Raw genomic sequence first — 54,597 nt, forward strand, 5'->3', positions numbered from 1 at the left:
GTTCGATCCCCTCTGCCCCTGCCACCCGACTGCTCGGGTGCCCAATACACCAGCCCGCGGGCGCTGAAAAGCCCGGCGGGCTTTGCTGCTGATGGCGGCAAAGTAACCTCTAGCCCATGTCCACCCAACCCCAAGTCGAAACCGTCTCCACGGGCGCCGACAAAGCCAAGCTGGCTGTCGCTGCCGTACTGCTCGTGGCCGGTGTCGTCGTGTTCTACGTGCTCGGTCAGCGTGACCTGTGGCAGCGCGTCATTGCGCTGCTGGTCCTCGTGGCCGGCGCCGTGGGCGTCTTCTTCACCGCCGAGACCGGCCGCCAGTTGATCGGCTTCGGTCGCGAGTCGGTCAAGGAAGTGAAGAAGGTGGTCTGGCCGACCCGCAAGGAAGCGGGCCAGATGACCCTCTACGTGTTCGCCTTCGTCGTCGCGATGGCGCTCTTCATGTTCCTGACCGACAAGACGCTGGAGTGGGTGTTGTACGACCTGATCCTGGGCTGGAAGCGCTGAGGCGAACACGATGACGGAACCGCAAGCCACCCCAACCCCCGAGAGCGCCGCTCCCAGCGCCAAGCGCTGGTACGTCGTGCACGCCTATTCGGGCATGGAGAAGGCCGTCGAGCGCAACCTGCGCGAGCGCATCGACCGCGCCGGCATGCAGGACAAGTTCGGCCGCATCCTGGTGCCGACCGAAGAAGTCGTCGAGCTGAAGAACGGCAAGAAGGCCGTCACCGAGCGCCGTTTCTTCCCGGGCTACGTGCTCGTCGAGATGGAAATGGCCGACGACACCTGGCACCTGGTCAAGCACACGAGCAAGGTCACCGGCTTCGTCGGCGGCGCGCGCAACCGCCCGGCCCCGATCTCGGAAGCCGAGGTGATGAAGATCGTCAACCAGATGCAGGAAGGCGTCGACAAGCCCCGGCCCAAGGTCGAGTGGACGGTTGGCGAGATGGTCCGCGTCAAGGAAGGCCCCTTCACCTACTTCAACGGCGCCGTCGAGGAAGTCAACTACGAAAAGAGCAAGGTCAAGGTGTCGGTCACGATCTTCGGTCGTGCCACCGGCGTCGAGCTCGACTTCTCGCAGGTCGAGAAGGTCTGAGCGGCCTTCGGCGCGGCCTGCCGCGCTCGGATTTCAGGGCGTCCGCCTGCAACCCCGGACGCCTGGTGCAAGCAGGGTTGTATGACGAGGAGCTGGTGACCCCAGCGCTAGAACTCGGTTAGGAGCCATCATGGCAAAGAAGATCGTCGGCTTCATCAAGCTGCAAGTCCCGGCCGGCAAGGCCAATCCCTCGCCCCCGATCGGCCCCGCGCTCGGTCAGCGCGGCCTGAACATCATGGAGTTCTGCAAGGCGTTCAACGCCCAGACGCAGAGCTACGAGCCGGGCCTGAAGCTGCCGGTCGTGATCACGGCCTACGCCGACAAGTCCTTCACCTTCATCCTGAAGTCGCCCCCGGCGACCGTGCTGCTGAAGAAGGCGGCCAAGATCGAGAAGGGTTCCGGCCGTGCCCACCTGGAGAAGGTCGGCAAGGTCACGCGCGCCCAGCTCGAGGAAATCGCCAAGACCAAGATGAAGGACCTCACCGCCGCCGACATGGACGCCGCGGTGAAGACCATCGCCGGTTCCGCCCGCTCGATGGGCCTCATTGTTGAAGGGGTCTGACGCCATGGCCAAGCTCACGAAGAAAGCCAAGGCCCTGCAGGGCAAGGTCGAAAGCACCAAGCTGTACCCGCTGACCGACGCTCTGGCGCTGGTCAAGGAGTGCGCCACCGCCAAGTTCGACGAGTCGATCGACGTCGCCGTGCAGCTCGGCGTCGATGCCAAGAAGTCCGACCAGGTCGTTCGCGGCGCGGTCGTGATGCCCGCCGGCACCGGCAAGACCAAGCGCGTCGCCGTCTTCGCCCAAGGCGCCAAGGCCGAGGAAGCCAAGGCCGCCGGTGCCGACATCGTCGGCATGGACGACCTGGCCGCCGAGATCAAGGCCGGCAACCTGAACTTCGACGTCGTGATCGCCTCGCCGGACACGATGCGCATCGTCGGTACGCTGGGTCAGATCCTCGGCCCGCGCGGCCTGATGCCGAACCCGAAGGTCGGCACCGTGACCCCGGACGTCGCCACGGCCGTGAAGAACGCCAAGGCCGGCCAGGTCCAGTTCCGCGTCGACAAGGCCGGCATCATCCACGCGACGATCGGCCGCCGTTCGTTCGAGTCGGATCGCCTGACCGATAACCTGCGCGCGCTGATCGAGGCCCTGAACAAGGCCAAACCGGCGTCGAGCAAGGGCGTCTACCTGCGCAAGGTCGCCGTGTCGTCGACGATGGGCATCGGCGTTCGCGTCGACACCCAGTCGATCGCCGCCCAGGCCTGAACGTGATACGAGGCCGCACGCTCCAGTCTGGCGTGCGGCTTCTTGAATTGGTGGGCTGTCCGGCCGCGAGGCTGGGCAGGTCATCCAAGACCGCTGGCGGGGCCTTCGGGTTCCTTAATCGAGCGGCCGCCCGCAAGGGCGACCGACGGCCAGCGCAGATGGCGGTCCCGCTGCTGAAGGTTTTCCCGGAGTTGTTGCCGGGGGTTCCCGAAACAGAAGGTCGCTGATTCCAGGCGTGCCGCGGTCGCAAGACCCGGCACATGATGTGTGAGGAACAGACCTTGAGTCTCAATCGCAACGAGAAGGCAGCCGTCGTCGACGGCGTGTCGGCGCAAGCCGCACGCTCGCAGACGCTCGCGCTCGCCGAGTATCGCGGCCTCACCGTGGCTCACCTCGATACGCTGCGCCGTCAGGCGCGCGACAAGGGCGTTTACCTTCACGTGCTGAAGAACACGCTCGCCCGTCGCGCCGTTGCCGGCACGCCGTTCGAAGTGGCCTCGGACGCGATGGTCGGCCCGCTGATCTACGGCTTTTCCGAGGATGCCGTCGCCGCCGCGAAAGTCGTCGCCGACTTCGCCAAGGGCAACGACAAGCTCGTCGTCAAGGGCGGTGCTTACGCTGGCAAGGCGCTCGACGCCAACGGTATCAAGGCCCTGGCCGCGATCCCGAGCCGCGAAGTGCTGATCGCCCAAGTGGCGGGCCTGCTGAAGTCGCCGATCCAGCGCATGGCCGGCGTGCTCGCCGCCGTCGCCGAGAAGAAGGGCGGCGCCGAGGCGCCCGCCGAAGCCCCGGCGGCCTGACGCATCCGATTCATTGAACTTTTACTGATTTCGAGGAACCTGAAATGGCATTCGACAAAGACGCTTTCCTGGCTGCGATGGACAGCATGACCGTCATGGAGCTCAATGACCTGGTCAAGGCCATCGAGGAGAAGTTCGGCGTGTCCGCCGCCGCCATGGCCGCCCCGGCCGCCGGCGGTGCCGGCGCCGCTGCCGCCCCGGCCGAAGAGAAGACCGAATTCAACGTCGTGCTGCTCGAAGCCGGCGCGAACAAGGTCTCGGTCATCAAGGCCGTGCGCGAACTGACGGGCCTGGGCCTGAAGGAAGCCAAGGACCTGGTCGACGGCGCTCCGAAGAACGTCAAGGAAGGCATCGCCAAGGCCGACGCCGAAGCCGCCGTCAAGAAGCTGGTCGAAGCCGGCGCCAAGGCCGAGCTGAAGTAATTCGGACCGCGGGGTCGGCGTTTGCCGGCCCCCGGTCACGGATCGGTGTTCCGGGCCTCGCCCGGGAACACCTGCAAGAGCCCGAGGGGCGCTTGCAAGTGTTCTCTGATCCGACTGCAGGGAACGGGTTTGGTCGGACTCCGGTGCAACGCCGGGGTTGTCCGCCAGCGGCAGGTAGTGGCCTGCCACCAAGCCTCGGACACGCCGCCGCCGCCGACACGCCGCTCCGCCAGGGAGCTGCCACCGGCGCCGCCCCCGAGGACTCACACGCCTCGGCTCGGTGCGCAATGTCCGGGCAGCCAGTCGCCGACGAAATGCAGCCCGAGGCCAGGGCGGCATTGTCGACACGGAGAGTTCAATGGCGCAAGCAACCCCCTACACGTTCACCGAGCGCAAGCGCATCCGCAAGAGCTTCGGCAAGCGCGAGAACGTCCTCAAGGTCCCCTATCTGCTGACGATGCAGAGCGACTCCTACGTCGCCTTCCTGCAAAAGGATGTGCCGCCGCAGCAGCGCAAGCCCGAGGGCCTGCAGGCGGCCTTCCTGTCGGCGTTCCCGATCGTCTCCCACAACGGCTTCGTGGAGATGAAGTTCCTCGAGTACAACATCGCGAAGCCGCCGTTCGACGTGCGCGAGTGCCAGCAGCGGGGCCTGACCTTCGCCGCGGCCGTGCGCGCGAAGCTGCAGATGATCATCTACGACCGGGAGTCGCATCCCGCCAAGGTCGTCAAGGAGATCAAGGAGCAGGAGGTCTACATGGGCGAAGTGCCCCTGATGACCGACTACGGCTCCTTCATCGTCAACGGCACCGAGCGTGTCATCGTCAGCCAGCTGCACCGTTCGCCGGGCGTGTTCTTCGAGCACGACAAGGGCAAGACGCACAGCTCGGGCAAGCTGCTGTTCAGCGCCCGCATCATCCCCTACCGCGGCTCCTGGCTGGACTTCGAGTTCGACCCGAAGGACATCCTGTACTTCCGCGTCGACCGTCGCCGCAAGATGCCGGTGACGATCCTGCTCAAGGCCATCGGCCTGAACCCCGAGCAGATCCTCAGCCACTTCTTCGTCTTCGACAACTTCCGCCTGATGGACTCGGGCGCGCAGATGGAGTTCGTGCCGGAGCGTCTGAAGGGCGAGATCGCGCGCTTCGACCTGACCGACAAGAACGGCGCCGTCATCGTCGAGAAGGACAAGCGCATCACCGCGCGCCACGTGCGCCAGCTCGAGCAGACCGGCACCACGTTCGTCAGCGTTCCCGAGGACTTCCTCGTCGGCCGCGTCATCGCGCGCAACATGGTCGACCCGGACACCGGTGAGATCGTCGCCAAGGCCAACGACGAAATCACCGAGACGCTGCTGAAGAAGCTGCGTTCGGCGGGCATCAAGGACATCCAGTGCCTGTTCACGAACGAGCTGAACCAGGGCGCGTACATCAGCCAGCCGCTGGCCTCTGACGAGACCGCCGACCAGCTCGCCGCCCGCGTCGCGATCTACCGCATGATGCGCCCCGGCGAACCGCCGACCGAGGACGCCGTCGAAGCGCTGTTCCATCGCCTGTTCTACAGCGAGGACACCTACGACCTGTCGCGCGTCGGCCGGATGAAGTTCAACGCCCGCGTGGGCCGCGACACGCCGGACGGCAAGATGACGCTGTCCAACGAGGACATCCTCGACGTCGTCAAGATCCTCGTCGACCTGCGCAACGGCAACGGCGAAGTCGACGACATCGACCACCTGGGCAACCGTCGCGTGCGTTGCGTCGGCGAACTGGCCGAGAACCAGTACCGCTCGGGCCTCGCGCGCATCGAGAAGGCCGTCAAGGAACGCCTCGGCCAGGCCGAGACCGAAGCCCTGATGCCGCATGACCTGATCAACTCCAAGCCGATCAGCGCGGCGCTCAAGGAGTTCTTCGGGGCGAGCCAGCTCTCGCAGTTCATGGACCAGACCAACCCGCTGTCCGAGATCACGCACAAGCGTCGCGTCTCGGCCCTGGGCCCGGGCGGTCTGACCCGCGAGCGCGCCGGCTTCGAAGTCCGCGACGTGCACCCGACCCACTACGGCCGCGTCTGCCCGATCGAGACGCCGGAAGGCCCGAACATCGGCCTGATCAACTCGCTGGCGCTGTACGCGCAGTTGAACGAGTACGGCTTCCTGGAGACGCCGTATCGCCGCGTCGTCGACGGCAAGGTCACCGACCAGATCGACTACCTGTCGGCCATCGAGGAAGGCAAGTACGTCATCGCCCAGGCCAACGCGACGCTGGACGGCGAAGGCCGCCTGATCGACGAACTGGTCTCGGCGCGCGAGAACGGCGAATCGGTGCTGCTGTCGCCGGAACGCGTGCAGTACATGGACGTGGCGCCGACGCAGATCGTCTCGGTCGCGGCCTCGCTCGTGCCCTTCCTCGAGCACGATGACGCGAACCGCGCACTGATGGGCGCCAACATGCAGCGCCAGGCCGTGCCGACGCTGCGTCCGGAGAAGGCGCTGGTCGGGACCGGTGTCGAACGCGTCGCTGCGGTCGACTCGGGCACCGTGGTCACCGCCCGCCGCGGCGGCATCGTGGACTACGTCGACACCAACCGCATCGTCATCCGCGTCAACGACGACGAGACGGTGGCCGGTGAAGTCGGCGTCGACATCTACAACCTGATCAAGTACCAGCGTTCGAACCAGAACACGAACATCCACCAGCGCCCGATCGTGCGCCGCGGCGACCATGTCGGCGCCGGCGACGTCGTCGCCGACGGTGCGTCGACCGACCTGGGCGAGCTCGCGCTCGGCCAGAACATGCTGGTCGCGTTCATGCCCTGGAACGGCTACAACTTCGAAGACTCGATCCTGATCAGCGAGCGCGTCGTCGCCGAAGACCGCTACACCTCGATCCACATCGAGGAACTGGTGGTGATGGCCCGCGACACCAAGCTGGGCTCCGAAGAAATCACGCGCGACATCCCGAACCTGAGCGAGCAGCAGCTCGCCCGCCTGGATGAATCCGGCATCGTCTACATCGGCGCCGAGGTGAACCCGGGCGACGTGCTGGTCGGCAAGGTCACGCCCAAGGGCGAGACGACGCTGACGCCGGAAGAGAAGCTGCTGCGCGCGATCTTCGGCGAGAAGGCCTCCGACGTGAAGGACACCTCGCTGCGTGTCGACCAAGGCACCAGCGGCACGGTCATCGACGTGCAGGTCTTCACCCGTGAAGGCATCCAGCGCGACAAGCGCGCCCAGCAGATCATCGACGACGAGCTCAAGCGCTTCCGCCTGGACCTGAACGACCAGCTGCGCATCGTCGAGGCCGACGCGTTCGACCGGATCGAGAAGCTGCTGGCCGGCCGCGTCGCCAACGGCGGCCCGCAGAAGATCGCCAAGGGCACGACCATCACCAAGGAATACCTGGCGACGGTCGAGAAGTACCACTGGTTCGACATCCGCCCGGCCGAGGACGAGGTCGCCAACCAGCTCGAGTCGATCAAGAACTCGCTCGAGCAGACGCGCCACAGCTTCGACCTCGCGTTCGAAGAGAAGCGCAAGAAGCTGACGCAAGGCGACGAGCTGCCCGCCGGCGTGCTGAAGATGGTGAAGGTCTACCTCGCCGTCAAGCGCCGCCTGCAGCCCGGCGACAAGATGGCCGGCCGCCACGGCAACAAGGGTGTCGTGTCCAAGATCGTCGCGATCGAGGACATGCCCTACATGGCCGACGGCACGCCGTGCGACATCGTGCTGAACCCGCTGGGCGTGCCCTCGCGGATGAACGTCGGGCAGGTGCTCGAAGTGCACCTGGGCTGGGCCGGCAAGGGCATCGGCCAGCGCATCGGCGACATGCTGCAGCAGCAGGCGCGTGCCGCCGAGCTGCGTGAACTCTTCGACGAGCTCTACAACAAGTCCGGCGGCAAGACCGAGTCGCTGCAGGACCTGAGCGACGACGAGATCGTCGAGATGGCGAAGAACCTGCAGCACGGCGTGCCGTTCGCGACGCCGGTGTTCGACGGTGCGGAGGAGCAGGAGATCCGCGCGATGCTCAAGCTCGCCTACCCGGACGAGCTGGCTGCGCGCAAGGGCCTCACCGCCACGCGCACCCAGGCCACGCTGCACGACGGCCGCACCGGCGAAGCCTTCGAGCGTCCGGTCACCGTCGGCTACATGCACGTGCTGAAGCTGCACCACCTGGTCGACGACAAGATGCACGCCCGCTCGACCGGCCCGTGCAGCCTGGTCACGCAGCAGCCGCTGGGCGGCAAGGCGCAGTTCGGTGGCCAGCGCTTCGGTGAAATGGAAGTCTGGGCACTCGAGGCCTACGGCGCCAGCTACATCCTGCAGGAAATGCTGACGGTGAAGTCCGACGACGTGAACGGTCGGACCAAGGTCTACGAGAACATCGTCAAGGGCGAGCACTCGATCGAAGCCGGCATGCCGGAATCGTTCAACGTGCTGGTCAAGGAAATTCGTTCGCTCGGCATCGACATCGAACTGGAACGGGATTGACCCCCCCGAAGCGACCTTCGGTCGCCTCCACCCAGGGGGCGACGCCTGCGGCCCGGCCAAGCCGGGCCCGCGGCGTCCGCTCGATCAATTTCGTTCTTATCGACACCAGGATCTAGGAGAACCCCATGAAGGGACTACTCGACCTTTTCAAGCAGTTCACGCCCGACGAACACTTCGACGCGATCAAGATCGGGCTCGCCAGCCCCGAGAAGATCCGCTCGTGGTCGTTCGGCGAGGTGAAGAAGCCCGAGACGATCAACTACCGCACCTTCAAGCCCGAACGTGACGGCCTGTTCTGCGCCAAGATCTTCGGCCCGATCAAGGACTACGAGTGCCTGTGCGGCAAGTACAAGCGCCTGAAGCACCGCGGCGTCATCTGCGAGAAGTGCGGCGTCGAAGTCACGCAGACCAAGGTGCGCCGCGAGCGCATGGGTCACATCGACCTGGCCGCGCCCTGCGCGCACATCTGGTTCCTGAAGTCGCTGCCGTCGCGTCTGGGCCTGGTGCTCGACATGACGCTGCGCGACATCGAGCGCGTGCTGTACTTCGAAGCCTACGTCGTCGTCGACCCGGGCATGACGCCGCTGAAGAAGTTCTCGATCATGAGCGAGGACGACTACGAGGCCAAGCGCGTCGAGTACGGTGACGAGTTCATCGCGCTGATGGGTGCCGAGGGCATCAAGAAGCTGCTCGAGGAGATGGACCTCGACGTCGAGATCGACAAGCTCCGCAACGACATGACCGGGTCGGAGCTGAAGATCAAGAAGAACTCCAAGCGCCTGAAGGTGATGGAGGCCTTCAAGAAGTCGGGCATCAAGCCGCACTGGATGATCCTCGAGGTCCTGCCGGTGCTGCCGCCGGACCTGCGTCCGCTGGTGCCGCTGGACGGCGGCCGCTTCGCGACGTCGGACCTGAACGACCTGTACCGCCGCGTCATCAACCGCAACAACCGCCTGGCCCGCCTGCTCGAGCTGAAGGCGCCGGAGATCATCGTCCGCAACGAAAAGCGGATGCTCCAGGAAGCGGTCGACTCGCTGCTGGACAACGGCCGCCGCGGCAAGGCGATGACCGGCGCGAACAAGCGCGCGCTGAAGTCGCTGGCCGACATGATCAAGGGCAAGAGCGGCCGCTTCCGCCAGAACCTGCTGGGCAAGCGCGTCGACTACTCCGGCCGTTCGGTCATCGTCGTCGGCCCGACGCTCAAGCTGCACCAGTGCGGCCTGCCCAAGCTGATGGCGATCGAGCTGTTCAAGCCGTTCATCTTCAGCCGTCTCGAGGCGATGGGCATCGCCACGACGATCAAGGCCGCCAAGAAGGAAGTCGAAGCCGGCACGCCGGTGGTGTGGGACATCCTGGAAGAGGTGATCAAGGAACACCCGATCCTGCTGAACCGCGCCCCGACGCTGCACCGCCTGGGCATCCAGGCGTTCGAGCCGGTGCTCATCGAAGGCAAGGCGATCCAGCTGCACCCGCTGGTCTGCTCGGCGTTCAACGCCGACTTCGACGGTGACCAGATGGCCGTTCACGTGCCGCTGTCGATCGAAGCGCAGATGGAAGCCCGCACGCTGATGCTGGCCTCCAACAACGTGCTGTTCCCGGCCAACGGCGAACCGTCGATCGTGCCGTCGCAGGACGTGGTGCTGGGTCTGTACTACGCGACCCGCGAGCGCACCAACGGCAAGGGCGAAGGCATGATCTTCGCCGACCTGATGGAGCTGCAGCGCGCGCTGGACAACGGCGTCGTCGAGATCACCGCCAAGATCAACGTCCGCCTGACCGAGTGGCTCAAGGACAAGGTCACGGGCGAGTTCGTGCCCGAGACCAAGCTCGTCGAGACCACCGTCGGCCGTGCGCTGCTGTCGCAGATCCTGCCCAAGGGCCTGCCGTTCTCGAACCTGAACAAGGCGCTGAAGAAGAAGGAGATCTCGCGTCTCATCAACGTCAGCTTCCGCAAGTGCGGGCTGAAGGAGACGGTGGTCTTCGCCGACAAGCTGCTGCAAAGCGGCTTCCGTCTGGCCACGCGCGCCGGCATCTCGATCGCCATCGACGACATGCTGGTGCCGCCGCAGAAGCACGACCTGATCCTGCGCGCCGAGAAGGAAGTCAAGGAGATCGAGCAGCAGTACGTCTCGGGTCTCGTGACCGCCGGCGAGCGCTACAACAAGGTGGTCGACATCTGGGGCAAGACCGGCGACGAAGTCGGCAAGGTCATGATGTCGCAGCTGTCCAAGCAGAAGACCATCGACCGCCACGGCAAGGAAGTCGACCAGGAGTCGTTCAACTCCATCTACATGATGGCCGACTCCGGGGCGCGGGGCTCCGCGGCGCAGATCCGCCAGCTCGCCGGCATGCGCGGCCTGATGGCCAAGCCGGACGGCTCGATCATCGAGACGCCGATCACGGCGAACTTCCGCGAAGGCCTGAACGTTCTGCAGTACTTCATCTCCACCCACGGTGCCCGTAAGGGCCTGGCGGATACGGCGCTGAAGACCGCGAACTCCGGCTACCTGACGCGCCGTCTGGTCGACGTGACCCAGGATCTGGTCGTCACCGAAGACGATTGCGGCACGCAGAACGGCCTGGGCATGCGCGCCCTGGTCGAAGGCGGTGAAGTCATCGAGTCGCTGCGCGACCGCGTGCTGGGCCGCGTCACCGCGACCGAAGTCGTGCACCCCGAGACCCAGGAAACGCTGCTGGGCGCCGGCGAGATGCTCGACGAAGACGCGCTGGACAAGCTCGAAGCCGCCGGCGTCGACGAGGTCAAGGTGCGCACGCCGCTGACCTGCGGCACGCGCTCCGGCCTGTGCGCCAAGTGCTACGGCCGCGACCTGGGCCGTGGTGGCCTGGTCAACGTCGGCGAGGCGGTGGGTGTCATCGCCGCGCAGTCGATCGGCGAGCCGGGCACGCAGCTGACGATGCGGACCTTCCACATCGGCGGTGCGGCGTCGCGCGCGGCGGTCGCTTCGAGCGTCGAGGCCAAGTCCGACGGCATCATCGGCTTCAACAGCACGATGCGCTACGTGACCAACGGCAAGGGCGAACTCGTCGTCATCGCGCGTTCGGGCGAGATCATCATCTCCGACCCGCACGGCCGCGAGCGCGAGCGCCACAAGCTGCCGTACGGCGCGACGCTCAACATCAAGCCCGACCAGACCGTCAAGGCCGGCACCGTGCTGGCCAACTGGGACCCGCTGACCCGCCCGATCATCACCGAGTTCGCCGGCAAGGCGCGCTTCGAGAACGTCGAGGAAGGTGTCACCGTCGCCAAGCAGGTCGACGAAGTCACCGGCCTGTCGACGCTGGTCGTCATCGACCCGAAGCGTCGCGGCGCGGCCAAGGTCGTGCGCCCGCAGGTCAAGCTGCTGGACGCGCAGGGCATCGAGGTCAAGATCCCGGGCACGGATCACGCGGTGACGATCGGCTTCCCGGTCGGCGCGCTGATCCAGGTGCGCGACGGTCAGGACCTGATGCCGGGCGAAGTGCTGGCGCGTATCCCGATGGAAGGCCAGAAGACGCGCGACATCACCGGCGGTCTGCCGCGGGTGGCCGAGCTGTTCGAAGCCCGCTCGCCGAAGGACGTCGGCACGCTGGCCGAGATCACCGGCACGGTGTCGTTCGGCAAGGAGACCAAGGGCAAGGTTCGCCTGCAGATCACCGATCCGGATGGCAAGGTCTACGAAGAGCTGGTGCCCAAGGAAAAGAACATCCTGGTGCACGAAGGCCAGGTCGTGAACCGCGGCGAGCTGATCGTCGACGGCGCGGCGGATCCGCAGGACATCCTGCGCCTGCTGGGCATCGAGGAACTGGCGCGCTACATCGTCGACGAGGTCCAGGACGTCTACCGTCTGCAGGGCGTGAAGATCAACGACAAGCACATCGAGGTGATCGTTCGCCAGATGCTGCGCCGCGTGCAGATCGTCAACTCGGGCGACACCGGCTACATCGCCGGCGAGCAGGTCGAGCGTTCGGAGCTGCTGGACACCAACGACCGCATGCGCGCCGAGGGCAAGATCCCGGCGACGCACGCCGACGTGCTGCTGGGCATCACCAAGGCCAGCCTGTCGACCGACTCGTTCATCTCCGCGGCCTCCTTCCAGGAGACCACCCGCGTGCTGACCGAGGCGGCGATCATGGGCAAGCGCGACGAGCTGCGCGGCCTGAAGGAGAACGTCATCGTCGGCCGCCTGATCCCGGCGGGTACCGGCATGGCGTTCCACGCCGCGCGCAAGGCCAAGGAAGCCCTCGACGAGAGCGAGCGTCGCGCCATCGCGATGCAGGAAGCCGAGGAACTGGCGGCGGTGCAACTGGCTGGCGTCGACGCGGCCAGCGAAGCGGGGGACAACGCGGCCGAGTGATCGGCGGCGCCTCCAGCGTCAAAGGGCAGCTTCGGCTGCCCTTTTTCTTTGTCGGGCCGCCGCCCCGGCGGGCGAGGGCGGGCCGACGCTCAGGGCGCCGGCGCCCAGCGCGCCGGCGTGCACACCGTCGTGCCGGCGCCGCGCGCCGCGCGCGCGAGCTGCAGCAGCGCCTTGTCTCGAGTCAGCAGCCACGGCGCGCCCCAGGCGAGCGCCAGGTCGATGAACATCTGGTCGGCCGCGTCGCGGCAGACCGGCGCACGACCGCGCGCCGGCGGCATCTCGACGCGGCAGCCTGCGGCGGCGACGCGCTCTCGCGCCGCCTCGCAGGCCGGGCGCCAGCGGTCGAGCTCAGGGCGCTGCAGCACGTGCAGCAGTTCGGCGAGCATCGGCTCGGTAGCGATCCAGCGCAGGCGTCCGGCATCAAGCGCGGCGGCCAGCGGCCGCGTCGCAGGGTCGTCGAACACCAGCCAGTCCAACACGACGTTCGTGTCCAGAACGAGTGCCGTCGCGCCTCCCGCGCCTTCATCCATGGTGCTGACTTGCCGCTGACCGAAACCGCTGACTATAATGGAAGGCTTTTCGGCAGACTTTGCCTGTCGCCCGAGCTCGATTCCCCTGGGGTGGAGCTTTGTGGCGCCGGCGTCAGCCCGGGGTCCCATGGGGCGCCCGGGCTTTGGCGCGACGGCCCCCGGGCGGGGCGGTTTCCCGAAAATTACGTGTAGCTTCAAACGGGAACAAGTTACCTATGCCCACCATCAACCAGCTCGTTCGCCAAGGCCGCCAGGCCGAGGTCACGAAGAGCAAGTCCCCTGCGATGCAGAACTGCCCGCAACGTCGTGGCGTCTGCACCCGCGTTTACACCACCACGCCGAAGAAGCCGAACTCCGCGCTTCGTAAGGTCGCCAAGGTGCGTCTGACCAACGGTTTCGAGGTCATCTCGTACATCGGCGGTGAAGGCCACAACCTGCAGGAACACAGCGTCGTGCTCGTGCGCGGCGGCCGTGTGAAGGATCTGCCGGGCGTGCGCTACCACATCGTGCGCGGCTCGCTCGACCTGCAAGGCGTCAAGGATCGCAAGCAGTCTCGTTCGAAGTACGGCGCGAAGCGCCCGAAGAAGGCCTGATCAGGCGGTGCTGCCCTCAGGGGTGGCCGAGCGTGAGGCCCGCCGCTTGCGGGTCGAGTAAGTGAAGGGCCTCGATGACCCTTCGCGGTGCGGTCGAAGAGCCTGCGCCAACTGAATCGAAAAGGAAGAGTCCCATGCCACGTCGTCGCGAAGTCCCCAAGCGCGAAATCCTGCCGGATCCGAAGTTCGGGTCCGTCGACCTGTCCAAGTTCATGAACGTCATCATGGAATCGGGCAAGAAGGCCGTCGCCGAGCGCATCATCTACGGTGCCCTCGAGCAGGTCGAAAAGAAGGCCGGCAAGGATCCGCTGGAAGTCTTCCTCGTTGCGCTGAACAACATCAAGCCGATGGTCGAGGTGAAGTCCCGCCGCGTCGGCGGTGCGAACTACCAAGTTCCCGTGGAAGTTCGTCCCGTTCGTCGGCAGGCCCTGGCCATGCGCTGGCTGAAGGAATCGGCGCGCAAGCGCGGTGAGAAGTCGATGGCTGCACGCCTGGCCAACGAGCTGCTGGAAGCGGCCGAAGGCCGTGGCGGCGCGATGAAGAAGCGCGACGAAGTCCACCGCATGGCCGAAGCGAACAAGGCGTTCTCGCACTTCCGCTTCTGACCCCCTGCCTGACGGCCGCCTCGGCGGGCTGAGCGCAGCCCCCAGGCGGCCCTGCATTTGGAGATTTGATCATGGCCCGCAAGACCCCCATCGAGCGCTACCGCAACATCGGTATTTCGGCGCACATCGATGCCGGCAAGACCACCACGACCGAACGCATCCTGTTCTACACGGGTGTGAACCACAAGATCGGCGAGGTGCACGACGGCGCCGCGACGATGGACTGGATGGAGCAGGAGCAGGAGCGCGGGATCACGATCACCTCCGCGGCCACGACCTGCTTCTGGAAGGGCATGGATCTGTCCTTCCCGGAGCACCGCTTCAACATCATCGACACCCCGGGGCACGTCGACTTCACGATCGAAGTCGAGCGCTCGATGCGCGTGCTCGACGGTGCGTGCATGGTGTACTGCGCGGTCGGCGGCGTGCAGCCGCAGTCCGAGACCGTCTGGCGCCAGGCCAACAAGTACAAGGTGCCGCGCCTCGCGTTCGTCAACAAGATGGACCGCACCGGTGCGAACTTCTTCAAGGTCTATGACCAGATGAAGACGCGCCTGAAGGCCAACCCGGTGCCCATCGTGGTGCCCATCGGCGCCGAAGAGAACTTCAAGGGCGTCGTGGACCTCTTCAAGATGAAGGCCATCATCTGGGACGAAGCGTCCCAGGGGATGAAGTTCAACTACGAAGAGATCCCGGCCGAGCTCGCCGCCGAGTGCCAGAAGTGGCGCGACAACATGATCGAGGCCGCTGCCGAAGCCTCCGAGGACTTGATGAACAAGTACCTCGAGGAAGGCGAGCTCTCGGAAGAGGAGATCAAGCACGGCCTGCGCCTGCGCACGATCGCCACCGAGATCCAGCCGATGCTCTGCGGCACCGCGTTCAAGAACAAGGGCGTGCAACGCATGCTCGACGCCGTCATCGAGTTCCTGCCCTCGCCGGTGGACATCCCGCCGGTCACCGGCACGGATGAAGACGAGCAGCCCGCTTCGCGCAAGGCCGACGACAACGAGAAGTTCTCGGCGCTGGCGTTCAAGCTGATGACCGACCCGTATGTCGGCCAGCTGACCTTCGTGCGCGTGTACTCGGGCATCCTGAAGAGCGGCGACTCGGTCTACAACCCGATCCGCGGCAAGAAGGAACGCATCGGCCGGATCCTGCAGATGCACGCCAACCAGCGTGAAGAAATCAAGGAAATCCTGGCCGGCGACATCGCCGCCTGCGTGGGCCTGAAGGACGTCACGACCGGCGAAACGCTGTGCGATCCGGAAAGCGTGATCACGCTCGAGAAGATGATTTTCCCCGAGCCCGTGATCTCGCAGGCCGTCGAGCCCAAGACCAAGAGCGACCAGGAAAAGATGGGCATCGCGCTGGGTCGCCTGGCGGCCGAGGATCCGTCCTTCCGCATGCGCACCGACGAAGAGTCCGGCCAGACCATCATTTCCGGCATGGGCGAGCTGCACCTGGAAATCATCGTCGACCGCATGAAGCGCGAGTTCGGCGTCGAGGCCAACGTCGGCAAGCCGCAGGTCGCGTATCGCGAAACGATCCGCAAGACCGCGACCGACGTCGAAGGCAAGTTCGTGCGTCAGTCGGGCGGCAAGGGCCAGTACGGCCACGTCGTCTTCACGGTCGAGCCGAACGAGCCGGGCAAGGGCTTCCAATTCGTCGACGCGATCAAGGGCGGCGTCGTGCCGCGCGAGTACATCCCGGCGGTGCAGAAGGGTGTCGAAGACACGCTGCCCAACGGCGTGCTGGCCGGCTACCCTGTGGTCGACGTCAAGGTCACGCTGACCTTCGGCTCGTACCACGAGGTGGACTCGTCGGAAAACGCGTTCAAGATGGCCGCGTCGATCGGCTTCAAGGAAGCCTGCCGCAAGGCCAGCCCGGTCATCCTCGAGCCGATGATGGCCGTGGAAGTCGAGACGCCGGAAGACTACGCCGGCTCGGTGATGGGCGACCTGTCGTCCCGCCGCGGCATGGTGCAGGGCATGGACGACATGCCTGGCGGCGGCAAGATCATCAAGGCCGAGGTGCCGCTGTCGGAGATGTTCGGCTACTCGACGACGCTGCGCTCGATGTCGCAGGGCCGTGCGACGTACACGATGGAGTTCAAGCACTACAGCGAAGCTCCGAAGAACGTCGCCGACGCGATCGTCACCGCTCGCGGCAAGAACTGATCGTTCATCACGCGGGGCAAGCGCCCCGCGGTCTCGTGCCCTCGAGGCGCCGGCTGCCCGTGGCCGGCGCGTGGTGCGAGACCTTAAACCTCCACGGGCTCTGCTCTTTCTCTGGAGATACGAAGAATGGCAAAGGGTAAGTTCGAACGCACGAAGCCGCACGTGAACGTGGGCACGATCGGGCACGTCGACCACGGCAAGACGACGCTGACGGCGGCGATCACGACGATCCTGGCGGCGAAGTTCGGCGGTGAAGCGAAGGCGTACGACCAGATCGACGCGGCGCCGGAAGAGAAGGCGCGCGGCATCACGATCAACACGGCGCACGTCGAGTACGAGACGGCGAGCCGCCACTACGCGCACGTCGACTGCCCGGGGCACGCCGACTACGTGAAGAACATGATCACGGGCGCGGCGCAGATGGACGGCGCGATTCTGGTGTGCTCGGCCGCTGACGGCCCGATGCCGCAGACGCGCGAGCACATCCTGCTGGCCCGTCAGGTCGGTGTGCCGTACATCATCGTGTTCCTGAACAAGTGCGACATGGTCGACGACGCCGAGCTGCTCGAGCTCGTCGAGATGGAAGTTCGCGAACTGCTGAGCAAGTACGACTTCCCGGGCGACGACACCCCGATCATCAAGGGTTCGGCGAAGCTGGCGATCGAAGGCGACAAGGGTGACCTGGGCGAACAGGCCATCTTCCGTCTGGCCGACGCGCTGGACAGCTACATCCCGACGCCGGAACGCGCGGTGGACGGCACGTTCCTGATGCCGGTCGAAGACGTGTTCTCGATCTCGGGCCGCGGCACCGTGGTGACGGGCCGTGTCGAGCGTGGCGTGATCAAGGTCGGCGAAGAAATCGAAATCGTCGGCATCCGTCCGACGGTCAAGACGACCTGCACGGGCGTGGAAATGTTCCGCAAGCTGCTGGACCAAGGCCAGGCCGGTGACAACGTCGGCATCCTGCTGCGCGGCACGAAGCGCGAGGAAGTCGAACGTGGTCAGGTGCTGTGCAAGCCGGGTTCGGTCAAGCCGCACACGCACTTCACGGCCGAGATCTACGTCCTGAGCAAGGAAGAAGGCGGCCGTCACACGCCGTTCTTCAACAACTACCGCCCGCAGTTCTACTTCCGCACGACGGACGTGACGGGCGCGGTGGAGCTGCCGAAGGACAAGGAAATGGTGATGCCGGGGGACAACGTGTCGATCACGGTGAAGCTGATCGCCCCGATCGCGATGGAAGAAGGCCTGCGCTTCGCCATCCGTGAAGGTGGTCGCACCGTCGGCGCCGGCGTCGTCGCCAAGATCATCGAATAAACGTGGACCCCCGGCCGGCTGCGCGCGCTACGGCGCGCGCGACGGCCGCCCCCCGAGGGGGCTTCGGGACGTTCCCGGGAGACCCGTGAACGTCCCGCCCTTCGGTCATCGTCTGCGCGCTCGCGGCCCTAGGGGCCGCGAGGAAGCATCGAATAGAGGAACACCATGTCCACGAAGCAAAAGATCCGCATCCGCCTGAAGGCCTTCGATTACAAGCTGATCGACCAGTCGGCCCTCGAGATCGTCGACACCGCCAAGCGCACCGGCGCCATCGTCAAGGGCCCGGTGCCCCTGCCGACGCGTCTGCAGCGCTTCGACATCCTGCGTTCGCCGCACGTCAACAAGACCAGCCGCGACCAGTTCGAGATCCGCACCCATCAGCGCCTGATGGACATCGTCGACCCGACCGACAAGACGGTCGACGCGCTGATGAAGCTCGACCTGCCCGCCGGCGTCGACGTCGAAATCAAGCTGCAGTAACCGGACTGGCGCAGCAGCTCCGGCTGCTGCTACAATCACCGGTTTTCCCCGACTCCGGCCTCAACGGGCCGGGCTCGGGGATTTCGTCCGCATGGGTCGCGTGGGTGTTTCCCGCCGGCCCGTCAGGGCATCACCCCGGCCAATCGTTGTCGGGATCGTGAACAAAGGCGTCCTTCCGCCAAGTCGGGCGCTGGAGAAATGACCATGAGCATGAGCGAACAGCTCGGCTTGCTGGGCCGCAAGGTGGGCATGATGCGCATCTTCACGGACGATGGCGATGCCATCCCCGTGACGGTGCTCGACGTGTCCAACAACCGCGTCACGCAAGTCAAGACGGTGGCCACCGATGGCTACAGCGCGCTGCAAGTCGCGTTCGGCGCCCGCAAGGCCAGCCGCGTCAACAAGCCCGAAGCGGGTCACCTGGCCAAGGCCGGTGTCGAAGCGGGCGAAGTCCTGAAGGAATTCCGCGTCACCGCCGAGATCGCCGGGCAGTACCAGCCGGGCACCGTCGTGCCGGTGAGCCTGTTTGCCGCGGGCCAGCGGGTCGACGTGCAAGGCACCTCGATCGGCAAGGGCTACGCCGGCACCATCAAGCGCCACAACTTCGGCTCGCAGCGCGCGTCGCACGGCAACAGCCGTTCGCACAACGTGCCGGGCTCGATCTCGATGGCGCAGGACCCGGGTCGCGTGTTCCCGGGCAAGAAGATGACCGGCCACATGGGCGACGAGACCGTCACCACCCAGAACCTGGACATCGTCCGCGTGGACGAAGCGCGTTCGCTGCTGCTCGTGCGCGGCGCCGTGCCGGGTGCCAAGAACGGCCACGTCGTCGTGCGTCCCGCCGTCAAGGTCAAGCTGAAGAAGGGGGCCCAGTGATGCAACTCGAGCTCCTGAACGAACAGGGCCAGGCCACGGCCAAGGTCGACGCGCCGGACACCGTCTTCGCGCGTGACTACAACGAAGCGCTCGTGCACCAGGTCGTCGTTGCCTACCAGGCCAACGCCCGCCAAGGCACCCGCGCCCAGCTCGACCGCGGCGAGGTCAAGCACTCGACGAAGAAGCCGTTCCGCCAGAAGGGCACCGGTCGCGCTCGCGCCGGCATGACCTCCTCGCCGCTGTGGCGTGGGGGTGGTCGCATCTTCCCGAACCGCCCGGACGAGAACTTCTCGCACAAGGTCAACAAGAAGATGTACCGCGCCGGCATGGCGTCCATCCTCTCGCAGCTGGCCCGTGATGGCCGTCTGGCAGTGGTGGATTCGCTGACCGTCGACGCGCCCAAGACCAAGCTGCTGGCCCAGAAGCTCAAGGCCATGGGCCTGGAGTCGGTGATGGTGATCGCCGACCAGATCGACGACAACCTGGCGCTGGCCTCGCGCAACCTGGCCAACGTGCTGGTCGTCGAGCCGCGCTACGCCGATCCGCTGTCGCTGGTCTTCTACAAGAAGGTCCTGGTGACCAAGGGCGCGATCGAGCAGCTCAAGGAGATGTTCGCATGAGCGCCCCGCAAAAGTTCGACGAAGGCCGCCTGGCCAAGGTCCTGGTCGCGCCGATCATTTCCGAGAAGGCCACCAGCGTCGCCGAGAAGCACAACCAGGTCCTGTTCAAGGTCCTGCGTGATGCCACCAAGCCCGAGATCAAGGCTGCGGTGGAGCTGATGTTCAAGGTCGAGGTGGCTTCGGTCACGACGACCGTGCAGAAGGGCAAGGTCAAGCGCTTCGGCCGCACGATCGGCCGTCGCGACCACGTCAAGAAGGCGTACGTCGCGCTGAAGCCGGGCCAGGAGCTCAACTTCTCCGGGGAGGCCGCGTAATGGCTGTCATCAAGGTCAAGCCGACGTCGCCCGGCCGCCGTGGCGTGACGAAGGTGGTGCACAAGCACCTGCACAAGGGTGCGCCGGAAGCTTCGCTGCTCGAGCCGCAGAAGCAGAACGCGGGCCGCAACAACAACGGCCACATCACGATGCGGCACAAGGGTGGTGGCCACAAGCACCACTACCGCGTCGTTGACTTCGTGCGCAACAAGGACGGCATCCCGGCGAAGGTCGAACGCATCGAGTACGACCCGAACCGCACCGCCCACATCGCGCTGCTGTGCTACGCCGACGGCGAGCGCCGCTACATCATCGCCCCGCGCGGTGTTGAAGCCGGTGCCACGCTGCTGTCGGGCGCGGAAGCCCCGATCAAGGCCGGCAACACGCTGCCGATCCGCAACATCCCCGTGGGTTCGACGATCCACTGCGTGGAGATGCTGCCGGGCAAGGGCGCGCAGATCGCGCGTTCGGCCGGCGCCAGCGTCACGCTGATGGCTCGCGAAGGCATCTACGCTCAGGTCCGCCTGCGCTCGGGTGAAGTCCGCAAGATCCACATCGACTGCCGCGCCACGATCGGCGAGGTCAGCAACGAAGAGCACAACCTTCGCCAGTACGGCAAGGCCGGTGCGATCCGCTGGAAGGGCATCCGCCCGACCGTTCGCGGCGTTGCCATGAACCCGGTCGACCACCCGCACGGCGGCGGCGAAGGCCGCACCGGCGAAGGCCAGCCTCAGGTGTCCCCGTGGAACACGCTGACCAAGGGCTACCGCACGCGCAGCAACAAGCGCACGCAGACGATGATCGTCTCGCGCCGCAAGAAGTGAGGCCGTAGAACATGGCACGTTCACTCAAGAAGGGTCCCTTCGTGGACCACCACCTGATGGCCAAGGTCGAGAAGGCCTCCGCCAACAAGGACAAGAAGCCGATCAAGACCTGGTCGCGCCGCTCGACGATCCTGCCCGAGTTCATCGGCCTGACCGTCGCCGTGCACAACGGCAAGCAGCACGTTCCCGTGTACGTGACCGACCAGATGGTCGGCCACAAGCTCGGCGAATTCGCGCTGACCCGTCTGTTCAAGGGTCACCCGGCCGACAAGAAGGCCAAGCGCTAAGGGGACGAAGAGCATGGAAACCAAGGCAATCGTCCGCGGTGTGCGCCTCTCGGCCGACAAGGGTCGGCTGGTGGCGGACATGATCCGCGGCAAGAAGGTCGACCAGGCGATCAACATCCTCACGTTCACGCCGAAGAAGGCCGCCGTCATCATCAAGAAGGCGGTCGAGTCGGCGGTGGCCAACGCCGAGCACAACGACGGTGCCGACATCGACGAACTGAAGATCAAGTCGATCTACGTCGAGCAAGGCGCCACGCTGAAGCGTTTCTCGGCCCGTGCGAAGGGTCGCGGCAACCGCATCAGCAAGCCGACCTGCCACATCTTCGTGACCGTCGGCAACTGAGGAGCTGGAAAAGACATGGGACAAAAAATCCATCCGACCGGCTTCCGGCTGAGCGTCACGCGGGCCTGGGGCTCGCGCTGGTTCGCCACGAACCGCAACTTCGCCGGCATGCTGGCCGAAGACCTGCAGGTTCGTGACTACCTGAAGACCAAGCTGAAGAACGCGGCGGTCTCGCGCATCCTGATCGAGCGTCCGGCCAAGAACGCCCGCATCACGATCTTCTCGGCTCGTCCGGGCGTCGTGATCGGCAAGAAGGGCGAGGACATCGAGAACCTGAAGGCCGAGCTGACCAAGCGTCTGGGCGTGCCGGTCGCGGTCAACATCGAGGAAGTGCGCAAGCCCGAAGTCGATGCTCAGCTGATCGCCGACTCGATCACCCAGCAGCTCGAGAAGCGCATCATGTTCCGCCGCGCGATGAAGCGCGCGATGCAGAACGCGATGCGCCTGGGCGCGCAGGGCATCAAGATCATGTCCGCGGGTCGTCTGAACGGCATCGAAATCGCGCGTACCGAGTGGTACCGCGAAGGTCGCGTGCCGCTTCACACCCTGAAGGCCGACATCGACTACGGCTTCTCCGAAGCCAAGACCACCTACGGCGTCATCGGCGTCAAGGTGTGGGTCTACCGCGGCGACCGCCTGGCCAACGGCGAAGCGCCGCAGCTGGCGAAGACCGAAGGTGACGACGAGCGCCGTCCGCGCCGTGGTCCGCGTCCGGGCGGTGATCGTCCGGGTGCCGGCCGTGGCCGTCCGGGTGGCGATCGTGGCCCGCGTGCCGACGGTGCTCCGTCGGCGGCCCCTGCCGGTGACGGCAAGGGTGGTCCGGCCGTCAAGCGCGTGCGTCGCGCCGGCGCTCCGGCTGCCGGCGGCGAGACCAAAGGAGAATAACGATGCTGCAACCTGCACGTCGCAAGTTCCGTAAGGAACACAAGGGCCGCAACACCGGCATCGCCACGCGGGGCAACAACGTCTCGTTCGGCGAATTCGGTCTGAAGGCCACCGAGCGCGGCCGCATCACCGCGCGCCAGATCGAAGCGGCTCGCCGTGCGATCTCGCGCCACATCAAGCGGGGTGGTCGCATCTTCATCCGCATCTTCCCGGACAAGCCGATTTCGCAGAAGCCGGCGGAAGTCCGGATGGGTAACGGCAAGGGCAACCCCGAGTTCTACGTCGCCGAGATCCAGCCGGGCAAGGTGCTGTACGAGATCAACGGCGTTCCCGAACAGCTCGCTCGCGAGGCGTTCACGCTGGCGGCGGCCAAGCTGCCGCTGCGCTGCACGTTCGTCGCCCGCCAGGTCGGCCTGTAACGCCAAAGGAAGCAACATGAAGGCATCCGAACTGCGTTCCAAGGACGTCGCGGCGCTGGAGAAGGAAGTCTCCGATCTGCTGAAGGCCCATTTCGGCCTGCGCATGCAGAAGGCGACCCAGCAGCTGACCAACAACTCGCAGCTGGGCAAGACCCGCCGCGACATCGCCCGCGCCAAGACCGTTTTGGCCGAGAAGAAGAGGGCCGCGAAATGAGCGAAACCCAGACCACCGCTCCGGAGAAGAACACCCGGACGCTGATCGGCCGTGTCGTCAGCGACAAGCGCGCCAAGACCGTCACGGTCCTGGTCGAGCGTCGCGCGGCGCACGAGCTCTACGGCAAGATCGTGGCGCGCTCGCGCAAGTACCACGCCCATGACGAAAAGGGCGAGTACAAGATGGGCGACCTGGTCGAGATCGCCGAAGGGCGTCCTATCAGCAAGACCAAGAGCTGGGTCGTGACCCGCCTGATCGAGAAGGCGAAGCTGGTCTAAGACCCGCCCGCCTGCTCGCGAACGGCCGCCGCCGGATACTCCGGCGCCGGCCGTTTTTCATTGCGCCGGCCAGATCCAGGAGGAGACCCATGCTGAAGATCGGTGACCGGCTGCCCGCCGGCCAGCTCCACGAATACGTCGATGTCGCCACAGAAGGCTGTGCGCTCGGCCCGAACGCGGTCGACATCGGCTCGGCCACGGCCGGCAAGACGATCGTCGTCTTCGGGCTCCCCGGCGCGTTCACGCCGACCTGCTCCGAGCGCCACGTGCCCGGCTACGTCGCCAAGGCGGCAGAGCTGCGCGCCGCCGGCGTCGACGAGGTCTGGTGCGTGTCGGTCAACGACGCCTTCGTGATGGGCGCCTGGGGCCGTCAGCTCGGTGTGCAGGGCAGTGTGCGCATGATGGGTGACGGCAATGCGGACTTCGCGCGGGCAACCGGCCTGACGCTGGACCTCACGTCGCGCGGCATGGGCCTGCGGTCGGCGCGCTACGCGATGATCGTCGTCGACGGCGTCGTGCACACGCTTGCCGTCGAGGCGGCGGGCAAGTTCGAGGTCAGCGATGCCGAGACGGTGCTGCAGCAGCTCCGCTCCGGCGTCCTTCAATGAAATAGCGCGACAGCGCTTGACGCGCCGGCGGGAACGCCGGCATAATCCAAAGCTTCGCCGAAATGGCGGCTAATGTCAGCGTATGCGCAAGCGCGGCGCGCCAGGCATCAGCCTCCGGCTCGGATCAGCCCAGATCTACCCAGACACGGGCCCAAGACTGACCGGCAAGACTCGAGCAATCGGGTGGCGCGGGGAGAAGTTGGGGTACGAACAATGATCCAAATGCAATCGCGGCTCGACGTGGCCGACAACACGGGTGCCAAGTCCGTCATGTGCATCAAGGTGCTCGGCGGCTCCAAGCGGCGCTATGCCGGCATCGGCGACGTCATCAAGGTCAGCATCAAGGAAGCCGCGCCGCGTGGTCGTGTGAAGAAGGGCGAGGTCTATTCGGCCGTCGTCGTTCGCGCCGCCAAGGGCGTGCGCCGCCAAGACGGCTCGCTGATCAAGTTTGACGGCAACGCCGCGGTGCTGCTGAACGCCAAGCTCGAGCCGATCGGTACCCGCATCTTCGGGCCGGTCACGCGCGAACTGCGCAGCGAGCGCTTCATGAAGATCGTGTCGCTGGCGCCGGAAGTTCTCTGACGCGACCGACAGATTCGAGGTTCGACACTCATGAACAAGATTCGTAAAGGCGACCAGGTCATCGTGCTGACCGGCCGTGACAAGGGCAAGCGCGGCACCGTGACGCAGCGCGTCGACGACGACCACGTGATCGTCGACGGCGTGAACATGGTCAAGAAGCATGTGAAGCCGAACCCGATGAAGGGCACGACCGGCGGCGTCATCGACAAGGCGATGCCGATCCACCAGTCCAACATCGCCATCTACAACGCTGCTACCGGCAAGGCCGATCGCGTCGGCATCAAGATCGACGGCGACAAGAAGACCCGCGTCTTCAAGTCCAGCGGCGAAGAGATCAAGGCGTAAGCACCATGGCAAAGACTCAAGCTTCCGCGACGTCGCGTCTGCAGGCTCTGTACCGCGAGCAGATCGTCCCCGAGCTGATGACCAAGTTCGGCTACACCTCGGTGATGCAGGTTCCGCGCCTCGAGAAGATCACGCTGAACATGGGCGTGAGCGAGGCCGTCGCCGACAAGAAGGTGATGGACCACGCCGTCGGCGACCTCACCAAGATCTCCGGCCAGAAGCCGGTCGTCACCAAGAGCCGCAAGGCCATCGCGGGCTTCAAGATCCGCGAAAACGTGCCCATCGGCTGCATGGTGACGCTGCGTGGCGTGCGCATGTATGAATTCCTGGACCGTTTCGTGACGGTGGCGCTGCCGCGCGTGCGCGACTTCCGCGGCATCTCCGGCCGTGCGTTCGACGGCCGTGGCAACTACAACATCGGCGTCAAGGAACAGATCATCTTCCCCGAGATCGAGTACGACAAGATCGACGCGATCCGCGGGCTGAACATCAGCATCACGACCAGCGCGAAGAGCGACGACGAGTGCAAGGCTCTGCTCGCCGCGTTCAAGTTCCCGTTCAAGAACTGAAGGCAAGCCATGGCCAAACTGTCCCTCAAGCAGCGCGAAGAAAAGCGCGAGAAGCTGGTCGCCAAGTACGCCAAGAAGTACGCCGAGCTGAAGGCCATCATCGACGACGCGCAGCGTTCGGAAGAAGAGCGCTACGCCGCCCGTCTTGAACTGCAAAAGCTGCCCCGCAACGCCAACCCGACCCGTCTGCGCAACCGTTGCGCCCTGACCGGTCGTCCGCGCGGCACGTTCCGCATGTTCGGCCTGGGCCGCAACAAGATCCGCGAGCTCGCCTTCAAGGGCGACATCCCCGGCATGGTCAAGGCCAGCTGGTGATTCGGGTAGCCGCGAAGGAGATTTTTTATGAGCATGAGTGATCCCATCGCCGACATGCTGACCCGCATTCGCAACGCCCAAAGCGTTGAGAAGGCCGTGGTCACGATGCCGTCGTCGAAGCTCAAGGTCGCGATCGCGCAAGTCCTGAAGGACGAAGGCTACATCGACGGTTTCGTCGTGAAGGCCGAGAGCGGCAAGAGCGAACTCGAGATTTCGCTGAAGTACTACGCCGGCCGTCCGGTGATCGAGCGCATCGAGCGCGTCAGCCGCCCGGGCCTGCGCATCTACAAGGGCCGCGACGAGATTCCGCAGGTCATGAACGGCCTGGGCGTGGCGATCGTCACGACCCCCAAGGGCGTGATGACCGACCGCAAGGCTCGCCAGACCGGTGTCGGTGGCGAAGTCCTCTGCTACGTGGCCTAACCCAAGGACGAACGACATGTCCCGCGTAGGAAAGATGCCGGTCGCCGTCCCGCAAGGCGTGGACGTCGCGATCTCGGCCGACAAGATCACCGTCAAGGGCGCCAACGGCACGCTGGTGCGTGACCTGAACCCGCTCGTGACGATCAAGAACGAAGCCGGCAAGCTGAGCTTCGTGCCCGTCGACGACACGGCTGCGGCCGACGCGATGAGTGGCACGATGCGTGCGCTGGTGGCCAACATGGTCCACGGCGTCGCCAAGAGCTTCGAGAAGAAGCTGACGCTGGTCGGCGTGGGCTTCCGTGCCCAGGCCCAGGGCCAGAAGCTCAACCTGCAGATCGGTTTCTCGCACCCGGTGGTGAAGGAGATGCCCGAGGGCGTCAAGGTCGCCACCCCGACCCAGACCGAAATCGTCATCTCGGGCGCCGACCGCCAACGCGTCGGTCAGATCGCCTCCGAGGTTCGCGCCTTCCGTCCGCCCGAGCCGTACAAGGGCAAGGGCATCCGCTATGCGGACGAGCGCGTGATCCTCAAGGAAACGAAGAAGAAGTAAGGAGCGCACCATGATGACGAAGAAGGAACAACGCCTGCGTCGTTCGCGTCAGACCCGGCTGCGCATCGCCCAGCAAGGCGTCGCGCGACTGAGCGTCTTCCGCTCCAACCTGCACATCTACGCCAGCGTCTTCTCCGAGGACGGCACCAAGGTCCTGGCCAGCGCCTCGACCGCCGAGAAGGAAGTGCGCGAGCAGATCGGTGCCGGCAAGGGGGGCAACACCGAAGCGGCTGCCCTGATCGGCAAGCGCATCGCCGAGAAGGCCAAGGCCGCCGGCGTCGAGAAGGTCGCATTCGACCGCGCGGGCTTCGCCTACCACGGCCGCGTCAAGGCGCTGGCCGAAGCGGCTCGCGAAGCCGGCCTGCAGTTCTGACGGGCGCAAAGGAAGACTCGAAATGGCAAAGTTCACTCCCCGCCAGCAGACCGAAGGCAACGACGACGGCCTGAAGGAAAAGATGATCGCGGTCAACCGCGTCACCAAGGTCGTCAAGGGCGGCCGCACGCTGAGCTTCGCGGCGCTGACCGTGGTCGGTGACGGCGACGGCCGCATCGGCATGGGCAAGGGCAAGGCCAAGGAAGTGCCGGTCGCGGTGCAGAAGGCCATGGAATCGGCCCGCCGCAACATGGTCAAGGTCGCGCTGAAGAACGGCACGATCCACCACAAGGTCGACGGCGAACACGGCGCGGCCAAGGTCCTGATGGCCCCGGCCAAGCCCGGTGACGGCATCATCGCCGGCGGCCCGATGCGCGCCGTCTTCGAAGTGATGGGCGTGACGGACATCGTCGCCAAGAGCCACGGTTCGACCAACCCGTACAACATGGTGCGCGCGACGCTGAACGCGCTGAAGCGCTCCACCACGCCGGCCGAAGTGGCCGCCAAGCGTGGCAAGTCGGTCGAAGACCTCTTCAACTGACCCCGCGCCGGAGAAGCCTCATGTCCGAGAAGAAGACCCTCACGGTCAAGCTCGTCCGCAGCGTCGCCGGCACGCGCGAGTCGCATCGCGCCACCGTGCGTGGCCTGGGCCTGCGCAAGCTCAACAGCCAAAGCGTCCTGGAAGACACGCCTGCCGTGCGCGGCATGATCAACAAGGTCTCGTACCTGGTGAAGGTGCTGTAATGCAGATCAACAACCTCAAGCCCGCCGAGGGCAGCAAGAAGGCGCGCCGTCGTGTCGGCCGCGGCATCGGCTCGGGTCTGGGCAAGACCGCCGGTCGCGGTCACAAGGGCCAGAAGTCGCGTGCCGGCGGCTTCCACAAGGTCGGTTTCGAAGGCGGCCAAATGCCGCTGCAGCGCCGTCTGCCCAAGCGCGGCTTCAAGTCGCAGCAGCTGAAGTACAACGGCGAGATCACGCTGGCCGAACTCGAGGCGCTGGGCGTCGACGAGGTCGATCTGCTCGCACTGAAGGCTGCCGGCCTGGTCCGCCAGATCGTCAAGAACGTCAAGGTCGTCAAGAGCGGCGAGATCACCCGCAAGGTGACGCTCAAGGGCATCGGCGCGACCGCCGGCGCCAAGGCCGCGATCGAGGCCGTCGGCGGCACGTTCGCCTAAGAGGGACGCGCAGCCCGTGGCAACCTCCGCGAACCAACTGGCCAAAAGCGGGAAGTTCGGCGACCTCCGTCGCCGGGTGATCTTCCTGCTGCTGGCCCTGGTGGTCTACCGCATCGGTGCGCACATCCCGGTGCCCGGCATCGACCCGAACCAGCTCCAGCAGCTGTTCAAGGGTCAGGGCGGCGGCATCCTGAACCTGTTCAACATGTTCAGCGGCGGCGCGTTGTCGCGCTTCACCGTCTTCGCGCTGGGCATCATGCCCTACATCTCGGCGTCGATCATCATGCAGCTGATGACCTACGTCGTGCCCTCCCTGGAGGCGCTGAAGAAGGAAGGCGAGGCAGGTCGTCGCAAGATCACGCAGTACACGCGCTACGGCACGCTCGGCCTGGCGATCTTCCAGAGCCTGGGCATCGCCCTGGCGCTCGAGGGCTCGCAGGGTCTGGTGCTGGCGCCGGGCTTCGGCTTCCGCATGACCGCGGTCGTCAGCCTGGTGGCAGGCACGATGTTCCTGATGTGGCTGGGCGAGCAGATCACCGAACGCGGTCTGGGCAACGGCATCTCGATCCTGATCTTCGCCGGCATCGTCGCGGGACTGCCGAGTGCGATCGGGGGGCTCTTCGAGCTGGTTCGCACCGGCGCGATGAGCATCATCGCCAGCCTGTTCATCACGGCGGTCGTGATCGGCGTGACCTACGTCGTCGTGTTCGTCGAACGTGGTCAGCGCAAGATCCTGGTGAACTACGCCAAGCGCCAGGTCGGCAACAAGGTGTACGGCGGCCAGTCGTCGCACCTGCCGCTGAAGCTGAACATGTCGGGCGTGATCCCGCCGATCTTCGCGTCGTCGATCATCCTGCTGCCCGCGACCATCGTCGGCTGGTTCGCCACCGGTGAGGGCCTGCGCTGGCTGAAGGACATCTCGAGCGCTCTGTCGCCGGGGCAGCCGATCTACGTGATGCTCTATGCGGGCATGATCGTGTTCTTCTGCTTCTTCTACACGGCGCTCGTGTTCAACAGCCGCGAGACCGCCGACAACCTGAAGAAGAGTGGCGCGTTCATTCCGGGCATCCGTCCGGGTGACCAGACCGCGAAGTACATCGACCGGATCCTCTCGCGTCTGACGCTGGCCGGCGCGGTGTACATCACGGCGGTGTGCCTGCTGCCCGAGTTCCTGGTCCTGAAGTACAACGTCCCGTTCTACTTCGGCGGCACCTCTCTGCTGATCATCGTGGTCGTGACGATGGATTTCTGGGCCCAGGTTCAGAGTTACGTGATGAGCCAGCAGTACGAGAGCCTGCTCAAGAAGGCGAACTTCAAGGCGGGCTGAGGCGATGTCTAAGGACGACGTCATTCAGATGCAGGGGGAGATCCTCGAGAACCTCCCCAACGCCACCTTCCGAGTGAAGCTGGAGAACGGGCACGTGGTGCTCGGCCACATCTCCGGAAAGATGCGGATGCACTACATCCGCATCCTTCCGGGTGACAAGGTGACGGTCGAGCTCACCCCCTACGATTTGAGTCGCGCGCGGATCGTGTTCCGCGCCAAGTGAGGTCAAGGAGAAGACCATGAAAGTCGCAGCTTCGGTCAAGAAGATGTGCCGCAACTGCAAGATCATCCGACGCAAGGGCGTCGTGCGAGTGATCTGCACGGACCCGCGCCACAAGCAGCGTCAAGGCTGATAGTCAGAGGAAGAACATGGCACGTATCGCCGGTATCAACATCCCGCCGCACAAGCACGCGGAAATCGGCCTGACCTCGATCTACGGCATCGGCCGTACGACGGCGCAGAAGATCTGCGACACGGTCGGCATCCCGTATTCGAAGAAGGTCAAGGACCTCAACGATTCCGAGCTGGAGAAGATCCGCGAGGAAATCGGCCGTCTGACCATCGAAGGCGACCTGCGTCGCGAGCTGTCGATCAACATCAAGCGCCTGATGGACCTCGGTTGCTACCGCGGCTTCCGTCATCGCCGCGGCCTGCCGGTGCGCGGCCAGCGCACCCGCACCAACGCCCGCACCCGCAAGGGTCCGCGCAAGGGTGCGGCCGCGCTGAAGAAGTAAGCCGCCGCCACGCACGAGGAAGATCCACATGGCCAAGTCCCCCGTCAACAACGCCGCGCGTCGCGTCAGCAAGAAGATCCGCAAGAACATCGCGGACGGCATTGCGCACGTGCACGCGTCGTTCAACAACACCATCATCACGATCACGGACCGCCAAGGCGGTGCGCTGGCGTGGGCCTCCAGCGGCGGCCAGGGTTTCAAGGGTTCGCGCAAGAGCACGCCGTTCGCTGCTCAGGTCGCGGCCGAGAACGCCGGCCGTGCTGCGCAGGAACAGGGCATCAAGAACCTGGACGTGCGCATCAAGGGCCCGGGCCCGGGCCGCGAGTCCAGCGTTCGCGCTCTGGCTTCGCTGGGCATCCGCATCACGTCGATCAGCGCCGTGACGCCGGTGCCGCACAACGGCTGCCGCCCGCAGAAGCGTCGCCGCATCTGAGTGCCTCCGGCAGGCTCCGTCCTGCCGGTGCTAGAATTCGCGATTTGTCGTATTGCCGGCGGCACGGCCAGTGCTCGCCGGCTGTTTGCCTCAAGGCTCGCGCCTTGAATCACAAGCCCACCGTCCGCGCAACCAGCACGAAGCGATTCGTCAGCGCAGGACTCGCGCGGGGCACCGCCGTCCGTCGGCGGAGTCTGCCGCGTCAGCCATAACGAAGGATACGAAGTGGCACGTTACCTCGGCCCGAAGGCCAAACTTTCCCGCCGTGAAGGCACCGACCTGTTCCTGAAGAGCGCCCGTCGCTCGATCGGCGACAAGGCCAAGTTCGACAGCAAGCCGGGCCAGCACGGCCGCACCAGCGGTTCGCGCACCTCCGACTACGGCGTGCAGCTGCGCGAAAAGCAGAAGGTCAAGCGCATGTACGGCGTGCTGGAACGTCAGTTCCGCCGCTACTTCGCCGAAGCCGAGCGCCGCAAGGGCAACACCGGCTCGACGCTGCTGGCACTGCTGGAATCGCGCCTCGACAACGTCGTCTACCGCATGGGCTTCGGTTCGACCCGTGCCGAAGCGCGCCAGCTGGTGTCGCACAAGGCGATCACGGTCAACGGCCAGGTCGTCAACATCCCGTCGTACATGGTCAAGGCCGGCGACGTCGTCGCGGTGCGCGAGAAGTCGAAGAACCAGCTTCGCGTCCAGGACGCCCTGAAGCTGGCGCAGAGCATCGGCCAGTGCGAGTGGGTGCAGGTCGACGCCACCAAGATGGAAGGCGTGTTCAAGAAGGTCCCGGACCGCGACCAGTTCGGCGCCGAGATCAAGGAAGCGCTGATCGTCGAACTCTACAGCCGCTGACGTGCTGCGGCCGGCGCCCGCCGGCCGCCGTGTCGACGGTCGTCCCCATCTGGCGTTTCGCCTGCCGGGCGCGAAGCAGCCGCAAGACAAAGCCCGGCGGTCCATCAGCCTTATCGGTGTAACGAGCCGAGGGTATTGACAGGAAACCCAACACTCCATGCAAACCACTCTTCTGAAGCCCAAGGCCATTCACGTCGAGCCGCTCGGCGGCCATCGCGCCAAGGCGGTGCTCGAGCCGTTCGAGCGTGGCTACGGCCACACGCTGGGCAACGCGCTGCGCCGCGTGCTGCTGTCGTCGATGGTGGGCTATGCGCCGACGGAGGTCACGATCGCCGGCGTGCTGCACGAGTACTCGGCCATCGACGGCGTGCAGGAAGACGTCGTCCACATCATGCTCAATCTGAAGGGCGTGGTGTTCCGTCTGCACAACCGCGACGAAGTCACGCTGGTGCTGCGCAAGGAAGGTGAAGGCGCGGTCACCGCCGCCGACATCCAGACGCCGCACGACGTCGAGATCATCAACCCTGACCACGTGATCGCGCACCTGTCGCAAGGCGGCAAGCTCGACATGCAGATCAAGGTCGAGAAGGGCCGCGGCTACGTGCCGGGCAACCTGCGCCGCTACGGCGACGAGCCGACCAAGGCCATCGGCCGCATCGTGCTCGACGCGTCGTTCTCGCCGGTCAAGCGTGTCAGCTACGCGGTCGAGAACGCCCGCGTCGAACAGCGCACCGACCTCGACAAGCTGGTCATGGAGATCGAGACCAACGGCGCCATCACGCCGGAAGAAGCGATCCGCCAGTCGGCCAAGATCCTCGTCGAGCAGCTCGCCGTGTTCGCGCAGCTCGAAGGCCAGGTCAGCGACATCTTCGAACCGCAGCCGCAGCGCACGCCGAACTTCGACCCGATCCTGCTGCGTCCGGTCGACGAGCTCGAGCTGACGGTGCGTTCGGCCAACTGCCTGAAGGCCGAGAACATCTACTACATCGGCGACCTGATCCAGCGCACCGAGACCGAGCTGCTGAAGACCCCGAACCTGGGTCGCAAGTCGCTCAACGAGATCAAGGAAGTGCTGGCCTCGCGCGGCCTGACCCTGGGTGCGCGCCTGGAGAACTGGCCGCCGCAAGGTCTCGACAAGCGTTGAGATCGCGGGCCGCTCGCGGCCCGTCGCCGTAAGAACCGCTGCGGCTCCCGGACGGGAGCCGCGGTGTCGATAGGGGCCCAGTGCCCCGGTCCCGCTCCGGTACCTGATACGGCCGGAGTCTGATAACCAAAGGAACGCGCCATGCGCCACCGCCACGGACTTCGCAAACTGAACCGCACCAGCAGCCATCGCCTCGCGATGCTGCGCAACATGGCCAACTCGCTGATCCGCCACGAAGCGATCAAGACGACGGTGCCGAAGGCCAAGGAACTGCGCGCCGTCGTCGAGCCGCTGATCACGCTGGGCAAGACGCCGACGCTGGCCAACCGCCGCCTGGCTTTCGACCGCACCCGTGACCGCGAAGTCGTCAGCAAGCTGTTCAACGAACTCGGCCCGCGCTACGCCACCCGTCCGGGCGGCTACACCCGCATCCTGAAGATGGGCTTCCGCGTCGGCGACAACGCGCCGATGGCCTTCGTCGAGCTGGTCGACCGTCCGGAACCGGCCGCCGAAGAGACGACCGAAGCCGCCGAATAAGGCGGGCGGCCCATGCGGCCGCTCTGTCGAACGGCGCAGGTCGCGCCGCTGACGGCCCCCGCAGCGATGTGGGGGCCGTTTTCGTTTCAGGCGCGTGAATGCCCGGCGTGTGCCGGCCCGCCTCGACCGCATAGATGAGGGCGTCGGCCGGTCCAGTTCCCGGATTTGCCCTGTTCGGCGCGGTGCTATCGTCACGACGAGGCAGTCCTTCCGCCGACGTGCTGCCGGAGCATCCCCACTTTTCGGGTCGCCCCATGCCCAGACGCCCAGCACTTTCCACTACCGCAGAGGCGGCCGAATGAAGGCGTGCCGCCTGTGCCTGTTGCCCGAACAGGCGCCCGGTGCCGACCTGGACGCCAACGGCGTCTGCCGCTTCTGCCGTGAGCACGCGCCGGCCTCCGGCGAGGCGGCCGAGGCCTTGCGCCGCGCGCGCGAGGCCGATCTCGAGCGTGCGATCGAGGCCTGCCGTGGCCGGGGCGAGTACGACTGCCTGGTGCCGTTGTCCGGCGGCAAGGACAGCGTTGCGCTGATCCACAAGCTCAAGGTCGAATACGGCCTGCGCGTGCTCGCCCACACCACCGACATCGACATCGGCGAGGTGGCCTGGGCGAACATCCGGCGCGCCGTCGACCGCCTCGACGTCGAGCATCTCGTCTACCGCCCGCAGGCCGAGTTCTACCGCCGGCTATTCCGCTGGCTGATGATGAACCAGGAGGCGCGCGGCGCGGTGCACACGATCTCCTACGTGTACGCACCGCTGTTCGAAGGCAACGCGCTGCGTGTCGCCACCGACAAGGGCATTCCGCTGGTGCTGGCCGGCTACTCGCCCGGGCAGCCGGTGCCCGAGCGCATGGAGTACGAGTTCCCGCGCCTGGCGATCTCGGAGGTCGACTGGACGCCGCCCGAACTGGCCGCGTCCGGCGAGTTCGACGCCGCCGACCTGGCGCGCTTCTGGAACCCGCGGCGTTATCCGCCGGGCACCGTGTTCCCGCGCTACCTCGCGCCGTACCACGCCTGGCGCTACGACCAGGAGGCGATCATGAAGAAGGTCGTCGAGCTCGGTCTGATCTCGTCGACGAAGAACGCCAGCCCGGTGTTCTCCAACTACCCGATCAACTGGCTGCTGATGTATTCGGACCTCCGGAACTTCGGCTACAACCCGTACACGCCCGAGTTCTCGGCGCTGATCCGCGAAGGCAAGGCCAACCTCCGCTACTGGAGGGTGATGGCCAAGGTGGTCGACTTCATCACGCTGAACAAGGTCTACCTCGGCCGCCACGTCGCCCAGCACATGCGCTGGCTGAATCTGCGTGACGAGGACCTGAAGATCACCCGTCCGAGCCGTCGCGACTGGCCGGATTTCGTCTACGAGGACTGGGCGCAGGCGGCGCCTGGCGCCGAGCTGATCGCCGCCGCCGCGCCCTCGGCCGGCCGCTGACGTGCGCGAGATCTTCGTCACCGGTGCCACCGGCACCATCGGCAGCGCGCTGGTGCCCCGTCTGCTGCGCTCGCCGGACACCCGCGTTCGTCTCCTGGTGCGTGCGCGCGACGGTGCCGATCTGCAGCGCCGCATGGCGTCGATGCGCGCCTACTGGGGCTGGGACGAGGATGACGAGCGCGGGCGTCGCGTCGTCGCGCTGCGCGGCGACATCTGCGCACCGTGCCTGGGCTTGGCGCCACTTGAACACGCGGCGGTGGCGGCCGAATGCAGCCATCTCGTGCACTGCGCGGCCAGCGTCAACCTGCTGATGCCGATCGAGCAGGCGCGCGCCACCGCGGTCGCGCCGACGCGTGCCGTGCTCGAGCTGGGCCGCTTGGCCGCGAGCGCCGGCGTGCTGCGCAAGATCGACCTCGTCAGCACCGTCGGCGTCTGGGGCCGCACGCCGGGCACGATGCCCGAGCGCCCGTTGCCGGAGGTCGAGCGCTTCCACAACACCTACGAGGCGGCCAAGGCCGAAGCCGAACGTGTCGTCTGGAACGAAGGTGCCGACCTTCCGATCACCGTGCACCGGCCGAGCATGGTCGTCGGCGAGTCCGACAGCGGCCGGGTGATTCACTTCCAGGTCTTCTACCACCTGTGCGAGTTCCTCTCCGGCGTGCGCACCCGCGGCATCGTGCCGACGCTCGGTGCGATGCGACTGGACGTGATCCCGGTCGACTGGGTGGCCGCCGCGATCGACTGGGCCAGCCGCCACGAGGACACCGCCGGTTCGATCTTCCACCTGTGCAGCGGCCCCGAGGGCGCGATCGCGCTCGGCCCGCTGCAGGCCACCGTGCGTGAGCGCTGGCAACGCCAGGGGCGCACGCTGCCGCCGTTGCGTACCGTCTCGCGCCGCCTGCTGCAGCATGCCGTGCCGGTGCTCGGTGCCTTCGCCGGCGCCAAGGCGCGCCGCGCTCTGCGTGCGCTGCCGCCGGTTCTGGAGTACCTCGGCGAGGATCAGTCCTTCGCCAACGTGAACACCGCTCGCCGCCTGGCCGGCGCCGGCCTGCCGGTGCCTCCGGCCGCTTCCTATCTGGGCCCGGTGCTCGACTACTACCTCGCCAGGCGCGCGGCGGAGGCACGACGATGAACGGCACGCTGCCGGCGCTGCTGGCGCAACGGGTGCAGGCGACGCCCCAGGCCTGCGCGTTCCAGCTGGAGGACGCGTCCGGCCGCTGGCAGCCGCTCAGCTGGGCCCGCTTCGCCGAGCAGGTCGAGCAGGTAGGTCGTGGCCTCGCGGCCGCCGGCCTGCGCCACGGCGACCGCCTCGCGCTGGTGGCGCCGGTGTCGCTGCACTGGGAGCTGGTGCATCACGCCGCGCTCGCCCTGGGCGCGGTCGTCGTCGGCTTCGACACGCACGACCTGCCGTCGCGCATCGCCGACATGACCGAGCAGGCGGACATCGGGGCCTTCGTCGTCGTCGACGAGGCGGTGCTGGCCGAGGTCGGCGACGAGCGGCTCGGCGCCGCGCGCTTCGTGCTGCGCCTGCCCGCTTCGCGGGGCGAGCGGCGTGCCGGCACGAAGACCCTCGACTGGGACACGCTGATCGCCACCGCGCCGGCGGCCGGCGGCGACGCCGGGCCGGTCGTCGGCGCCGACGACCTGGCGACGATCATCTTCACCTCGGGCACCACGGGCCGGCCACGCGGCATCGCCTACACGCACGGCCAGGTCTGTCTGGCGGTGGACGCGATCTGCGCCACCTTCTCCTTCGTCGACGCGTCCAGCCGGGTGCTGTGCTGGCTGCCCTTGTCGAACCTGTTCCAGCGCATCGTCAACCTGGCGGCACTGCGCCAGGGCGCGGCGGCGTATCTGCTGGCCGATCCGCGGCGCGTGATGCAGGTCGTCGCCGGGGTCGAGCCCGATGTCTTCGTCGGCGTGCCGCGTTTTTTCGAGAAGCTGCTCGAAGGCGTGCGTTCCGGCGTCGACGCGCAGCCGCCATTCAAGCGCTGGGTGGCGCGCCGCGCCTGGTCGCTGGGCCGGCACATGGCCTCCTTCAGGCTCAGGCAGGAGACGCCGCCGGCGGTGCTGCGGCTGGCGCACGGGCTGGCCGAACGCCTGGTGCTCGCGCGCCTGCGCGCCAGCGTCATGGGGCCCCGTCTACGCTTGATGGTGACCGGCTCGGCGCCGATCGCGCCCGAGGTGCTGCGTGAGTTCCTGGCCCTGGGCTGGCTGGTGCTCGAGGCCTACGGCCAGAGCGAGAACATCGTGCCGATCGCGATGAACCGGCCCGATGACTTCTGTTTCGGCACCGTCGGCCGCCCGGTGAGGTCCAACGAGGTCGTCGTCGGCGAGGATGGATCGGTCAGAGTGCGTGGTCCCGGTCTGTTCCGCGGCTATCTCGGCGAGCCCCGGCCGGCCGGGTTCGACGCCGAGGGCTTCTACACCACCGGTGATCTGGGCGCCTGGGACGAGCACGGCCACCTGAAGCTGATCGGCCGCTCCAGCGAACTGTTCAAGACCTCGACCGGGCGCCGCATCGCGCCGGTGCTCGTCGAAGACGCGTTGCGCCGCGTGCCCGGTATCGACCAGGCGATGCTCGTCGGCGCCGGTCGCAAGTACCCGATCGCGTTGTGCACGTTGCCGGGACCGGTCGACGACGAAGCGCGCCGCCGGCTCGCTGCCGCGATGGCGGCCCAGGTGGCGCCGCTGGCCGAGGCCGAGCGCCCGCGCGGCGTCGTGCTCCTCGACCGGCCATTCGACATCGGGCGTGGCGAGCTCACGCCCAACCTGAAGCTGCGCCGCACCGCGATCGAAGCGCTGCACGCTCCGGCGATCGAGGCGATGTACCGACGCCTGGACAACCGCCCGCCCGAAGCCCGCGATCTGCTCGTCGGCTGACGGCCTCCAGGCTCTACAGGTAGTAGCGCAGCGACAGCTCCAGCGAGCGCCGCTGCGGGATGCTGCGGTAGACCGAGCCTGCGTCGCCCGAATGCACCAGCACCTGGGCCGCAAGGTCGAAGCGGTCCCAGCGGTGACGCAGTTCCAGCCACTGCTCGCGGCTGTCGGTCTCCAGCTCCTGGCGCACGAAGGCCGACAGGTCGAGCCGGCGCACGAACGCGTCCTTCCAGGTCGCGTAGACGAAGGCGCCGCGGCGTGCCGGCAGGTCCTGAAGGTCGCCGGCGACCGAGAGCAGCTGCAGCGGCGCCGCCGCGGCAATCGAAGGCAGCGCGTTCCACTGGCTGCGATCGGGGGCGGCGCTGGCGTACTGCGCCTCGACGGTCAGGCTGAGGTTGAACGGCGTCGTGTAGGTCAGGCCCAGCGAGGCTCGGCGCTGCATGCGGTCGCGGCCGCCGGTCTGCAAGGCCTGGTCGACCAGCGAAGGGCCCTTGCCGAACGTCGCCTCGCCGTAAACGACCACGGCGTCGCCGGCGAGCGTCGACAGGTTGAAGCCGAGCTGCGGGCTGGAGCCTTCGGCGCCGTGCAACAGCACTTCCGGCGTCCAGCCTTCGGCGATCTTGAGGCTGCCGGCGAGCAGCCAGCGGTTGCGAGCGTTGGTGGCCCCCGCGTCGAAGGCGAAGGTGTCGTCGTCGCGAACGCGCTCCAGTCGCGGCGACAGCGTCAGCGTCAGCCCGCCGGCCGGCCACAGCTGCTGGCCCTGCAGCACGACGGTGCCTTGTCGGTTCTCGCGCAAGGCCGCCGGGTCCGGCGACACGACGCCGCGCAGCGCCCCGGTCTTGAACCAGTCGGTCGGGTTGTAGCCCATCGCCGCGCCGTGGCGCACGTTGACGCGGCCGAGGTCCAGCGTCTGGCTGTCCGAGACCGACCAGCTGAGGTAGGCCTCGCGCACGGTGTTGACGCTGTCGATCGCCGGATCGGCGTTGTCGCGCATCAGGTCCAGGCGGTCGGACAGGACCAGGCGCAGACCGGGCGTCAGTGTGCCGTCGAAGCGTGCGTCCAGCGAGGCACGGCCGGCTGCCTTGGCGTCGGGGTCGGCGCCCAGGCGGCGCGAGAAGCCGGCGCCCTCCAGATAGGCCCGCCAGCGCTGCGCGGCGGCGGCCGGCGCGTCGGGCGCCTGGTCGGCGAGCGTCAGCGCATCGAGTTCGTCATTCGGTGCGTCCGGGGGCTCGGCGGCCATGGCCGAGAAGGCGAGTGCGCACAGGGCGGCGGACAACAGGCGGGCAGGCTCTCTCACGTTCACTCGGGTTTGAAGCGGGGGAGGAAGTCGCGTTGCAGCCAGGCGTCCGGCACCTCGCGAAGGGCCCAGTCACTGTAGCGCATGACCGTGACCCAGGCCGGGTCGAGACCGTCGATGATGACGACCTCCGTCGGCCGCTCGCGGCCGAGCTGCGGCTGGAACTTGCGATAGAACGCGGTCTTCAGCAGGTGGCCGCTCTGGGCGAAGAAACGCGCCTTCACGGGCCGTGCGCTGCCGACCTCGATCCACATCTCGACGCGGTGGTAGGTCACGTCGGGCGAGCTGGCGGCCAGCCCGAGCTTGTGGCAGTGGCGCGTCGTGCGTTCGCCGTCGACGACGTCTTCCTCGGCCAGCCAGCTGGCCTGGTAGTCGCGCGCGAGGTTCGCGGTCACGACGTCGCCGTTGGAGGCCTGGCCCAGCAGGCGCTGCTGCGGCGACAGGCGGATGCTCGCCTGGCTCGCCGGGTCGTAGAACCAGAGGTCGTTGCCGTTCTTCAGCAGCAGCTTGTTGGCATCGCGCTGCGGCGCCACGAAGCGGATCAGCGTGTTGAACTGGCCGCCGTTCGGGTCGGCCTTCGAATAGACGGACAGCGTGTTGTTGTCCGTCTGGCGTGCGTTGCGGTATTCGAGCAGGTTCACCGTGACCGAGAACGGCCGCGACGGGTTGCGCACGGCGTCGCTGGCGGCCAGCAAGGCCTGGGCGTCGGGCGCGGCGAACGCGGCGGGCACCGCCGCCATGCCGCACAGCGCGAAGGCCGCGAGGCGGGCCAGCGCCCGGCGCCGGTGGAGTCGGAGGCGTTCAAACATGTCGCAAGGCATCCACGATGTTCATGCGCGCGGCGCGCGCGGCGGGCAGCAGCGCCGACAGCGCGGCCACGACGACGAGGCCGACGGCGCCGATGGCGAGCATCGTGTTCTCGCCGGCCAGGCGTACGGCCAGCGGAACTTCCTCGATGCGGCCCGGCGGCACCCAGGTCAGCTCCAGGTGATTGATGAGCGAGGCCGCCGCCAGCGAGACGGCAATGCCCAGCGCCGCGCCGATGCAGCCGAGGATCAGGCCTTCGCAGACGAAGATCGCGCGGATGCCGCCGCGGCGCAGGCCGATGGCACGCAGCGTGCCGATCTCGGCGGTGCGCTCGACGACCGCCATGCTCATCGTGTTGCTCACCGTGAACAGCACGATCGAGCCCATCAGCACGGCGATGAAGCCGAAGATCGCCGCGAACATCGCCAGCGTCTGGCCGTAGAACGGGTTGAGCTCCTCGTAGTCGAGCACGGCGAGCGGCTCGTCCTTCAGCGTCGTGCGCAGCAGTTCCTCGACGCGCGCGCGCGCCGCCGGCAGCTGCGACGTGTGCTGCAGCTGCAGCGCGATCGCCGTGACCTGCGGCGGCGAGGCGCCGAAGACCAGCTTCTGCGCCTGCGACAGGTGCAGCGCGACGTAGACGTCGTCGTACTCCTTGACGCCCTGGAACTCGGCCGCGAGCACGCCGATGTCGGCCACGTTGGGCGCGCCGCGGGGGCTGGCCGCCAGCAGCTCGATGCGCGCACGGCCGCCGGCCGGAGGCGTCGCCACCGGCCGCGCCGTGCTGTCCGACAGCGCCACGATGTCGTCGGGCAGCGCCGCACCCGAGGCCTCCGGCACCGCCGGCGGCGGCGCGTCCGAGTTCTCGCAGTCCTTGACCTTCAGCGGCCCGCACAGCTTGAGCACCCGCGCCAGGCCGGTGCCGATGATCGCGGTGTCGCTGGGCGTGCCCGACAGCGAGAGGTTGCGCGATGACAGGTTGCGCTGGCCGTAGTCGTTCCACTCGCGCATCCGGTTCTGGTCGTCGACGACGATGCCGGTGACGTAGGCCGTGCGCGAGACGCCGGCGGCGAAGTTGCCGGCGATCGCGCCGAACTGCAGCGACGGCGTCACGACGACGAGCATCGGCCCGAGTTCCGGGTCGTCCTTCAGCGTCTGCATGATGCGTTCGTAACGCGCCACGCCGTAGGCCGCCGGGTTGCCGGTGCCCAGGCGGAAGTAGTCGCGGTGCTGAATCTGCAGATGCCCGCTGCCGACGACGAAGTTGGTCTGCAGGCTGTAGGTGATGTCGCGGATGTAGCCGCCGAACAGCAGCACCGCGGTCAGGCCGAGCACCATCGCGAACAGCGTCATCAGCGAGCGCCGGCGGTTGCGCAGCAGGTTGCGCCAGGCCAGGGACAGCGTGCTGTTCATGCCGGCGTGCGCGGCAGCATCTGCCGCCGTTCGATCGAGGTGATGCGGCCGTCGTGGATGTAGACGACGTCGTCGGCGGCCTCGATGACCTTCGGGTCGTGCGAGGAGAAGATGAAGGACACGTGTTCGCGCTGCTGCAGCTCGCGCATCAGCGCGATGATGTCCGCGCCGGTCTTGCTGTCGAGGTTGGCCGTCGGCTCGTCGGCCAGCACGATGCCGGGGCGGCGTGCCAGCGCACGGGCGATCGCGACGCGCTGGCGCTGGCCACCCGAGAGCTGCCCCGGACGCTTGTGCACGTGGGCCTCCAGGCCGACCGAGGCCAGCAGCGCCAGCGCACGCTCGCGGCGCTCGCGCGGTGCCACGCCTTCGAGCGTCAGCGGGTACTCGACGTTCTCGAAGGCCGTCAGCACCGGCAGCAGGTTGAAGTTCTGGAAGATGAAACCGAGTTCGCGCCCGCGGAAGTCGGACAGCTCGTCATCGCTGAAGGTGTGCACGCCGCGGCCGGTCACCATGATGCGGCCGCTGCTCGGGCGGTCGATGCAGCCGACCAGGTTCAGCAGCGTCGTCTTGCCGCTGCCCGAGGGGCCGGAGATCACCGTGAAGCGGTCGCGCAGGATGACGAGGTTGATGTCGACCAGCGCCGGCACCTCGACGGCGTCGAGTCGGTAGATCTTGGAGACGTCGCTGAGCACGATCGGGTGCACCAGCGATCGGTTGCGGTTGGGGCGCTTGTCTTCCTGGGGCTTCATCGCGACGTCGTCGGCTCGCGGTCGGAAGTGCCGGGGCGGCAAGTCGGCCGCCTTCGGAGCATCCCGGGATCGTAATGGAACGCCGTCGGCCGGAGCCCTCGCGTCAACGGGCGAATCCCGGTGCATTCCCGGCCGTCGGCGGCTGCGGCGGGCGCCCGCTTCGCCCGACAATCGATCGCATGCACGAAGGAAGGCGATCGCCGACGCGCAAGCCGCGGATCCTGTTCATCGCCGAGGCCGCGACTCTTGCGCACGTGGTCCGCTCGGTGGTGCTCGCCACGACGCTCGACGCCGGCCGCTACGAGGTCGGCTTCGCGACCGCGCGCGACTTCCGCGCCCACGCCGAGGCCGCCGGCCTGGCGGTGCGCGAGCTCTACAGCATCGGCACGCGCGCCTACCTCGACGCCGTGAGTGCCGGGCGCCCGGTGTACCCGTACGCGACGCTGGAGCGCTACGTCGAGGACGACCTGCGTGTCATCGCCGAGTTCGAACCCGACCTGATCGTCGGCGACTTCCGGCTGTCGCTGGCGGTCAGCGCGCGGCTGGCGAAGACACCTTACCTGGCGATCTCGAATGCGTACTGGAGTCCGCTGGCCGACGCCCCGTACGAAGCGCCGGTGCATGCGGCGACGCGCATGTTCGGGCCCCGCATCGTCGGCACAGCCTTCGACGCCCTGCGGCCGCTGATCATCGCCCAGCACGCCTGGCCGATGCGGCGCCTGCGCCGGCGCCACGGCATGCCCTCGCTGGGCCTGGATCTGCGCGCCGTCTTCACCGAGGGCGACACGACGCTTTTCGCCGATGTGCCGGCCATGGTGCCCACCGCGGCGGCGGCGTCTGCGGCGCGCTACCGCTACATCGGTCCGGTAGTCTGGTCCCCGCCGGCGCCGCTGCCCGAGGGGCTGGACGGCGAGGACGGCCGGCCGCTGGTCTATGTCTCGTTGGGCAGTTCTGGGGACCCTGCGGCGCTCGGTCTGGTCGTCGACGCCGTCGTGGCCTGCGGCGCGCGCGCAGTGGTGGCGGCGCCCTCCGGCTGGACCCATCGCCACGGCGACGCCGTCGTCGCGCGCAGCGTGCTGCCCGGCAGCGAACTCGCGGCGCGCGCGAAGGTCGTTGTCTGCAACGGCGGCAGCCCCGGCTCGCACCAGGCGCTGGAGCAGGGCACGCCGGTGCTCGGCATCCCGGCCAACCTCGACCAACTGCTCAACATGCGCTACCTCGTGCGCAGCGGTGCCGGCCTGTCGGTGCGTGCCGACGAACTGTCGCCGGCGTCGCTGCAGGCGTCGCTGCGGCGCCTGCTGTCCGAGCCCGCGTTCGGCGACCGCGCGCGCGCGGTGCAGCGCGAGTTTGCGCATTACCCCGCGCGGGAGCTGTTTCCCGCCGTCGTCGACACGATGCTGGGCCCCGCATCCGGGGCCCGGACATGAAAAAGCCGGCCCGAAGGCCGGCTTGCATCGGCGGCTCTGTCTCCGATCAGGCTTGGTTGCGGCGACGGCGGCTGTAGCCCAGGCCTGCCAGCGCCAGGCCGACGAGGGCCAGCGACGCCGGTTCCGGAACGGCTTGGAAGGTCTGGTTGCCGTCGGCCTGGAAGATCAGCGGGTTGGTCGGGATGCCGCCGCCGTCGACCCAGGTGGTCGGAGGCGTCCAGTCGGTGGTGTTGCCACCGATCTGCAGCGTCGCGACGGCATTCGAGGTGTCCAGCGCCGGGTTGAAGTACGCGTCCTTCGTGCTGTCCACGTTCGTGAAGTCGACGTCGGCCGCGAAGTTGAACACGCCGGTGCCCGCGTTCGTGCCGGTGACGAAGAAGCCGCCGGCCAGGCCCGGGAGGATGTTGCCCGAGATGATCAGCGTGCCGTCGAGGAAGCCGGTGCCGGTGGTCAGGCTGGCGTTGACGTTCTGGTCGAAGTAGATCGCGAACGAGCCGCCGACCGCGGTGAACGTGGCGTTCAGGCAGGTCGAGGTGCCGACAGCGCCGGACCAGGCATTGCAGGTCTGCTTCTCGAGGATCGTCGCCTTGATCGTGAACTCGTAGTTCGAGCCCAGACCGCTGCCCGCCCAGCTCGGGCCGCCGGCGAGCTTGATCGCTTCGGCGGAAGCGAGGTAGGTGGTGGTCGACACGGTGGCGCCGTCGAACACCGGGGTCGTCGAGATGGCGGTGGCGTTGGACTGCCAGTCGAAACCGCCGAAGGGATCGACGGTGTAGGTGGTGCCGTTGTCGGTAAAGGTCAGGCTCGGCGCAGCCTGGCTGGGAGCGGCGACGGCCAGCATCCCCAGAGCGCTGAGTGCCGCCGCGAGAGTCTTGATGTGCTTCATAAGGCTTCCTTGGTGGTGGGCGACGAGAGCCGTCGGCGGGCAAAACAACGCAAAGGGTGTGCCAGCGGTCATTCTTCCTTGCAGATCAAGCACTTGGGTTCTCTCGTCGGCCCGCTGCCACGGCCGCTGTAAAGCGGCCCGACACCCGGCGGCGGCTGACGCGGGATCGCGCGGGAGCACACAATGCGCCGGCGACGACTCCCGGTTTCGCCATGCGCAAGATCACAGGCCTTCAGATCGTTTGCTTCAGCACCATCTTCGCGATCGTGCTCGCGCTGGCGGGCGGCGGCAGCTGGTGGCTGCTGCGCGACCTGCCGCTGGGCCGCTTCAGCGGCGTGGCGATCGTCGCCGTGGCCGTGCTGGCGTTCTACCTGCTGTCGCTACTGGCCTATCGGCTGTTCCTGGCCGTGATGCCGCTGCAGCTCGGCACGCTGGCGCCGGGGTCGCGCGCCGAGTTCGCGGCGCAGGTCAACATCCTGTTCTATCTGATGGTCTTCAACTCGCTCGTGAGGACCCATTTCGTGCCGGTGCCGCTGATGCGGCTGGTGTACCTGGCGCTGGGCGCGCGGCTCGGCCGCGACAGCTACAGCGCCGGAGCCCTGCTCGATCCGCCGCTCACGTTCATCGGCGACCGCTGCATCGTCGGCCACGACGCCGTCGTCTTTACCCACGTCATCGAGGGCGACCGATTCGAGCTCCACACGGTGCGCATCGGCCATGACGTCACGATCGGCGCCCATGCGGTCGTGATGCCGGACGTCGAGATCGGCGATGGCGCCATCGTTTCCGTCGGCGCGGTCGTGACCAAGGGCTCGCGCATCGGCCCGGGCGAGATCTGGGGCGGCGTGCCGGCGCGGCGCTTGTCGCAGCGTCCGCCGCCCAAACCGCCGATCCCATGATCGCGGGGTCCGGTCGCGCCGCCTGCGCGCCGGGCGTCTCGGCGGGCCGGTCCATCCTCTAGCATCGGTTGCGGCGCCTGCCGCGGATCGCCAGGACCGGAAGGGGAGACATCTTGATTCCTGCACATCTTCGCCGCACGGCCACCACGGCTGCGCTGGCGCTGGCGCTGGCCGTCCTCGGCGCTTGCGGTGGTCCTTCAGAGTCGGAGCTGCTGGCGTCGGCCAAGGAGTTGATCGCCCAGCAGGACCTCAAGGGCGCTGCCGTGCAGCTCAAAGCCGTCCTGCAGAAGCAGCCGCAGAACGGCGAGGCGCGCTTCCTGCTCGGCCGCACGCTGCTGGACGGCGGCGACGCCGTCGCGGCGGTCGTCGAGCTCGACCGCGCCCACGACCTCAAGTACGGCGACGACCAGGTGCTGCCGGTGCTGGCCAAGGCGCTGCTCGCATCGGGCCAGACGAAGAAGGTCACCGACCTGTACGGCCAGCAGGCGCTGAGCGAGCCGCGGGCGGCCGCCGAACTCAAGGCCACCGTCGCCGTCGCCTACCTGGTGCAGGGCAAGGCCGAGCGCAGCGAGGCGGCGCTCAACCAGGCGCTGACGGCCGACCCTTCCAATCCGTCGGCGCGCCTGCTGATGGCGCGCCTGACGGCCGGCAAGGGCGACACGCGGGACGCGCTGGCTCAGGTCGAGGCACTGCTGAAGGACGATCCGAAGCGGCGCGAAGCCTGGCTGCTGAAGGCCGAACTGCTGTGGGTCGGCCAGGGCGATGCCGACGCTGGCCGCAAGGCCTTCGAGCAGGCACTCGTCGTCGATCCTCGCTACGTCCAGGCCCACTCCGGGCTGGCGACGCTGCTGCTGCAGCGCGGCCAGGTCGACGCCTTCAAGGCCCGTGTCGCCGAGATGAAGAAGGTGCTGCCCGGCCACCCGGACACCCGCTTCTACGAGGCGCAGGTCGCCTTGCTGGACAAGGACTACCGCAGCGCCCGCGCGATCGTCCAGCAGTTGCTGAAGGCCCGCCGCGCGGGCCCGCGCACGCTGCAGCTGGCGGCGGCGATCGAGATGCTGGACGGCTCGACACTGCAAGCCCAGCGCTACCTCACCGAGGCGCTGGACCTCGCCCCTGGCCAGACCGGTGCCCGGCGTCTGCTCGCCGAGGCCTATCTGCGCGCGGGTGACCCCGACAAGGCGGTCTCGACGCTGGCTCCGCTGGTCGAAGGCTCGAGTCCCGACGCCGACGCGCTGGCGTTGACGGCCGAGGCCTACCTGCATTCGGGCGACGTTCGCAAGGCGGAGTCCTTCTTCAAGCGTGCGGTGCGGGTCGACCCCGACTCGACCAAGGCGCGTACCGCGCTGGCGCTGACCCAGATCTCCGGCGGCAACACCGGCGTCGGCTTCTCCGAGCTGGAGTCGATCGCCTCGGGCGACCGCGCCTCCACCTATGCCGATCTGGCGCTGATCAGCGCCCGCGTGCGCCGCAACGAAATCCCGGAGGCGCTGAAGGCCGTCGACGGGCTGCAGCGGAAGATGCCCGACGCCGTGCTGCCGCACTACCTGCGCGGCCGCCTGCTCGCCCAGCGCGGCGACCACGCCGGCGCGCGCGCCAGCCTGCAGAAGGCGGTCTCGATCGATCCGGTGTACTTCCCGGCCGTGGCCGCGCTGGCGGGGCTGGACCTGCTGGACAAGAAGCCCGAGGACGCGCGTGGCCGCTACACGGCGCTGCTCGAACGCGAGCCGAAGAACCCGCGCGCGATGCTGGCACTGGCCGAACTGCGATACGCCGCGGGCGCCAAGCCGGAGGAGATCCTGTCGCTGCTGGTCGACGCCGTGAAGTCCAACCCGGCCGAGGCCGCGCCGCGTGTGGCGCTGATCGATTACTACCTCACGCGCCAGGACAGCAAGGGGGCCAACGAGGCGGCGGCGGCGGCGATCGCGGCGCTGCCCGACGACCTGCTGGTGCTCGACGCCGTCGGCCGAGCGCAGCTCGCCGCGGGCAACACCCAGCAGGCCATCGCCACGCTCGGCAAGGCCGCCGCCGCCCAGCCGGGTGCGGCCCAGCCGCAGCTTCGCCTGGCCGATGCGTTCATGGCTGCGAAGGACTACGAGTCGGCGCGCCGCTCGCTGCGCCGTGCGCTGGAGGTATCGCCCCGTCTGTTGGCGGCCCAGCGTGGGTTGGTGGTCGTCGCGCTGAACGCCGGCCGTCCGGCCGAGGCGCTGGAGGTCGCCCGCAGCGTGCAGAAGGAGCGCCCGAGCGAAGCGGCCGGCTGGCAGATGCAGGCCGACGCGCAGATGGTGCAGCGCGACTGGAGCGGCGCGATCGCCTCGATGCGCGAGGTGCTCAAGCGCGGCGGGCCCACCGAGGCGGCCAACCGCACCTACGAGCTTTACCTCGCGGCCGGGCGGGGAGGCGACGCCGACCAGTTCGCCGCCGGGTGGATGAAGGATCACCCGGGCGACGTGCGATTCCTCTTCCAGGCGGGTGTCTCGCGCATGGTCCAGCGGGACCTCGCCGGCGCCGAGAAGGTTTTCCGCCAGGTGCTGGCGTTGCGACCGGATGATCCTCAGGCGACGAACAACGTCGCCTGGCTGATGGTGCAGCAGGGCAAGCCCGGCGCGCTGGAGCTCGCCGAGCGCGCGCAGCGCCTGGCGCCGACCCAGGCGCAGCCGATGGACACGCTGGCCTCGGCGCTCGCCGCCCAGGGCCAGCTCGACAAGGCTCTGGACTGGCAGCGCAAGGCGATTGCGGCCGAGCCGGCGAACTCGGCGTTGCGGCTGGGCCTGGCGCGCCTGCTGATCCAGCAGGGCGAGAAGGCGTCGGCACGCGATGAGCTGGAGAAGCTCAGCCGGCTGGGGCCGGGTTTCGCCGGTCAGGCCGAGGTTGCGCGTCTACTGAAGACACTCTGAACGGGCGCCCGCCGGGGCGTCTCTCGAGTTCCTTGCGGCGCCACAGACTCTGAGAATGCGTCGCATCTACACTTAGCCCATGAGCGGGTCGAGTGTTCTGGTCGTACTTCACGGCATCTGGCGCCCGCCGCGGCCGGCGGCGCGGCGCGATCCGCTCTGGCGTGCGGCGGCGGTGGCCTCGCTGCTGCTGGTGCTCGCGCTCACCGCGCTCACCGCGCTGGCCGTGCTGCCGCCGCCGCACCCCGAGGCGCGGCTGTTCTCCGACGGCTGGGGCGCAGCCAGCTTCGTCGAGGGCGAGGCCTGCGCTCCGGACGATCCGCGAGCGGCAGACGTCGTGCGGCCCAAGCCGCCCGCAAGCGCGACGCCGGTCGACCGCCTGGCGCTGGCGCTGCGCTACCTGGCCTGGGGGCTGCTGCTGCCTCTGCTGCTGCCCCTCGTCCTGGCCTCGCGCCGCGTTACGGCGCGCTGGCCGTTGGCGACGGTGGTGCTGCTCTACGGGGCGGCACCGGCGTACTTCGAATGGTCGGCGAACCCGGCGTTCGTGCGCCTGCGCCAGGCCGTGGCCGAGTTCTGGCTCGAGCGCTGGCCTCTGCAGCCGGAGCAGTTCGTGCTGCTCGATGCCGCCGCCGCCGGCGTCTGGCTCGCCGCCGGGATCGCCGCCGGCGCCGCGGTCGCTGGCGGGGTGGTCGCCGTCGCCCGTCTCGCCGATCAGTCGCGCCACGGCGTGTCGCGGGCGCTGCTTCCGCTGGGCGTGGTGCTGCTGGTGCTCGGCCTCACGGAGGCCAGCGCCGCCTTCCTGCGCGGAGAAGGCGCGGCGCTTGCGATGCTGCCCACCCTGCGCGCCGTGGCCTTGGTCTGCGGCGCCGGCGTGTCGCTGGTGCTGGCGCTGCGCGTGGCCGCTCGGGCTCCGACCGCTGGCCGCCGTGCCGCCGCCTGGCTCATCTGCGTGCTGCCCGTCGCGCTGGCGCTGGCCCATGGCTGGGCCATGTATTTCCACTGGGTCAGCCGCTATCGCGTCTGACGGGCCCGCGGGGGGCTGGCGCACGGCAAACAAAACGTGTTATAGTCACTTTCTCAGTCGCGGGGTGGAGCAGTCTGGTAGCTCGTTGGGCTCATAACCCAAAGGTCGCAAGTTCAAATCTTGCCCCCGCAACCAAATTCAGAAGCCCGCCTCGTGCGGGCTTCGTCGTTTCAGGCGTTGCCGCGACCTGGGCGCCAACGATGTCGGATGTTGACGCCAGGCAAATGTGCGCAAAGCCTGTCGGCCGTCGGCTCAAGCGTCGTCGAATCCTCGTCGAATAGACGCCGAGTGCGCAGCGCACGCCGTCCCGGCGTGCCGGTGCCGCCGCAGGAACTCCCGATGCGTCTTTCCATCCGCCCGCCCGCCGCCGTCGTACTCGCCGGCCTCGCCCTGGCTTGCGCCGTCCCGAATGCTGTCGCGGCGTCCGACACGACCGCGCGCCTGGTCGTGAAGTACAAGACCGAGGCCCAGGCGGCCTCCGCCGACGCCTCGCGCGTTCGCGTCCAGGCGCTCGCCGCCAAGACCGGCGTGGAACTGTCGGCCCTGCGCCAGACCGCCACCGGGGCCACCGTCTACCGGATGGCCGAGCCGGTGACGCTGGCGCGTGCGCGCCAGATCGCGGCGCGGGTCGCGGCCGATGCCAGCGTCGCCTACGCGCTGCCGGACGTGCGCGTGAAGGCCGCGGCCCTGCCCGCGGACCCCTACGCGTCGATGCAATGGAGCCTGCAGGACTCGTCCACCTACACCGGCGCGGCCAATCTGTTCTCGGCCTGGCCCAGCGGCAACACCCGCCAGATCGTCGTCGCGGTCGTCGACACCGGCTTGCTGGCGCATCCGGACCTCACGGCCCACCAGATCGGCGGCTACGACTTCATCTCCGACACGACCATCGCTGCCGACGGTGACGGCCGCGACAGCGATCCCACCGACGTCGGCGACTACTGCACCGACGACGGCACCGATTCGTCCTGGCACGGCACCAGCGTCGCCGGGCTGATCGCCGCCCAGGCCGGCAACGGCTACGGCGTCGCCGGCGGCGCGGCCAACAACGCCTTGTTGCTGCATGCGCGGGTGCTCGGGCGCTGCGGCGGTTATCTGTCCGACGTCGCCGATGCCGTCGTCTGGGCCGCCGGCGGCAGCGTCTCCGGCGTGCCGACGAACACGACGCCGGCGCGGGTCATCAACCTGAGCCTGGGCGCCGACGCCGGCACCAGTTGCTACACCTATCTGCAGGACGCCGTCGACGCCGCCGCAGCGCGCCAGGCGGTGGTCGTCGTCGCGGCCGGCAACGACGGTGCGGCCTCGGTCGGCGCGCCGGCCAACTGCAGCGGCGTCATCGCCGTCGGCGCGCACACCGTCGCCGGCGACCTCGCGTCCTACTCCAACCATTCGGCCGACGTCACGCTGACCGCGCCCGGCGGCGGCTCGTGCATGACGCTCGCGTCCTGCGACAGCCGCCCGACCTACACGATCGGCAACGGCGGGACGCGCGCCGCCAGCGCGATGAGCGAACTCACCGGCTTCGCCGGCACCTCGGCCGCGACGCCGCACGTGGCGGCGGCGGCGGCGCTGCTGCTGGCCGTCGACCCGAGCCTGACGCCGGCCCAGGTGCGCTCGCTGCTCGTGTCCACGGCGCGCAGCCACCCCTCCGGCACCTACTGCGCGTCCCATGCGGGCCAGTGCGGTGCCGGCATGCTCGACGCGGCCGCGGCGGTCGCGGCGATCCAGGGGCCGGTGGTCACGATCAGCGGTGCCAGCGTCGTCACCGGCTCGGCCACCGTGACGCTGAACGCCAGCGCCACCGGTGCCGGTTCGGGCGCCAGCTAGGCCTGGACGCAGCTCTCCGGCCCCGCCGTCACGCTGCGCGGCGCCGCGACGTCGACCTTGTCGTTCACCGCCCCGGCGACCAAGGGCACGCCGATGGTCTTCCAGGTCGTCGTCAGCTCGGCCTCCGGGCAGACCGGCTCCAGCACCTGGACCGTCAGCGTCAACAACCCGCCGACCGCGGATCTGCCCAGCAGCTGGACGGCGACCGCCGGGTCGGCGTTCAGCACCACGCTGAGCGGCAGCGACGCCGACGGCGACACGGTCTACTTCACGCTGGTCAGCGGGCCCGCGGGCATGACGCTCAGCGACAAGGTCCTGAGCTGGCCCAGCCCGGTAGAAGGCAGCTACACCGTCGTGCTGGCGGTCAGCGACCAGGCCGATGCCAGCACGTCCGACGCGACCCAGGTCAGCGTCACGCTGAAGGTCGGCGCAGCGGGCTCGCAGAGCACCAGCGGCGACGGCGACGGCGGTGGCGGCGGCGGCGGCGGCGGCGCGCTGCACTGGAGCGCGCTGCTGGTGCTGGCGCTGGCGGCCGCCGTGCGGCGCGCCGGGCGGTGAACGCGGCCCTGCTGCTCGCCTGGCTCGCCGCCTCGGCGGCGGCGACCGTCGCCGGCCCCGAGGCGCTGGGTTACCAACGTGCCGCGGTCGAGGCCGGTCAGTGGTGGCGGCTGGTGACCGGTGGCTTCGTGCACACCAATGCCGCGCACTGGGCGCTGGACCTCGGCGCCCTGGTGCTGCTGCTCGCCCTGGCCAGACGCAGCACGCGCAGCGCGCTGCTGGTGACGCTGCCGCTGCTGGCCACGACGACGATGCTCGGCGAGCACTTGCTGCTGCGCCACGCCTGGGCCGTCGGCCTGTCGGGTGCGTTGCACGGCCTGGCGCTGTTGCTGGCCGCCGACCGGCGTCAGGCCCCCGTCGTGCGGCTTGTCGGCGTTCTGGCGGTGGCCAAGGTGCTGGCCGAGCTCGTGTCCGGGCCCGCGGCGGCGACCGCGGCGCTGATCGGCGCGCCGGTCCTGGTGTCGCAGCATGCACTCGGACTTGCGGCCGGGCTGCTGTTCGCGGCCGCCGGTGCCGCTTTCGGCCTCGGTCTGCGGCCGGGCCGCTACGCGCCCCAGGCTTCGGCCTGAGGCTGCGCCAGCGCGTCGAAAGCCGGGCGCGCGAACAGCCAGCCCTGCATCAGCGTGATGCCGCAGTCGAGCAGCGCGTCGCGTTCGCCGGGCGTCTCGACACCTTCGGCGATGACGGTGATGCCCAGTTCCTCGCACAGGCGCTGCAGCGACTGCACGATCGTGCGCGAGCGCGGCCGGGCGTCCAGCGCGCGCGTGAGTTCCATGTCGAGCTTGACGATGTCGGGCTCGAAGGCGGCCAGCAGGTTGAGCCCCGAGTAGCCGGCGCCGAAGTCGTCGAGCGCGGTCAGGAAGCCCAGCCGCTTGTACTCGGTGACGATCTCGACCAGGTGCGCGACGTCGTTCACGCGTTCGGTCTCGGTGATCTCGAACATGATGCGTTCGAGCGGGAAGCCGCAGGCGCCGGCCGCGCGCAGCGTCGCCTGGATGCAGGCCGAGGCGCGGTAGATCGCGTTGGGCATGAAGTTGATCGACAGCCGCTCGCTCAATCCCAGGCGGGCCGCGGCGGCGATCGCGTCGCGCCGGCAGCGCTGGTCGAAGGCGTAGCGGTTGCGGTCGTCGACCTGGGCCAGCACCGTGGCCGCCGGTTCGCCGGCCGGGCCGCGCACCAGCGCCTCGTGCGCGAACACCGTGCGCGAGCCCAGGTCGACGATGGGCTGGAACGCGAACGCCAGCGGCGCGCCGAAGGCCTCGCCGTCGGCGCAGATCGAGCAGCGGGCATCGGCGGCATGGGGGCCGGGCTGGGGCATGCGGTCTCCGTCTGAAGCCGCGTGATGCGGCCGACGGCCAGTATCACGCCGCGAACGCGAAGCGATCCACCAAAAAGAAGCGGCCCCGCGGCCAGCAGGCGGCGGGGCCGGTGCTCAGGCGACGGCTGTCACTTGAACGGGTGCGGGCGCGGGGTCTTGTCGCTGGACGGCGGCAGGATCGGCAGCGTGAAGCTCGGCTGGTCGCCGGTCAGCGTCTTCAGGAAGGAGACGATCTTGGCGTTCTCGTCGGGCGTGAACTTCTTGCCCAGCTGAAGCCGGCCCATGACGTCCACGGCTTCGGTCAGCGTGTTCGCCGCGCCGTCGTGGAAGTACGGGTAGGTCATCTCGACGTTGCGCAGCGTCGGCACCTTGAAGTTGAAGCGGTCGGCGTCCTTGCCGGTCACCGCGACGCGGCCCTGCGCCGGGCTGCTCGCCTGGTACGGCGCGACGACGCCCATCTTCTGGAACGAGTTGCCGCCGACGGCCGGGCCGTTGTGGCAGCCGACGCAGCCGCTCTCCTTGAACAGCTTGTAGCCGGCCTGCTCGTCGGCCGACAGCGCGTCCTTCTTGCCCAGCAGCCACTGGTCGAAACGCGAGTTCGGCGTCACCAGCGTCTTCTCGAACTCGGCGATCGCCGTCGTGACCTGGTCGATGTCGATCTTGTCCTTGCCGAAGACCTGCTTGAACTCGCGCTGGTAGGCCGGGATCGACTCGAGCACGCCGAGCGCCAGCGTGTGCGTGAACGCCATCTCGCCGGGGTTGGCGATCGGGCCGCCAGCCTGCGCCTTCAGGTCGGCCGCGCGGCCGTCCCAGAACTGGGCGACGTTGAGGCTGGAGTTCAGCACCGTCGGCGCGTTGATCGGGCCTTGCTGCCAGCGGTCGCCGATCGAGGTCGGGATGTTGTCGGTGCCGCCCATCGACAGGTTGTGGCACGAGTTGCAGGAAATGAAACCCGACTTCGAGAGTCGCGGATCGAAGTACAGCTTCTTGCCCAGTTCCACCATGCCCAGGTTCACCTGCTGCGGGGGCACGATCGGCTGGATCGGCTCCTGGCTCTGGGCGACGGCCGCGCCGATGACCAGGACGCTGGCGGCAGCCAGAGCGACCGGGGTCCAACGAATGCGCATTGCTTCTCCTCTGTCCGTCCGAGGGGAGTTGCCGGTGGCCGGGACGGCGGGTCGGGCACCGGGCGATCTGGAATCAGTCCAGACGACAGACGGATTCCAGTCGCCGCCCCCGTGTCACGGTCTGACACAGCGCAAAGCCGGTGGAATTGAATAAATCGCAAAGGCCGTGCCCTTGGAGAAGCCGCGTCGGCGCTGTGGCCAGCGGGCAACTGCTGCAGCGGATTGCTCGGGAACTCCGCCCGAAGCGGTCGCGCACTCAGTGCGCGGCGGCCGCCTTGTGCCGGCCGCGTGCTTCGAGCGCGAAGTACAGCGCCGTCGCCAGCGCCAGCGGCGCGAGGTAGTAGACGGCGCGGTAGGCCAGCAGGGCCGCCAGCACCGGGCCCTGGCCCAGCCGCGCGCCGAGCAGCGCGACGAACACCGCCTCGATGACGCCCAGCCCGGCCGGCAGATGCGTCACGACGCCGGCGACTGCCGCCAGCAGCAGCGCCGTCAGCACGTCGGGGTAGGGCAGCGTGCGCCCCAGCAGCACGTGGCAGACGCCGGCGATCAGCGCCCAGTTCGTCGCCGACATCGCCAGCTGCAGCAGCGCGATGCCGAGCGGCGGCAGCACCAGCTCGTGGCCGCGCAGCCGCCAGCTGCGCCGGCGCGCGAAGGCGCAGAGCGACACGTAGCCCGCCGCGGCCAGCAGCAGTGCGCCGCCCAGCAGCCGCAGCGCGCTGCGGCCCAGCTCCCAGTCCGGCGGCAGCGCCGGCGGCCGCAGCAGCAGCACCGTGCCGCCGAGCACGAAGTAGCCCAGCCAGTTGGTCAGCAGGCTGTAGCCCAGCACGCGCGTCACGACGCCGGGTGCCAGCCCGAGCTTGCCGTAGAGCTTGTAGCGCAGCGCGAAACCGCCGACCAGCGCGCCCAGGTTGA

The 54,597-nt window shown here is 67.9% G+C and carries 60 protein-coding genes, 2 tRNA genes and 1 pseudogene (2 of these 63 only partly in view); 54 read left to right on the forward strand and 9 right to left on the reverse strand.

The window, feature by feature from the left end; genetic code table 11:
* The 9 genes from RGE_RS01535 to rpoC form a co-directional block, all read left to right on the forward strand.
* Nucleotides 1–24, forward strand: a tRNA-Trp gene (locus RGE_RS01535) (it extends 52 nt beyond the left edge of the window).
* 92 nt (nt 25–116) lie between these two features.
* The gene (secE, locus tag RGE_RS01540; protein WP_014426548.1) at nt 117–503 is read left to right on the forward strand and encodes a preprotein translocase subunit SecE; all 387 of its coding nucleotides are present in this window, start codon (nt 117–119) and stop codon (nt 501–503) included.
* 10 nt (nt 504–513) lie between these two features.
* Entirely contained in the window at nt 514–1,092 is a 579-nt protein-coding gene (gene nusG, locus RGE_RS01545) for a transcription termination/antitermination protein NusG (protein ID WP_014426549.1), read from the forward strand.
* A gap of 130 nt (nt 1,093–1,222) precedes the next feature.
* Nucleotides 1,223–1,654 carry a 50S ribosomal protein L11 gene (gene rplK, locus RGE_RS01550; protein ID WP_009855888.1) on the forward strand — a complete coding sequence of 144 codons (432 nt, stop codon included), beginning with the start codon at nt 1,223–1,225 and terminating at the stop codon, nt 1,652–1,654.
* A gap of 4 nt (nt 1,655–1,658) precedes the next feature.
* Entirely contained in the window at nt 1,659–2,360 is a 702-nt protein-coding gene (gene rplA / locus RGE_RS01555) for a 50S ribosomal protein L1 (RefSeq protein ID WP_014426550.1), read from the forward strand.
* Nucleotides 2,361–2,641: 281 nt separating this feature from the next.
* Complete coding sequence (rplJ, locus tag RGE_RS01560) at nt 2,642–3,160, forward strand: 50S ribosomal protein L10 (RefSeq protein ID WP_014426551.1); 519 nt, start codon at nt 2,642–2,644, stop codon at nt 3,158–3,160.
* A gap of 44 nt (nt 3,161–3,204) precedes the next feature.
* Nucleotides 3,205–3,582, forward strand: coding sequence for a 50S ribosomal protein L7/L12 (gene rplL, locus RGE_RS01565; RefSeq protein WP_014426552.1), 378 nt, complete (start codon nt 3,205–3,207; stop codon nt 3,580–3,582).
* A gap of 358 nt (nt 3,583–3,940) precedes the next feature.
* Entirely contained in the window at nt 3,941–8,062 is a 4,122-nt protein-coding gene (gene rpoB / locus RGE_RS01570) for a DNA-directed RNA polymerase subunit beta (RefSeq protein WP_014426553.1), read from the forward strand.
* Between the two features lie 125 nt (nt 8,063–8,187).
* Entirely contained in the window at nt 8,188–12,417 is a 4,230-nt protein-coding gene (rpoC, locus tag RGE_RS01575) for a DNA-directed RNA polymerase subunit beta' (RefSeq protein ID WP_014426554.1), read from the forward strand.
* A gap of 89 nt (nt 12,418–12,506) precedes the next feature.
* Here rpoC and RGE_RS01580 read toward each other — a convergent pair whose 3' ends face one another.
* On the reverse strand, nt 12,507–12,947 hold the full coding sequence (locus RGE_RS01580; RefSeq protein WP_014426555.1) for a putative toxin-antitoxin system toxin component, PIN family: 441 nt from the start codon (nt 12,945–12,947) through the stop codon (nt 12,507–12,509).
* Nucleotides 12,948–13,162: 215 nt separating this feature from the next.
* Between RGE_RS01580 and rpsL the strand changes: the two genes are divergently transcribed.
* From rpsL to RGE_RS01765, 37 genes are all read left to right on the forward strand, one after another.
* Nucleotides 13,163–13,540, forward strand: a complete 378-nt coding sequence (rpsL, locus tag RGE_RS01585; protein ID WP_009855881.1) for a 30S ribosomal protein S12 — start codon at nt 13,163–13,165, stop codon at nt 13,538–13,540.
* A gap of 134 nt (nt 13,541–13,674) precedes the next feature.
* Nucleotides 13,675–14,145, forward strand: coding sequence for a 30S ribosomal protein S7 (gene rpsG, locus RGE_RS01590; RefSeq protein ID WP_014426557.1), 471 nt, complete (start codon nt 13,675–13,677; stop codon nt 14,143–14,145).
* Nucleotides 14,146–14,216: 71 nt separating this feature from the next.
* Nucleotides 14,217–16,322 (forward strand): elongation factor G, encoded by a 2,106-nt coding sequence (gene fusA, locus RGE_RS01595; RefSeq protein ID WP_014426558.1) that lies wholly within the window; start codon nt 14,217–14,219, stop codon nt 16,320–16,322.
* A gap of 126 nt (nt 16,323–16,448) precedes the next feature.
* On the forward strand, nt 16,449–17,639 hold the full coding sequence (gene tuf, locus RGE_RS01600) for an elongation factor Tu (RefSeq protein ID WP_014426547.1): 1,191 nt from the start codon (nt 16,449–16,451) through the stop codon (nt 17,637–17,639).
* Between the two features lie 165 nt (nt 17,640–17,804).
* A complete protein-coding gene (gene rpsJ / locus RGE_RS01605) occupies nt 17,805–18,119 on the forward strand; it encodes a 30S ribosomal protein S10 (RefSeq protein WP_009855657.1) in 315 nt (104 codons plus the stop codon).
* A gap of 204 nt (nt 18,120–18,323) precedes the next feature.
* Nucleotides 18,324–18,995 (forward strand): 50S ribosomal protein L3, encoded by a 672-nt coding sequence (gene rplC / locus RGE_RS01610; protein ID WP_014426559.1) that lies wholly within the window; start codon nt 18,324–18,326, stop codon nt 18,993–18,995.
* On the forward strand, nt 18,995–19,615 hold the full coding sequence (gene rplD / locus RGE_RS01615; RefSeq protein ID WP_009855659.1) for a 50S ribosomal protein L4: 621 nt from the start codon (nt 18,995–18,997) through the stop codon (nt 19,613–19,615). Before rplC ends, rplD begins: the two co-directional genes overlap by 1 nt.
* A complete protein-coding gene (gene rplW / locus RGE_RS01620) occupies nt 19,612–19,929 on the forward strand; it encodes a 50S ribosomal protein L23 (protein WP_009855660.1) in 318 nt (105 codons plus the stop codon). The genes rplD and rplW overlap by 4 nt, the downstream gene beginning before the upstream one ends.
* Nucleotides 19,929–20,753, forward strand: a complete 825-nt coding sequence (gene rplB, locus RGE_RS01625) for a 50S ribosomal protein L2 (RefSeq protein WP_014426560.1) — start codon at nt 19,929–19,931, stop codon at nt 20,751–20,753. Before rplW ends, rplB begins: the two co-directional genes overlap by 1 nt.
* An 11-nt stretch (nt 20,754–20,764) precedes the next feature.
* On the forward strand, nt 20,765–21,040 hold the full coding sequence (gene rpsS, locus RGE_RS01630) for a 30S ribosomal protein S19 (protein ID WP_009855662.1): 276 nt from the start codon (nt 20,765–20,767) through the stop codon (nt 21,038–21,040).
* 13 nt (nt 21,041–21,053) lie between these two features.
* Nucleotides 21,054–21,383 carry a 50S ribosomal protein L22 gene (gene rplV, locus RGE_RS01635; protein ID WP_009855663.1) on the forward strand — a complete coding sequence of 110 codons (330 nt, stop codon included), beginning with the start codon at nt 21,054–21,056 and terminating at the stop codon, nt 21,381–21,383.
* 15 nt (nt 21,384–21,398) lie between these two features.
* Complete coding sequence (gene rpsC, locus RGE_RS01640) at nt 21,399–22,268, forward strand: 30S ribosomal protein S3 (RefSeq protein ID WP_014426561.1); 870 nt, start codon at nt 21,399–21,401, stop codon at nt 22,266–22,268.
* A 2-nt stretch (nt 22,269–22,270) separates the two neighbouring features.
* Nucleotides 22,271–22,687, forward strand: coding sequence for a 50S ribosomal protein L16 (gene rplP / locus RGE_RS01645; RefSeq protein WP_009855665.1), 417 nt, complete (start codon nt 22,271–22,273; stop codon nt 22,685–22,687).
* 16 nt (nt 22,688–22,703) lie between these two features.
* Entirely contained in the window at nt 22,704–22,901 is a 198-nt protein-coding gene (gene rpmC, locus RGE_RS01650; RefSeq protein ID WP_014426562.1) for a 50S ribosomal protein L29, read from the forward strand.
* The gene (gene rpsQ, locus RGE_RS01655) at nt 22,898–23,179 is read left to right on the forward strand and encodes a 30S ribosomal protein S17 (RefSeq protein ID WP_014426563.1); all 282 of its coding nucleotides are present in this window, start codon (nt 22,898–22,900) and stop codon (nt 23,177–23,179) included. The genes rpmC and rpsQ overlap by 4 nt, the downstream gene beginning before the upstream one ends.
* Before the next feature lie 89 nt (nt 23,180–23,268).
* Nucleotides 23,269–23,787 (forward strand): peroxiredoxin, encoded by a 519-nt coding sequence (locus RGE_RS01660; protein WP_014426564.1) that lies wholly within the window; start codon nt 23,269–23,271, stop codon nt 23,785–23,787.
* Between the two features lie 213 nt (nt 23,788–24,000).
* Entirely contained in the window at nt 24,001–24,369 is a 369-nt protein-coding gene (gene rplN, locus RGE_RS01665) for a 50S ribosomal protein L14 (RefSeq protein ID WP_014426565.1), read from the forward strand.
* A 30-nt stretch (nt 24,370–24,399) separates the two neighbouring features.
* Nucleotides 24,400–24,714, forward strand: coding sequence for a 50S ribosomal protein L24 (rplX, locus tag RGE_RS01670; protein ID WP_009855670.1), 315 nt, complete (start codon nt 24,400–24,402; stop codon nt 24,712–24,714).
* A 5-nt stretch (nt 24,715–24,719) separates the two neighbouring features.
* The gene (gene rplE / locus RGE_RS01675; RefSeq protein WP_014426566.1) at nt 24,720–25,283 is read left to right on the forward strand and encodes a 50S ribosomal protein L5; all 564 of its coding nucleotides are present in this window, start codon (nt 24,720–24,722) and stop codon (nt 25,281–25,283) included.
* Nucleotides 25,284–25,292: 9 nt separating this feature from the next.
* A complete protein-coding gene (gene rpsN, locus RGE_RS01680; protein WP_009855672.1) occupies nt 25,293–25,598 on the forward strand; it encodes a 30S ribosomal protein S14 in 306 nt (101 codons plus the stop codon).
* A gap of 27 nt (nt 25,599–25,625) precedes the next feature.
* Complete coding sequence (gene rpsH / locus RGE_RS01685) at nt 25,626–26,021, forward strand: 30S ribosomal protein S8 (RefSeq protein WP_014426567.1); 396 nt, start codon at nt 25,626–25,628, stop codon at nt 26,019–26,021.
* A gap of 16 nt (nt 26,022–26,037) precedes the next feature.
* On the forward strand, nt 26,038–26,571 hold the full coding sequence (rplF, locus tag RGE_RS01690; RefSeq protein WP_014426568.1) for a 50S ribosomal protein L6: 534 nt from the start codon (nt 26,038–26,040) through the stop codon (nt 26,569–26,571).
* Nucleotides 26,572–26,581: 10 nt separating this feature from the next.
* On the forward strand, nt 26,582–26,944 hold the full coding sequence (gene rplR / locus RGE_RS01695; RefSeq protein ID WP_014426569.1) for a 50S ribosomal protein L18: 363 nt from the start codon (nt 26,582–26,584) through the stop codon (nt 26,942–26,944).
* 22 nt (nt 26,945–26,966) lie between these two features.
* Nucleotides 26,967–27,485, forward strand: a complete 519-nt coding sequence (gene rpsE / locus RGE_RS01700; RefSeq protein WP_014426570.1) for a 30S ribosomal protein S5 — start codon at nt 26,967–26,969, stop codon at nt 27,483–27,485.
* 20 nt (nt 27,486–27,505) lie between these two features.
* Complete coding sequence (rpmD, locus tag RGE_RS01705) at nt 27,506–27,688, forward strand: 50S ribosomal protein L30 (protein WP_014426571.1); 183 nt, start codon at nt 27,506–27,508, stop codon at nt 27,686–27,688.
* Nucleotides 27,688–28,119 carry a 50S ribosomal protein L15 gene (gene rplO, locus RGE_RS01710; protein ID WP_014426572.1) on the forward strand — a complete coding sequence of 144 codons (432 nt, stop codon included), beginning with the start codon at nt 27,688–27,690 and terminating at the stop codon, nt 28,117–28,119. The genes rpmD and rplO overlap by 1 nt, the downstream gene beginning before the upstream one ends.
* Before the next feature lie 16 nt (nt 28,120–28,135).
* Nucleotides 28,136–29,446 carry a preprotein translocase subunit SecY gene (gene secY, locus RGE_RS01715; RefSeq protein WP_043783689.1) on the forward strand — a complete coding sequence of 437 codons (1,311 nt, stop codon included), beginning with the start codon at nt 28,136–28,138 and terminating at the stop codon, nt 29,444–29,446.
* A gap of 4 nt (nt 29,447–29,450) precedes the next feature.
* Entirely contained in the window at nt 29,451–29,669 is a 219-nt protein-coding gene (gene infA, locus RGE_RS01720; RefSeq protein ID WP_011830996.1) for a translation initiation factor IF-1, read from the forward strand.
* A 16-nt stretch (nt 29,670–29,685) separates the two neighbouring features.
* The gene (gene rpmJ / locus RGE_RS01725; RefSeq protein ID WP_009548427.1) at nt 29,686–29,799 is read left to right on the forward strand and encodes a 50S ribosomal protein L36; all 114 of its coding nucleotides are present in this window, start codon (nt 29,686–29,688) and stop codon (nt 29,797–29,799) included.
* 16 nt (nt 29,800–29,815) lie between these two features.
* Nucleotides 29,816–30,181 (forward strand): 30S ribosomal protein S13, encoded by a 366-nt coding sequence (gene rpsM, locus RGE_RS01730; protein ID WP_014426574.1) that lies wholly within the window; start codon nt 29,816–29,818, stop codon nt 30,179–30,181.
* A 28-nt stretch (nt 30,182–30,209) separates the two neighbouring features.
* Nucleotides 30,210–30,614, forward strand: a complete 405-nt coding sequence (gene rpsK, locus RGE_RS01735; RefSeq protein ID WP_014426575.1) for a 30S ribosomal protein S11 — start codon at nt 30,210–30,212, stop codon at nt 30,612–30,614.
* A 225-nt stretch (nt 30,615–30,839) separates the two neighbouring features.
* Entirely contained in the window at nt 30,840–31,463 is a 624-nt protein-coding gene (rpsD, locus tag RGE_RS01740; protein WP_014426576.1) for a 30S ribosomal protein S4, read from the forward strand.
* 157 nt (nt 31,464–31,620) lie between these two features.
* Nucleotides 31,621–32,607 (forward strand): DNA-directed RNA polymerase subunit alpha, encoded by a 987-nt coding sequence (locus RGE_RS01745; protein WP_014426577.1) that lies wholly within the window; start codon nt 31,621–31,623, stop codon nt 32,605–32,607.
* A 141-nt stretch (nt 32,608–32,748) separates the two neighbouring features.
* Nucleotides 32,749–33,144: a 50S ribosomal protein L17 gene (rplQ, locus tag RGE_RS01750; protein ID WP_014426578.1), complete on the forward strand. Its 396-nt coding sequence runs from the start codon at nt 32,749–32,751 to the stop codon at nt 33,142–33,144.
* Nucleotides 33,145–33,442: 298 nt separating this feature from the next.
* Nucleotides 33,443–34,582: an adenine nucleotide alpha hydrolase family protein gene (locus RGE_RS01755; RefSeq protein WP_014426579.1), complete on the forward strand. Its 1,140-nt coding sequence runs from the start codon at nt 33,443–33,445 to the stop codon at nt 34,580–34,582.
* Nucleotide 34,583: 1 nt separating this feature from the next.
* A complete protein-coding gene (locus RGE_RS01760; RefSeq protein WP_014426580.1) occupies nt 34,584–35,714 on the forward strand; it encodes an SDR family oxidoreductase in 1,131 nt (376 codons plus the stop codon).
* On the forward strand, nt 35,711–37,465 hold the full coding sequence (locus RGE_RS01765) for an AMP-dependent synthetase/ligase (RefSeq protein ID WP_014426581.1): 1,755 nt from the start codon (nt 35,711–35,713) through the stop codon (nt 37,463–37,465). Before RGE_RS01760 ends, RGE_RS01765 begins: the two co-directional genes overlap by 4 nt.
* A 13-nt stretch (nt 37,466–37,478) precedes the next feature.
* Here the strand turns inward: RGE_RS01765 and RGE_RS01770 are convergent, their stop codons facing one another.
* Genes RGE_RS01770 through RGE_RS01785 form a run of 4 tightly spaced genes read right to left on the reverse strand, consistent with a single transcriptional unit; the run spans nt 37,479 to nt 41,725 of the window.
* Complete coding sequence (locus RGE_RS01770) at nt 37,479–38,738, reverse strand: hypothetical protein (protein ID WP_052310947.1); 1,260 nt, start codon at nt 38,736–38,738, stop codon at nt 37,479–37,481.
* 23 nt (nt 38,739–38,761) lie between these two features.
* Complete coding sequence (locus tag RGE_RS01775; protein ID WP_014426583.1) at nt 38,762–39,568, reverse strand: outer membrane lipoprotein-sorting protein; 807 nt, start codon at nt 39,566–39,568, stop codon at nt 38,762–38,764.
* Nucleotides 39,561–40,976 carry an ABC transporter permease gene (locus RGE_RS01780; protein WP_014426584.1) on the reverse strand — a complete coding sequence of 472 codons (1,416 nt, stop codon included), beginning with the start codon at nt 40,974–40,976 and terminating at the stop codon, nt 39,561–39,563. Before RGE_RS01780 ends, RGE_RS01775 begins: the two co-directional genes overlap by 8 nt.
* Nucleotides 40,973–41,725: an ABC transporter ATP-binding protein gene (locus RGE_RS01785; protein ID WP_052310948.1), complete on the reverse strand. Its 753-nt coding sequence runs from the start codon at nt 41,723–41,725 to the stop codon at nt 40,973–40,975. The genes RGE_RS01780 and RGE_RS01785 overlap by 4 nt, the downstream gene beginning before the upstream one ends.
* Before the next feature lie 179 nt (nt 41,726–41,904).
* Between RGE_RS01785 and RGE_RS01790 the strand changes: the two genes are divergently transcribed.
* Entirely contained in the window at nt 41,905–43,152 is a 1,248-nt protein-coding gene (locus RGE_RS01790) for a glycosyltransferase (protein WP_014426586.1), read from the forward strand.
* Between the two features lie 46 nt (nt 43,153–43,198).
* On the opposite strand, the gene pepA is transcribed toward RGE_RS01790, so the two are convergent.
* Nucleotides 43,199–44,038: a flocculation-associated PEP-CTERM protein PepA gene (gene pepA / locus RGE_RS01795; RefSeq protein WP_014426587.1), complete on the reverse strand. Its 840-nt coding sequence runs from the start codon at nt 44,036–44,038 to the stop codon at nt 43,199–43,201.
* 212 nt (nt 44,039–44,250) lie between these two features.
* On the opposite strand from pepA, the gene RGE_RS01800 reads away from it, so the two are divergent.
* The 7 genes and pseudogenes from RGE_RS01800 to rrtA all read left to right on the forward strand — a co-directional run bounded on the left by RGE_RS01800 (nt 44,251) and on the right by rrtA (nt 51,809).
* Nucleotides 44,251–44,937, forward strand: a complete 687-nt coding sequence (locus RGE_RS01800) for an acyltransferase (protein WP_014426588.1) — start codon at nt 44,251–44,253, stop codon at nt 44,935–44,937.
* A 113-nt stretch (nt 44,938–45,050) separates the two neighbouring features.
* Entirely contained in the window at nt 45,051–47,834 is a 2,784-nt protein-coding gene (gene prsT / locus RGE_RS01805; protein WP_014426589.1) for an XrtA/PEP-CTERM system TPR-repeat protein PrsT, read from the forward strand.
* 79 nt (nt 47,835–47,913) lie between these two features.
* A complete protein-coding gene (locus RGE_RS01810; protein ID WP_148280099.1) occupies nt 47,914–48,855 on the forward strand; it encodes a hypothetical protein in 942 nt (313 codons plus the stop codon).
* A 58-nt stretch (nt 48,856–48,913) separates the two neighbouring features.
* Nucleotides 48,914–48,990: transfer RNA gene (locus tag RGE_RS01815), tRNA-Met, on the forward strand.
* A 204-nt stretch (nt 48,991–49,194) separates the two neighbouring features.
* Nucleotides 49,195–50,682: a S8 family serine peptidase gene (locus RGE_RS01820; protein WP_052310950.1), complete on the forward strand. Its 1,488-nt coding sequence runs from the start codon at nt 49,195–49,197 to the stop codon at nt 50,680–50,682.
* Between the two features lie 15 nt (nt 50,683–50,697).
* Nucleotides 50,698–51,240, forward strand: a pseudogene (locus RGE_RS23895) (putative Ig domain-containing protein); the annotation flags it as partial.
* Nucleotides 51,237–51,809, forward strand: a complete 573-nt coding sequence (rrtA, locus tag RGE_RS23900) for a rhombosortase (RefSeq protein ID WP_014426594.1) — start codon at nt 51,237–51,239, stop codon at nt 51,807–51,809. The pseudogene RGE_RS23895 and the gene rrtA, both read left to right, overlap by 4 nt.
* On the opposite strand, the gene RGE_RS01830 is transcribed toward rrtA, so the two are convergent.
* From RGE_RS01830 to RGE_RS01840, 3 genes are all read right to left on the reverse strand, one after another.
* Entirely contained in the window at nt 51,785–52,558 is a 774-nt protein-coding gene (locus RGE_RS01830; protein ID WP_014426595.1) for an EAL domain-containing protein, read from the reverse strand. The two genes, rrtA and RGE_RS01830, sit on opposite strands and share 25 nt — an antisense overlap.
* A 128-nt stretch (nt 52,559–52,686) precedes the next feature.
* Nucleotides 52,687–53,685 (reverse strand): cytochrome-c peroxidase, encoded by a 999-nt coding sequence (locus RGE_RS01835; protein ID WP_014426596.1) that lies wholly within the window; start codon nt 53,683–53,685, stop codon nt 52,687–52,689.
* 256 nt (nt 53,686–53,941) lie between these two features.
* Nucleotides 53,942–54,597, reverse strand: partial view of a lysylphosphatidylglycerol synthase domain-containing protein gene (locus RGE_RS01840; RefSeq protein WP_014426597.1) — the 3' portion only. Its footprint extends 274 nt past the window's final position; the window shows 656 of its 930 coding nt (coding positions 275–930); its start codon lies off the right edge, out of view; its stop codon occupies nt 53,942–53,944.

The organism is Rubrivivax gelatinosus IL144 (genome assembly GCF_000284255.1).
Lineage (GTDB): Bacteria > Pseudomonadota > Gammaproteobacteria > Burkholderiales > Burkholderiaceae_C > Rubrivivax > Rubrivivax gelatinosus_A.

What these genes read in the sequence shown, in the direction of transcription:
- RGE_RS01785 (WP_052310948.1), bottom strand. Translation starts at nt 41,725, where the DNA reads ATGAAGCCCCAGGAAGACAAGCGCCCCAACCGCAACCGATCGCTGGTG.
- rpoB (WP_014426553.1), top strand. Translation starts at nt 3,941, where the DNA reads ATGGCGCAAGCAACCCCCTACACGTTCACCGAGCGCAAGCGCATCCGC.
- rpsE (WP_014426570.1), top strand. Translation starts at nt 26,967, where the DNA reads ATGGCAAAGTTCACTCCCCGCCAGCAGACCGAAGGCAACGACGACGGC.
- infA (WP_011830996.1), top strand. Translation starts at nt 29,451, where the DNA reads ATGTCTAAGGACGACGTCATTCAGATGCAGGGGGAGATCCTCGAGAAC.
- rpmJ (WP_009548427.1), top strand. Translation starts at nt 29,686, where the DNA reads ATGAAAGTCGCAGCTTCGGTCAAGAAGATGTGCCGCAACTGCAAGATC.
- RGE_RS01775 (WP_014426583.1), bottom strand. Translation starts at nt 39,568, where the DNA reads ATGTTTGAACGCCTCCGACTCCACCGGCGCCGGGCGCTGGCCCGCCTC.
- rpmD (WP_014426571.1), top strand. Translation starts at nt 27,506, where the DNA reads ATGTCCGAGAAGAAGACCCTCACGGTCAAGCTCGTCCGCAGCGTCGCC.
- rplE (WP_014426566.1), top strand. Translation starts at nt 24,720, where the DNA reads ATGGCAAAGACTCAAGCTTCCGCGACGTCGCGTCTGCAGGCTCTGTAC.
- rplD (WP_009855659.1), top strand. Translation starts at nt 18,995, where the DNA reads ATGCAACTCGAGCTCCTGAACGAACAGGGCCAGGCCACGGCCAAGGTC.
- rplA (WP_014426550.1), top strand. Translation starts at nt 1,659, where the DNA reads ATGGCCAAGCTCACGAAGAAAGCCAAGGCCCTGCAGGGCAAGGTCGAA.
- rpsH (WP_014426567.1), top strand. Translation starts at nt 25,626, where the DNA reads ATGAGCATGAGTGATCCCATCGCCGACATGCTGACCCGCATTCGCAAC.
- fusA (WP_014426558.1), top strand. Translation starts at nt 14,217, where the DNA reads ATGGCCCGCAAGACCCCCATCGAGCGCTACCGCAACATCGGTATTTCG.
- rpsN (WP_009855672.1), top strand. Translation starts at nt 25,293, where the DNA reads ATGGCCAAACTGTCCCTCAAGCAGCGCGAAGAAAAGCGCGAGAAGCTG.
- rpmC (WP_014426562.1), top strand. Translation starts at nt 22,704, where the DNA reads ATGAAGGCATCCGAACTGCGTTCCAAGGACGTCGCGGCGCTGGAGAAG.
- rpsS (WP_009855662.1), top strand. Translation starts at nt 20,765, where the DNA reads ATGGCACGTTCACTCAAGAAGGGTCCCTTCGTGGACCACCACCTGATG.
- rplO (WP_014426572.1), top strand. Translation starts at nt 27,688, where the DNA reads ATGCAGATCAACAACCTCAAGCCCGCCGAGGGCAGCAAGAAGGCGCGC.
- rplB (WP_014426560.1), top strand. Translation starts at nt 19,929, where the DNA reads ATGGCTGTCATCAAGGTCAAGCCGACGTCGCCCGGCCGCCGTGGCGTG.
- RGE_RS01810 (WP_148280099.1), top strand. Translation starts at nt 47,914, where the DNA reads ATGAGCGGGTCGAGTGTTCTGGTCGTACTTCACGGCATCTGGCGCCCG.
- rpsQ (WP_014426563.1), top strand. Translation starts at nt 22,898, where the DNA reads ATGAGCGAAACCCAGACCACCGCTCCGGAGAAGAACACCCGGACGCTG.
- nusG (WP_014426549.1), top strand. Translation starts at nt 514, where the DNA reads ATGACGGAACCGCAAGCCACCCCAACCCCCGAGAGCGCCGCTCCCAGC.
- rplQ (WP_014426578.1), top strand. Translation starts at nt 32,749, where the DNA reads ATGCGCCACCGCCACGGACTTCGCAAACTGAACCGCACCAGCAGCCAT.
- RGE_RS01835 (WP_014426596.1), bottom strand. Translation starts at nt 53,685, where the DNA reads ATGCGCATTCGTTGGACCCCGGTCGCTCTGGCTGCCGCCAGCGTCCTG.
- RGE_RS01780 (WP_014426584.1), bottom strand. Translation starts at nt 40,976, where the DNA reads ATGAACAGCACGCTGTCCCTGGCCTGGCGCAACCTGCTGCGCAACCGC.
- rpsL (WP_009855881.1), top strand. Translation starts at nt 13,163, where the DNA reads ATGCCCACCATCAACCAGCTCGTTCGCCAAGGCCGCCAGGCCGAGGTC.
- rplK (WP_009855888.1), top strand. Translation starts at nt 1,223, where the DNA reads ATGGCAAAGAAGATCGTCGGCTTCATCAAGCTGCAAGTCCCGGCCGGC.
- rplW (WP_009855660.1), top strand. Translation starts at nt 19,612, where the DNA reads ATGAGCGCCCCGCAAAAGTTCGACGAAGGCCGCCTGGCCAAGGTCCTG.
- secE (WP_014426548.1), top strand. Translation starts at nt 117, where the DNA reads ATGTCCACCCAACCCCAAGTCGAAACCGTCTCCACGGGCGCCGACAAA.
- rplP (WP_009855665.1), top strand. Translation starts at nt 22,271, where the DNA reads ATGCTGCAACCTGCACGTCGCAAGTTCCGTAAGGAACACAAGGGCCGC.
- rpsJ (WP_009855657.1), top strand. Translation starts at nt 17,805, where the DNA reads ATGTCCACGAAGCAAAAGATCCGCATCCGCCTGAAGGCCTTCGATTAC.
- pepA (WP_014426587.1), bottom strand. Translation starts at nt 44,038, where the DNA reads ATGAAGCACATCAAGACTCTCGCGGCGGCACTCAGCGCTCTGGGGATG.
- rplL (WP_014426552.1), top strand. Translation starts at nt 3,205, where the DNA reads ATGGCATTCGACAAAGACGCTTTCCTGGCTGCGATGGACAGCATGACC.
- rplF (WP_014426568.1), top strand. Translation starts at nt 26,038, where the DNA reads ATGTCCCGCGTAGGAAAGATGCCGGTCGCCGTCCCGCAAGGCGTGGAC.
- RGE_RS01800 (WP_014426588.1), top strand. Translation starts at nt 44,251, where the DNA reads ATGCGCAAGATCACAGGCCTTCAGATCGTTTGCTTCAGCACCATCTTC.
- RGE_RS01830 (WP_014426595.1), bottom strand. Translation starts at nt 52,558, where the DNA reads ATGCCCCAGCCCGGCCCCCATGCCGCCGATGCCCGCTGCTCGATCTGC.
- RGE_RS01765 (WP_014426581.1), top strand. Translation starts at nt 35,711, where the DNA reads ATGAACGGCACGCTGCCGGCGCTGCTGGCGCAACGGGTGCAGGCGACG.
- rpsM (WP_014426574.1), top strand. Translation starts at nt 29,816, where the DNA reads ATGGCACGTATCGCCGGTATCAACATCCCGCCGCACAAGCACGCGGAA.
- rplC (WP_014426559.1), top strand. Translation starts at nt 18,324, where the DNA reads ATGAGCATGAGCGAACAGCTCGGCTTGCTGGGCCGCAAGGTGGGCATG.
- RGE_RS01755 (WP_014426579.1), top strand. Translation starts at nt 33,443, where the DNA reads ATGAAGGCGTGCCGCCTGTGCCTGTTGCCCGAACAGGCGCCCGGTGCC.
- rpoC (WP_014426554.1), top strand. Translation starts at nt 8,188, where the DNA reads ATGAAGGGACTACTCGACCTTTTCAAGCAGTTCACGCCCGACGAACAC.
- tuf (WP_014426547.1), top strand. Translation starts at nt 16,449, where the DNA reads ATGGCAAAGGGTAAGTTCGAACGCACGAAGCCGCACGTGAACGTGGGC.
- rpsC (WP_014426561.1), top strand. Translation starts at nt 21,399, where the DNA reads ATGGGACAAAAAATCCATCCGACCGGCTTCCGGCTGAGCGTCACGCGG.
- RGE_RS01660 (WP_014426564.1), top strand. Translation starts at nt 23,269, where the DNA reads ATGCTGAAGATCGGTGACCGGCTGCCCGCCGGCCAGCTCCACGAATAC.
- RGE_RS01580 (WP_014426555.1), bottom strand. Translation starts at nt 12,947, where the DNA reads ATGGATGAAGGCGCGGGAGGCGCGACGGCACTCGTTCTGGACACGAAC.
- RGE_RS01790 (WP_014426586.1), top strand. Translation starts at nt 41,905, where the DNA reads ATGCACGAAGGAAGGCGATCGCCGACGCGCAAGCCGCGGATCCTGTTC.
- rpsG (WP_014426557.1), top strand. Translation starts at nt 13,675, where the DNA reads ATGCCACGTCGTCGCGAAGTCCCCAAGCGCGAAATCCTGCCGGATCCG.
- rplN (WP_014426565.1), top strand. Translation starts at nt 24,001, where the DNA reads ATGATCCAAATGCAATCGCGGCTCGACGTGGCCGACAACACGGGTGCC.
- rplX (WP_009855670.1), top strand. Translation starts at nt 24,400, where the DNA reads ATGAACAAGATTCGTAAAGGCGACCAGGTCATCGTGCTGACCGGCCGT.
- rplR (WP_014426569.1), top strand. Translation starts at nt 26,582, where the DNA reads ATGATGACGAAGAAGGAACAACGCCTGCGTCGTTCGCGTCAGACCCGG.
- RGE_RS01820 (WP_052310950.1), top strand. Translation starts at nt 49,195, where the DNA reads ATGCGTCTTTCCATCCGCCCGCCCGCCGCCGTCGTACTCGCCGGCCTC.
- rplV (WP_009855663.1), top strand. Translation starts at nt 21,054, where the DNA reads ATGGAAACCAAGGCAATCGTCCGCGGTGTGCGCCTCTCGGCCGACAAG.
- RGE_RS01745 (WP_014426577.1), top strand. Translation starts at nt 31,621, where the DNA reads ATGCAAACCACTCTTCTGAAGCCCAAGGCCATTCACGTCGAGCCGCTC.
- rpsK (WP_014426575.1), top strand. Translation starts at nt 30,210, where the DNA reads ATGGCCAAGTCCCCCGTCAACAACGCCGCGCGTCGCGTCAGCAAGAAG.